The organism is Ruegeria sp. CRTD044 (genome assembly GCF_059613485.1).
This window is the reverse complement of sequence record NZ_JBXWSP010000011.1, coordinates 57,672-115,342: the sequence shown is the minus strand read 5'-3', so window position 1 is coordinate 115,342 and position 57,671 is coordinate 57,672. Positions and strand designations below refer to the sequence as shown.

Annotated in this window: 51 protein-coding genes (2 of these 51 cut by a window edge); 27 read left to right on the top strand and 24 right to left on the bottom strand. The window is 61.6% G+C overall.

Going from position 1 to position 57,671, the window contains the following annotated elements; all coding sequences use genetic code 11:
- The 7 genes from AC2FNL_RS10565 to AC2FNL_RS10535 form a co-directional block, all read right to left on the bottom strand.
- Positions 1-881: the 5' portion of a 2-dehydro-3-deoxygalactonokinase gene (locus AC2FNL_RS10565; protein WP_496833526.1), read on the bottom strand. The gene continues 13 nt to the left of window position 1, outside the view; only the first 881 of its 894 coding nucleotides appear in the window; the start codon lies at positions 879-881; its stop codon lies off the left edge, out of view.
- Between the two features lie 4 nt (positions 882-885).
- Positions 886-1,653 carry an SDR family NAD(P)-dependent oxidoreductase gene (locus AC2FNL_RS10560; RefSeq protein ID WP_496833525.1) on the bottom strand — a complete coding sequence of 256 codons (768 nt, stop codon included), beginning with the start codon at positions 1,651-1,653 and terminating at the stop codon, positions 886-888.
- The gene (locus AC2FNL_RS10555; RefSeq protein WP_496833524.1) at positions 1,653-3,359 is read right to left on the bottom strand and encodes an IlvD/Edd family dehydratase; all 1,707 of its coding nucleotides are present in this window, start codon (positions 3,357-3,359) and stop codon (positions 1,653-1,655) included. Before AC2FNL_RS10555 ends, AC2FNL_RS10560 begins: the two co-directional genes overlap by 1 nt.
- A gap of 55 nt (positions 3,360-3,414) precedes the next feature.
- The gene (locus tag AC2FNL_RS10550) at positions 3,415-4,755 is read right to left on the bottom strand and encodes an alpha-glucosidase/alpha-galactosidase (protein ID WP_496833522.1); all 1,341 of its coding nucleotides are present in this window, start codon (positions 4,753-4,755) and stop codon (positions 3,415-3,417) included.
- Positions 4,756-4,777: 22 nt separating this feature from the next.
- The gene (locus tag AC2FNL_RS10545) at positions 4,778-5,626 is read right to left on the bottom strand and encodes a carbohydrate ABC transporter permease (RefSeq protein WP_093963150.1); all 849 of its coding nucleotides are present in this window, start codon (positions 5,624-5,626) and stop codon (positions 4,778-4,780) included.
- Position 5,627: 1 nt separating this feature from the next.
- Positions 5,628-6,551, bottom strand: coding sequence for a carbohydrate ABC transporter permease (locus AC2FNL_RS10540; RefSeq protein WP_170341260.1), 924 nt, complete (start codon positions 6,549-6,551; stop codon positions 5,628-5,630).
- 91 nt (positions 6,552-6,642) lie between these two features.
- Entirely contained in the window at positions 6,643-7,902 is a 1,260-nt protein-coding gene (locus AC2FNL_RS10535) for an ABC transporter substrate-binding protein (protein ID WP_496833521.1), read from the bottom strand.
- 142 nt (positions 7,903-8,044) lie between these two features.
- On the opposite strand from AC2FNL_RS10535, the gene AC2FNL_RS10530 reads away from it, so the two are divergent.
- The 6 genes from AC2FNL_RS10530 to AC2FNL_RS10505 all read left to right on the top strand — a co-directional run bounded on the left by AC2FNL_RS10530 (position 8,045) and on the right by AC2FNL_RS10505 (position 14,218).
- Positions 8,045-8,839: an IclR family transcriptional regulator gene (locus AC2FNL_RS10530; RefSeq protein WP_170369408.1), complete on the top strand. Its 795-nt coding sequence runs from the start codon at positions 8,045-8,047 to the stop codon at positions 8,837-8,839.
- The gene (locus AC2FNL_RS10525; RefSeq protein ID WP_496833519.1) at positions 8,836-9,894 is read left to right on the top strand and encodes an ABC transporter ATP-binding protein; all 1,059 of its coding nucleotides are present in this window, start codon (positions 8,836-8,838) and stop codon (positions 9,892-9,894) included. Before AC2FNL_RS10530 ends, AC2FNL_RS10525 begins: the two co-directional genes overlap by 4 nt.
- A 170-nt stretch (positions 9,895-10,064) precedes the next feature.
- Complete coding sequence (locus AC2FNL_RS10520; RefSeq protein ID WP_496833517.1) at positions 10,065-11,024, top strand: dihydrodipicolinate synthase family protein; 960 nt, start codon at positions 10,065-10,067, stop codon at positions 11,022-11,024.
- Positions 11,015-11,950: a 4-hydroxyproline epimerase gene (locus tag AC2FNL_RS10515; protein ID WP_496833516.1), complete on the top strand. Its 936-nt coding sequence runs from the start codon at positions 11,015-11,017 to the stop codon at positions 11,948-11,950. The genes AC2FNL_RS10520 and AC2FNL_RS10515 overlap by 10 nt, the downstream gene beginning before the upstream one ends.
- Entirely contained in the window at positions 11,947-13,185 is a 1,239-nt protein-coding gene (locus AC2FNL_RS10510; RefSeq protein WP_496833514.1) for an NAD(P)/FAD-dependent oxidoreductase, read from the top strand. Before AC2FNL_RS10515 ends, AC2FNL_RS10510 begins: the two co-directional genes overlap by 4 nt.
- 7 nt (positions 13,186-13,192) lie before the next feature.
- The gene (locus tag AC2FNL_RS10505) at positions 13,193-14,218 is read left to right on the top strand and encodes a trans-3-hydroxy-L-proline dehydratase (protein WP_496833513.1); all 1,026 of its coding nucleotides are present in this window, start codon (positions 13,193-13,195) and stop codon (positions 14,216-14,218) included.
- Here the strand turns inward: AC2FNL_RS10505 and AC2FNL_RS10500 are convergent.
- Positions 14,215-15,231 (bottom strand): Ldh family oxidoreductase, encoded by a 1,017-nt coding sequence (locus tag AC2FNL_RS10500; protein ID WP_496833512.1) that lies wholly within the window; start codon positions 15,229-15,231, stop codon positions 14,215-14,217. The genes AC2FNL_RS10505 and AC2FNL_RS10500 overlap by 4 nt on opposite strands.
- 132 nt (positions 15,232-15,363) lie before the next feature.
- Here AC2FNL_RS10500 and AC2FNL_RS10495 point away from each other — a divergent pair, with 132 nt between their 5' ends.
- The 4 genes from AC2FNL_RS10495 to AC2FNL_RS10480 all read left to right on the top strand — a co-directional run bounded on the left by AC2FNL_RS10495 (position 15,364) and on the right by AC2FNL_RS10480 (position 18,552).
- Complete coding sequence (locus tag AC2FNL_RS10495) at positions 15,364-16,053, top strand: GntR family transcriptional regulator (protein ID WP_496833511.1); 690 nt, start codon at positions 15,364-15,366, stop codon at positions 16,051-16,053.
- Between the two features lie 93 nt (positions 16,054-16,146).
- Complete coding sequence (locus tag AC2FNL_RS10490; protein ID WP_496833510.1) at positions 16,147-16,689, top strand: RNA polymerase sigma factor; 543 nt, start codon at positions 16,147-16,149, stop codon at positions 16,687-16,689.
- The gene (locus AC2FNL_RS10485) at positions 16,686-17,417 is read left to right on the top strand and encodes a hypothetical protein (RefSeq protein ID WP_496833508.1); all 732 of its coding nucleotides are present in this window, start codon (positions 16,686-16,688) and stop codon (positions 17,415-17,417) included. The genes AC2FNL_RS10490 and AC2FNL_RS10485 overlap by 4 nt, the downstream gene beginning before the upstream one ends.
- A gap of 55 nt (positions 17,418-17,472) precedes the next feature.
- Positions 17,473-18,552: a helix-turn-helix domain-containing protein gene (locus AC2FNL_RS10480; RefSeq protein WP_496833507.1), complete on the top strand. Its 1,080-nt coding sequence runs from the start codon at positions 17,473-17,475 to the stop codon at positions 18,550-18,552.
- Here the strand turns inward: AC2FNL_RS10480 and AC2FNL_RS10475 are convergent.
- A complete protein-coding gene (locus tag AC2FNL_RS10475) occupies positions 18,525-19,415 on the bottom strand; it encodes a LysR substrate-binding domain-containing protein (protein ID WP_170341871.1) in 891 nt (296 codons plus the stop codon). The genes AC2FNL_RS10480 and AC2FNL_RS10475 overlap by 28 nt on opposite strands.
- Before the next feature lie 106 nt (positions 19,416-19,521).
- Here AC2FNL_RS10475 and AC2FNL_RS10470 point away from each other — a divergent pair, with 106 nt between their 5' ends.
- Positions 19,522-20,400 (top strand): phytanoyl-CoA dioxygenase family protein, encoded by an 879-nt coding sequence (locus AC2FNL_RS10470; protein WP_170359325.1) that lies wholly within the window; start codon positions 19,522-19,524, stop codon positions 20,398-20,400.
- 47 nt (positions 20,401-20,447) lie between these two features.
- On the opposite strand, the gene AC2FNL_RS10465 is transcribed toward AC2FNL_RS10470, so the two are convergent.
- Positions 20,448-21,752, bottom strand: coding sequence for a UDP-glucose dehydrogenase family protein (locus AC2FNL_RS10465; RefSeq protein ID WP_093963136.1), 1,305 nt, complete (start codon positions 21,750-21,752; stop codon positions 20,448-20,450).
- A gap of 161 nt (positions 21,753-21,913) precedes the next feature.
- Between AC2FNL_RS10465 and gmd the strand changes: the two genes are divergently transcribed.
- Entirely contained in the window at positions 21,914-23,038 is a 1,125-nt protein-coding gene (gene gmd / locus AC2FNL_RS10460; RefSeq protein ID WP_496833506.1) for a GDP-mannose 4,6-dehydratase, read from the top strand.
- 10 nt (positions 23,039-23,048) lie between these two features.
- Positions 23,049-24,026 carry a GDP-L-fucose synthase gene (fcl, locus tag AC2FNL_RS10455; protein WP_496833505.1) on the top strand — a complete coding sequence of 326 codons (978 nt, stop codon included), beginning with the start codon at positions 23,049-23,051 and terminating at the stop codon, positions 24,024-24,026.
- 33 nt (positions 24,027-24,059) lie between these two features.
- Here the strand turns inward: fcl and AC2FNL_RS10450 are convergent, their stop codons facing one another.
- The 8 genes from AC2FNL_RS10450 to AC2FNL_RS10415 form a co-directional block, all read right to left on the bottom strand.
- Entirely contained in the window at positions 24,060-25,136 is a 1,077-nt protein-coding gene (locus tag AC2FNL_RS10450; protein ID WP_496833504.1) for a DUF2793 domain-containing protein, read from the bottom strand.
- A 255-nt stretch (positions 25,137-25,391) separates the two neighbouring features.
- The gene (locus AC2FNL_RS10445) at positions 25,392-26,828 is read right to left on the bottom strand and encodes a mannose-1-phosphate guanylyltransferase/mannose-6-phosphate isomerase (protein WP_170461520.1); all 1,437 of its coding nucleotides are present in this window, start codon (positions 26,826-26,828) and stop codon (positions 25,392-25,394) included.
- 72 nt (positions 26,829-26,900) lie between these two features.
- The gene (gene galU, locus AC2FNL_RS10440; protein WP_496833503.1) at positions 26,901-27,794 is read right to left on the bottom strand and encodes a UTP--glucose-1-phosphate uridylyltransferase GalU; all 894 of its coding nucleotides are present in this window, start codon (positions 27,792-27,794) and stop codon (positions 26,901-26,903) included.
- A gap of 218 nt (positions 27,795-28,012) precedes the next feature.
- A complete protein-coding gene (locus tag AC2FNL_RS10435) occupies positions 28,013-29,818 on the bottom strand; it encodes an ABC transporter ATP-binding protein (protein WP_496833502.1) in 1,806 nt (601 codons plus the stop codon).
- A 1-nt stretch (position 29,819) separates the two neighbouring features.
- On the bottom strand, positions 29,820-30,749 hold the full coding sequence (locus tag AC2FNL_RS10430) for an ABC transporter permease subunit (protein WP_170341315.1): 930 nt from the start codon (positions 30,747-30,749) through the stop codon (positions 29,820-29,822).
- 12 nt (positions 30,750-30,761) lie between these two features.
- Complete coding sequence (gene oppB, locus AC2FNL_RS10425) at positions 30,762-31,685, bottom strand: oligopeptide ABC transporter permease OppB (RefSeq protein ID WP_093963128.1); 924 nt, start codon at positions 31,683-31,685, stop codon at positions 30,762-30,764.
- A 68-nt stretch (positions 31,686-31,753) separates the two neighbouring features.
- On the bottom strand, positions 31,754-33,382 hold the full coding sequence (locus tag AC2FNL_RS10420) for a peptide ABC transporter substrate-binding protein (protein ID WP_170457629.1): 1,629 nt from the start codon (positions 33,380-33,382) through the stop codon (positions 31,754-31,756).
- Between the two features lie 418 nt (positions 33,383-33,800).
- Positions 33,801-35,036: a lytic murein transglycosylase gene (locus AC2FNL_RS10415; RefSeq protein ID WP_496833500.1), complete on the bottom strand. Its 1,236-nt coding sequence runs from the start codon at positions 35,034-35,036 to the stop codon at positions 33,801-33,803.
- A 139-nt stretch (positions 35,037-35,175) separates the two neighbouring features.
- On the opposite strand from AC2FNL_RS10415, the gene AC2FNL_RS10410 reads away from it, so the two are divergent.
- Genes AC2FNL_RS10410 through AC2FNL_RS10395 form a run of 4 tightly spaced genes read left to right on the top strand, consistent with a single transcriptional unit; the run spans position 35,176 to position 39,173 of the window.
- Entirely contained in the window at positions 35,176-36,138 is a 963-nt protein-coding gene (locus tag AC2FNL_RS10410) for a cytochrome ubiquinol oxidase subunit II (protein ID WP_496833498.1), read from the top strand.
- Positions 36,135-38,225, top strand: a complete 2,091-nt coding sequence (locus tag AC2FNL_RS10405) for a cbb3-type cytochrome c oxidase subunit I (protein WP_496833497.1) — start codon at positions 36,135-36,137, stop codon at positions 38,223-38,225. Before AC2FNL_RS10410 ends, AC2FNL_RS10405 begins: the two co-directional genes overlap by 4 nt.
- Complete coding sequence (locus AC2FNL_RS10400; protein ID WP_496833495.1) at positions 38,222-38,854, top strand: cytochrome c oxidase subunit 3; 633 nt, start codon at positions 38,222-38,224, stop codon at positions 38,852-38,854. Before AC2FNL_RS10405 ends, AC2FNL_RS10400 begins: the two co-directional genes overlap by 4 nt.
- Positions 38,847-39,173: a cytochrome o ubiquinol oxidase subunit IV gene (locus AC2FNL_RS10395; protein ID WP_254435610.1), complete on the top strand. Its 327-nt coding sequence runs from the start codon at positions 38,847-38,849 to the stop codon at positions 39,171-39,173. Before AC2FNL_RS10400 ends, AC2FNL_RS10395 begins: the two co-directional genes overlap by 8 nt.
- Positions 39,174-39,180: 7 nt before the next feature.
- On the opposite strand, the gene AC2FNL_RS10390 is transcribed toward AC2FNL_RS10395, so the two are convergent.
- The gene (locus AC2FNL_RS10390; RefSeq protein ID WP_496833494.1) at positions 39,181-39,555 is read right to left on the bottom strand and encodes a fluoride efflux transporter FluC; all 375 of its coding nucleotides are present in this window, start codon (positions 39,553-39,555) and stop codon (positions 39,181-39,183) included.
- The gene (locus AC2FNL_RS10385; protein WP_496833493.1) at positions 39,552-39,923 is read right to left on the bottom strand and encodes a fluoride efflux transporter FluC; all 372 of its coding nucleotides are present in this window, start codon (positions 39,921-39,923) and stop codon (positions 39,552-39,554) included. Before AC2FNL_RS10385 ends, AC2FNL_RS10390 begins: the two co-directional genes overlap by 4 nt.
- 224 nt (positions 39,924-40,147) lie before the next feature.
- Between AC2FNL_RS10385 and AC2FNL_RS10380 the strand changes: the two genes are divergently transcribed.
- Genes AC2FNL_RS10380 through AC2FNL_RS10365 form a run of 4 tightly spaced genes read left to right on the top strand, consistent with a single transcriptional unit; the run spans position 40,148 to position 46,027 of the window.
- Positions 40,148-41,893: a thiamine pyrophosphate-dependent enzyme gene (locus AC2FNL_RS10380; protein WP_496833492.1), complete on the top strand. Its 1,746-nt coding sequence runs from the start codon at positions 40,148-40,150 to the stop codon at positions 41,891-41,893.
- 24 nt (positions 41,894-41,917) lie between these two features.
- Positions 41,918-43,498, top strand: coding sequence for an FMN-binding glutamate synthase family protein (locus AC2FNL_RS10375; RefSeq protein ID WP_496833491.1), 1,581 nt, complete (start codon positions 41,918-41,920; stop codon positions 43,496-43,498).
- A 55-nt stretch (positions 43,499-43,553) separates the two neighbouring features.
- Complete coding sequence (locus AC2FNL_RS10370) at positions 43,554-44,099, top strand: RNA polymerase sigma factor (protein ID WP_496833490.1); 546 nt, start codon at positions 43,554-43,556, stop codon at positions 44,097-44,099.
- Complete coding sequence (locus AC2FNL_RS10365) at positions 44,096-46,027, top strand: vWA domain-containing protein (RefSeq protein WP_496833489.1); 1,932 nt, start codon at positions 44,096-44,098, stop codon at positions 46,025-46,027. Before AC2FNL_RS10370 ends, AC2FNL_RS10365 begins: the two co-directional genes overlap by 4 nt.
- A 17-nt stretch (positions 46,028-46,044) precedes the next feature.
- On the opposite strand, the gene AC2FNL_RS10360 is transcribed toward AC2FNL_RS10365, so the two are convergent.
- The 4 genes from AC2FNL_RS10360 to AC2FNL_RS10345 are packed head-to-tail and all read right to left on the bottom strand — an operon-like array spanning position 46,045 to position 49,961.
- The gene (locus tag AC2FNL_RS10360) at positions 46,045-46,701 is read right to left on the bottom strand and encodes an ABC-type transport auxiliary lipoprotein family protein (RefSeq protein WP_170341335.1); all 657 of its coding nucleotides are present in this window, start codon (positions 46,699-46,701) and stop codon (positions 46,045-46,047) included.
- Positions 46,698-48,014, bottom strand: a complete 1,317-nt coding sequence (locus AC2FNL_RS10355) for an MlaD family protein (protein ID WP_496833488.1) — start codon at positions 48,012-48,014, stop codon at positions 46,698-46,700. Before AC2FNL_RS10355 ends, AC2FNL_RS10360 begins: the two co-directional genes overlap by 4 nt.
- A 5-nt stretch (positions 48,015-48,019) precedes the next feature.
- A complete protein-coding gene (locus AC2FNL_RS10350; RefSeq protein WP_496833487.1) occupies positions 48,020-48,835 on the bottom strand; it encodes an ABC transporter ATP-binding protein in 816 nt (271 codons plus the stop codon).
- Between the two features lies 1 nt (position 48,836).
- On the bottom strand, positions 48,837-49,961 hold the full coding sequence (locus AC2FNL_RS10345) for an MlaE family lipid ABC transporter permease subunit (protein WP_496833485.1): 1,125 nt from the start codon (positions 49,959-49,961) through the stop codon (positions 48,837-48,839).
- A gap of 197 nt (positions 49,962-50,158) precedes the next feature.
- Between AC2FNL_RS10345 and AC2FNL_RS10340 the strand changes: the two genes are divergently transcribed.
- From AC2FNL_RS10340 to bioD, 6 genes are all read left to right on the top strand, one after another.
- Positions 50,159-51,694: a sulfatase-like hydrolase/transferase gene (locus tag AC2FNL_RS10340; protein WP_496833484.1), complete on the top strand. Its 1,536-nt coding sequence runs from the start codon at positions 50,159-50,161 to the stop codon at positions 51,692-51,694.
- Between the two features lie 220 nt (positions 51,695-51,914).
- Positions 51,915-53,600, top strand: a complete 1,686-nt coding sequence (gene aspT / locus AC2FNL_RS10335) for an aspartate-alanine antiporter (protein ID WP_496833483.1) — start codon at positions 51,915-51,917, stop codon at positions 53,598-53,600.
- A gap of 19 nt (positions 53,601-53,619) precedes the next feature.
- On the top strand, positions 53,620-55,236 hold the full coding sequence (locus tag AC2FNL_RS10330; protein ID WP_496833481.1) for a bifunctional aspartate transaminase/aspartate 4-decarboxylase: 1,617 nt from the start codon (positions 53,620-53,622) through the stop codon (positions 55,234-55,236).
- Between the two features lie 116 nt (positions 55,237-55,352).
- On the top strand, positions 55,353-56,333 hold the full coding sequence (bioB, locus tag AC2FNL_RS10325) for a biotin synthase BioB (protein WP_496833479.1): 981 nt from the start codon (positions 55,353-55,355) through the stop codon (positions 56,331-56,333).
- Positions 56,330-57,460 (top strand): 8-amino-7-oxononanoate synthase, encoded by a 1,131-nt coding sequence (locus tag AC2FNL_RS10320; protein ID WP_496833477.1) that lies wholly within the window; start codon positions 56,330-56,332, stop codon positions 57,458-57,460. Before bioB ends, AC2FNL_RS10320 begins: the two co-directional genes overlap by 4 nt.
- Positions 57,457-57,671, top strand: partial view of a dethiobiotin synthase gene (gene bioD / locus AC2FNL_RS10315; protein WP_496833475.1) — the 5' portion only. 406 nt of this gene lie beyond the right edge of the window; 215 of the gene's 621 nt are visible here — the first part of the coding sequence; it begins with the start codon at positions 57,457-57,459; the stop codon falls past the right edge of the window. The genes AC2FNL_RS10320 and bioD overlap by 4 nt, the downstream gene beginning before the upstream one ends.

The following is a 57,671-nucleotide window of genomic DNA, read 5'->3' as shown; positions in this document are numbered from 1 at the left end:
CTCGTGAGGGTGCGGGCCTGCAGCAGACCGGCCAGCGTGGCCTGGGTCGCGTCGGCGGTTTCGACGAACGCGCCCTGTTGCTGCAGCGCCGTGGCATAGATGTGCGACAGGGCTTCGGCGCCGATGATGGCCAGTTGCTGACCCAGCCAATAGGGGCGGGTGGCGGCCAGTTCGGCACCGATCAGAGCGCCCGACAGGCGGGCCCGTGCGGTGGCCGGATCCTGCCCGTGCAGCAGGTCGGCCGCGCGCAGCCCGAACAGCCGCCCGGCCAGTTGCTCGGGCTTTGACAGCGTGTCCGCGACGGCCGTGGCAAAGGGTTCGTCGTCCCAGCCTTCGCCGACCGAGTGTTTCAGCACCGAGTGCTGGCCCAGCAGATCGAACAGTTCACCCGTCATGAAGGTGCGGAAGCTGACGACCTCGCCGGCGCTGACCTGCACCCATTTGGTGTGGGTGCCGGGCAGGCAGATCACGCCATCCCAATGCGGGCGCGTGGACAGGTAGCCGGCGATCTGGGTTTCCTCGCCGCGCATCACGTCGGCGGGGTCGTACTGTTTGAGGCCCGGTACCACGAAGGCGCGGATGCGTGGATCGGTGCCGGGCACGCGCACCGGAACGGTCGAAATCGGCTTGGCCGGAACAGCCACATAGGGCGCCTCGACCCAGCCTTGCCGGGCACCGACCATGCCGCAGGCGATCACATCCACAGGCGCCGCGCCCAGCCAGCCCTGGACCAGCGTCAGCAACGCGTTCTGGAACTGATCTCGACCCAGCGTTGCCATGCCCCGGTCGCATTGGGCGTGGTCCAGCACCGTGTCGCCCTGCATCGCCCAGGCGCGCAGATGCGAGGTGCCCCAGTCTACTGCGATCCACTCGGTGTTCATGTCTTCACCCCGTTGTGACCACGCCGCCATCGACGACCATGCATTGCCCGGTCATGGCGCGGCTGGCCGTCGATGCCAGAAACAGCGTCGGCGCGATCATGTCGTCCGGGCTCAGATGTTCCTTCAGGCATTGGCGATCCATATGCGCGGCCAGATCCTCGGGCGTGGCCCACATGTCCAGTTGTTTCTGCGTCAGCACCCAGCCGGGCGCCAGCGCGTTGACGCGGATGTTCCTAGGCCCCAGCTCGCGCGCGAGCGAGCGGGTCATGCCGGTGATTCCGGCATTGGCCGTCGTATAGATCGGATAGCCCGCATTGCCCATCATGTAGCTGATCGAGCTGAAATTGATGATCGACCCGCCGGTTTCGGCCATCTGGCGCGCGGCCTGCTGGCAGGCAAAGTAATAGGCCTTGAGGTTGACCTCGATCATCCAGTCCCAGAACTCGGTCGTGGTTTCCTCGAGGCTGTGGCGCTTGTCATTGGCGGCATTGTTGACCAGCACGTTCAGCGGACCGTGGGCCTCGGCGGCCTTGGTCATGGTTTCGTGCAGCAGCGCAGTGTCGGTCATGTCGCCCTGCAGGAACAAAGGCGCGCGGCCGTGTTTGGCGCGCATCTCTTCGACGAACGCGCTGGCGTCCGACCGGCCGATGAAGGCGACATTGGCGCCCTGGGCCAGGAACCCGTCGGTCAGGGCCGCGCCCACGCCCGACCCGCCGCCGGTGATGAAGACGGATGCGCCGTTCAGGTCATGGAAGGTGGCTGGGTGGGTCATCAATGGCTCTCTCTGGTCACAAGGCGGGTGTCCTTGCCCACCAGGAAATCAAGGTCAGCGCCGCGGTCGGCCTGAAGGACATGGTCGATATACAGCTTGGCATAACCGCGGGTGTAATGCGGGTCGTCGGGCCGCCAGGCCGCGCGGCGGGCAGCCAGCTCCTGTTCGTCGACCAGCAGTTCCAGCTCGCCCTTGCTGGCGGACACGCGGATGCGATCGCCGGTTTTCACCAGCGCCAGGGGGCCGCCCGCCTGCGCCTCGGGGCTGACATGCAGGATTACTGTGCCGAAGGCGGTGCCCGACATGCGTGCGTCGGAAATGCGGATCATGTCGCGCACGCCCTGTTTCACCAGCTTGGCGGGGATCGGCATGTTGCCGACCTCGGGCATTCCCGGATAGCCCTTTGGCCCGCAGCCCTTGAGCACCAGGATGGTCTCGGGCGTCACCGGCAGGTCGTCGCGGTCGATATTGGCTTTCAGGTCCTCGATGCTGTCGAAGACGTAGGCCTCACCTTCCGTTTCCAGCAGGCTGTCGGTGGCGGCCGAGGGTTTCACGATCGCCCCGTTCGGCGCCAGGTTGCCGCGCAGAACGCGCAGCCCGGCGGCCGGTTTCACCGGGTCGTCGAAGGAATGGATCACGTCGCGGTCAAAGCATTCCGCGCCCTCATAGTGGGCCGAGATGTCCTTGTTCAGAACGGTTCTGGCCGGGCGCAGATGCGATTTCAGCTCGGACAGGACCACCGGCATCCCGCCGGCATAGCAGAAATCCTCCATCAGGTATTTGCCCGAGGGCATGCAGTTGACCAGTAGCGGAATGTCCGAGCCGATCTCGAAATCCTGCAAGGTCAGGTCCACGCCCACCCGGCCGGCCAGCGCCAGCAGGTGCACCACGGCGTTGGTTGACCCACCCACTGCGGCATTGGCCAGGATGGCGTTCTCAAACGCCGCTTTGGTCAGGATGTCCGAGGGTTTGAGGTCCTCGTCCACCATCTCAACGATGCGCTTGCCGGTCATGTGCGCCAGCGCCATCCGGCGGGCATCGACGGCAGGCAGGGCGGCGTTGGTGGGCAGGCTCATGCCCATCGCCTCGACCAGCGATGCCATGGTCGAGGCCGTGCCCATAGTCATGCACACGCCCTTGGACCGGCTCATGCCGGATTCTGCGTTCATGAAATCCTGCAAGGTCATCTCGCCGGCGCGCACGGCTTCCGAGAACTTCCAAACATCGGTGCCCGAGCCGATATCCTGACCGCGAAACTTGCCGTTCAGCATCGGCCCCGAGCTGACCACAATGGTGGGCAGATCGACCGAGGCCGCGCCCATCAGCTGGCCCGGCGTGGTCTTGTCGCAGCCACCCAGCAGCACCACACCGTCGATGCCATAGGCGCGGATCGATTCCTCGACATCCATGGCCAGCAGGTTGCGGAACAGCATGGCGGTGGGCTTCATCTGGGTTTCGCCTAGCGACATTACCGGGAATTCGACGGGAAAGCCGCCGGCCTCCCACACGCCGCGCTTGACGCCTTCGGCGAGGTCGCGCAGGCCCGAGTTGCACGGCGTCAGTTCCGACCATGTGTTGCAGATGCCAATGATCGGGCGTCCGTCGAAAGCATGATCGGGAAAGCCCTGATTCTTCATCCACGACCGATGGATGAACCCGTCCTTATCGAGCTTGCCGTACCAGTGCTGTGAGCGGCGTTTCTTCATGTCTGTGTTTCTTTTTCGTATTGGGTCGTGGTTTTCTTGTGTGTTTGCTGGATGATCAGGCCGCGCGGGCTGGGCGGCACCAATCTGGCAGCCAGTCGGCATGGGCGGTCAGCAGGTCACTGACCAGGCTGCGGATCTGGCGCAGGTCCAGTTCGGCGGCAGTGTGCGGGTCCATCATGGCGGCGTGGTAGATGTGTTCGGGGTTTTCCTCGACCAGGGCGCGCACGGTCAGTTCCTGCACGTTGATCTGGCTGCGCATCAGGGCGACCAGCTGCGGCGGGATGTCGGTCACGACCGAGGGCTGCACACCGTTGCTGTCGACCAGACAGGGCGTTTCGACCGCCGCGCCCAGAGGCAGCTGCGGGATCTGCCCGGTATTGGGCAGGTTGCCATAGGCGACATAGGGCGTGTCGGTGACGATTGCATTCATCAGGTCGGCGGCGAATTCGTGGCTGCGGATCACTTTGATGTCGCGCCCGTCGGTCAGGGTCTTGGCCTGTTCCTTCCAATTCGCGACCTGCTCTTCGCAGCGGGTGGGATATTCGTCCAGCGGGATCTGGAACTGGTCGATCAGGTCCTGACGCCCGTCCTTGATGAACCACGGAACATATTCGGCCAGGTGTTCCGAGCTTTCGGTGCAGAAATAGCCAAGGTGATCCATCACCTCGTATCGCACCTTGTTCGGGCAGCGCGGCATCAGCAGCGGCGCTTTGGGCAACTGGCCCGCGTGATAGCCCCGGCGCAGCGCCGGATACAGGTCGCGGCCCTGATGTTCCAGCCGCAGGAAGAAGGCCACATGGTTCACACCCGCAACGCGATAGCGGATTTCATCCTTAGGCAGGTCCAGGTCATGAGCCAGTTCCTCGACCGTGTTCTGGACCGAGTGGCAAAGGCCCACATGTTTCAGTGCCGGGAACCGTTCGGCCAGCGCCCAGGTGTTGATGGCCATCGGGTTGACGTATTGCAGCAGCGTGGCATTCGGGCACAGCTGCGCCATGTCGCGTGCCACATCCCACAGGACGGGCACGGTGCGCAGGCCGCGCATGATGCCGCCCACGCCCAGCGTGTCGGCGATGGTCTGGCGCAGGCCATATTGCTTGGGGATCTCGAAATCGGTGACGGTGCAGGGCTTGTAGCCGCCGATCTGGAAGGCGATGATGACGAAATCGGCCCCGTCCAGCGCCGCGCGGCGGTCGGTATGGGTCGAGACGGTCGCGCCGGTCCCGACCGAGCGGATCATCGCGCGCGCGACGGTTTCGCTTTCGGCCAGACGCTCGGGGTCGATGTCCATCAGGGCAAAATGGCTGTCGGCCAGCGACGGGGTCAGCAGGGCATCGCCCACGATGTTCTGCATGAAAATCGTGGAACCTGCACCGATGAAGGTGATCTTGGTCATGACTGTAAACCTTGACTAGGCGTTATTTTACGGCACCGAGGGTCAGACCCGCGATGAAGTGTTTCTGCATCAGAAAGAACATGGCCACCGGCGGCAGGGCCGCGACGATCGAGCCGGCACTCATCAAGTGATACGCTGCGCGGAACTGCGCGTTGAAGCTGGTGATCCCGGCGGTGACGGGTTGGCTCTCGGCCCCCTGGGTCAGCACGACGGCCCAGAAATAGTCGTTCCAGATGAAGGTGAAGATCAGCACGCTGAGCGCGGCGATCGCGGGCTTCATCAGCGGCAGGACGACGTACCAGAAGATGCGCCATTCGCTGATGCCCTCGACCCGGGCGGCCTCGATCAACTCAAAGGGCAGGGCGCGGATGAAGTTGCGCATGAACAGCGTGCAGAACCCCGTCTGGAACGCGATGTGGAACAGCACCAGGCCGGTTTTCGTGTTGTAGAGCCCCAAGTCCAGCGTCAGGTCGCGCACCGGCACCATCAGGATCTGGAAGGGTACGAAGTTGCCGGCCACGAACATGAAGAAGATCCACAGGTTCGACTTGAACTTGTAGATCCCCAGCGCAAATCCGGTCATGCAGCTGAGCGCCACCGCGCCGATCACCGTGGGAACCGTGATCAGGAACGAGTTCAGCAGATAGCGCGGCATGTCCGAGTTGAAGAACACCTGACCATAGTTCCTGGCGCCTTCAAAGCTGGAGGGCAGACCCCAGTAGTTGGCGTTGGTGAAATCCGCCTCGGGCTTGATGGAAAACAGGGCCACCGCCAGCAGCGGGCCGAGCCAAAGCAGAAGGGCGACCGGCAGCATCGCCTGATAGGAAATCTGGGCCGCGCGGGGTTGTTTTTCGATCGGTTTGGGAAACATCTCAGTGCCCCTTTTCTTCGCGGTACATCGACCACAGGAAGTAGGCGATGAAGCACAGCATGATCAGGAACAGGATTACGGCGATGGCCGCGCCATAGCCCATGCGGAACCCGTATTCCGACAGGGCGACCTCGAACATGTAATAGGCTAGCACGCGGCTTGATCCGAACGGCCCGCCCTGCGTCATGATCGAGATCAGGTCGAACGAGCGCAGCGCGCCGATGATGGTCACCACGAAGGCGATGAAGGTTGCCGGGCGCAGTTGCGGCAGGATGATGTGCCACAGCATCCGCCCGCCCTTGGCGCCGTCCAGCCGGCCGGCCTCGATCTGTTCGGGGTCCACGGCGTTCAGGCCGGTCAGATACAGGATCATGCAATAGGCGGTCTGCGGCCAGAGGCCCGCGAAAATGATGCCGTAGGTTACGAAGCGTTCATCACCCAGGACGTTCACAGGGCCCAGCCCGACCAAGCCCAAAAGCTCGTTCAGCAGCCCGAATGTGGGGTCGTAGAACCAGGTGAAGACCAGCCCGACAACGACCTGGCTGATGACGAAGGGAAAGAAGAACAAGGATTTGTACAACCGGATTCCCCAGACCGTCTGGTTGAGGAACAGTGCGATGAACAGACCAGCCGGGATCGCCAGCAGGTACATGATCAGCCAGATCAGATTGTTCTTCAGCGAGACATAGAAGGCGTCACGGTCGACCCACTCCCAATACAGGTCTTCATAGTTGCGCATACCGACATATTCAGCCGCGCCCAGCCCGTCCCATTCGTAAAGCGACAGGTTGAAGGACTGGAATACGGGGATGATCACGTAGACCATGAAGAACAGCACGCCCGGAGCCAGAAACAGCCAGGGTGCGATACGTTGCTGGTTTCTGTGGAACCAGCTTTCGTGTTCGGTGACGTCGACAGCGGTCATGGTCAATCCCGGTTTGGAATGGGCAGGACGGGATCGTGCCCGTCCTGCGTTTGGCTATGGCGTGGCCGGGGTTGCGCCGGCCACCACCCGATCAGTTGTCGTAGATGCGCTGACGTGCGCGTTCCAGCTTGGCCAGGATGCTGTCCAGGTTGTCCGGCTTGACCATGAATTCCTGGAAGCCTTCCATCGACACTTTGGCCATTTCCGCCGGCGCGTCGCGGTCCCAGAACTGGGCGACGCCGCCAGGGCTGTTGGCCGACAGCATCTTGAAGCCTTCCTGCAGGAACTTGTCGTCATCCACCGAGGATTTGGCGTTGACGGGCAGTTGTCCGAGGTTCTTGCCGTTGTTGATTTCGGTCTGCTCGTCAGCCGAAACAACAAAACGCAGGAACTCGCGCGCGGCTTCTTTGTTCGACGCGTTCGCCGGGATGTGGAACGTGTCGGTCGGTGCATCTTCGGCCAGCTCGACATCGGGGTTGATCGCGACGAACTGGTAGAAGTCCAGCTGGTCGTCGGTCAGACCGGCCTCGCGCAGCGGCGCCACCGCGAAGTTGCCCATCAGATAAGCTGCTGCATCACCCTGAACCATGAAGGGCAGGGCCTCTTGCCAGCTGTAGGTCTGGTGGTTGTCGATGAACGCGCCCATGTCGATCAGCTGCTTCCAGTTGGCGAAGGTCTGCTTGACCCGGTCGTCTTCCCAGCTGACTTCGCCATTGGCCAGTTGCTGATGAAAGTCGAAGCCGTTGGTGCGCATGTTCAGGTAGTCGAACCAGCCGCCAGCCGTCCACAGGAACTTGGTACCGATGGTATAGCAGGCGCGACCCGAGTCGACGATCTTCTGGCAGTTGGCCAGCTCTTCTTCCCAGGTGGTCGGCTCGGACAGGCCCAGCTCGTCAAAGATGTCTTTGCGGTAGTAGACGCCCCACTGATAGTAGGTGTAGGGCACGCCCCACTGCTTGCCGTCGATGGTCATCGCGCCCTTGGTCGAGGCAAGGTTTTCGGCGATTTCCGGCTCGGCCCACAGGTCCGATACATCTTCGAACAGTCCGGCCTCGACATAAGGCTTCATGCGGTTGGCCGCGTACCAGGTCGCGACGTCGGGCGTGTCCGCCGTCAGGAAGTTGCGGATCTGGGTCTTGTACGCCTCGCGGTCGATGACCGTGGTCTCGATCTCCAAACCCGGGTGCTGAGCCACGAACCGCTCGATCATCGCTTCCATCGTCGCGCGCGGCGCCGGATTCGATGTGTCGAGGAAGATTCGCAGCTCGCCGGTCAGTTCTGCCGAAACGGGCGCTGCAAGTGCCACACTGGCCGCCAGAGCCGCCGCAGTGCGCTTGAACATGGAATGCATGGTTTCCTCCCTTAGCTTCCATTCAGTGGTTCCAAATAGTGAAACCAAGTTTTATATATTGAAAACTACACATCGAATCGGCTAGGCTTGTCAATACCCTCGCGGCCCGTCCGCAAGGGGAAGTGGAGGAGAAATCAGACCCGTGGCAGGTGACGGAACCATCGGCAAGGCATGTGACGTGCTGGAACAGGTCGCGGCGTTCGGCCGGCCTGTGCGGTTTGCCGAATTGCTGGAAAGCAGCAGCTTTCCCAAGGCGTCCCTGTACCGGTTTCTGCAGTCGCTGACCAATCAGGGCATGTTGTCTTACGACCCAGACCGGCAGACCTATTCGCCCGGCCTGCGGCTGGTGCGGCTGGCGCATTCGGCCTGGACGCAAAGCTCGCTGGCGCCGATCGCGCGGCCGATCCTGGATGCGCTCAGCCTGGAAACCGGCGAGACGGTGCACCTCGCGCAGCTGGATTCCAGCCAGGTTCTGTACGTCGACAAGCGCAATGCCAAGAACCCGGTCGAGATGTATTCCGAGGCCGGAAAAGTTGGCCCGGCTTATTGCACCGGTGTGGGAAAGGCGATGCTCGCCTTTCTGGATGATGACCGGCTGGACAAGGCGATCTCGCAGCAAAGCTTTCACCGCTTTACCGACAAGACGCTGACCTCGGAGGAGGTGCTGCGGGCGGATTTGGCCCGGATCCGCGAACGGGGGTTCGCCATGGATGATGAAGAGCACGAGCCCGGCATCATTTGCGTGGCCTGTCCGATCCTGACATCGGGCGGGCGGGTGCTGGGGGCGATCTCGATTACCGGATCGACCCAGCGCATGGATTTCGACCAGTTGAAGAAATGGGTCCCTCGGGTTCGGCGATCGGCCGACCAGATCGGGGCCGAAGCCGAAGCATGGCGGTTCCCCGAGGGCCGCAAGGACAGGATGCAAGCATCATGACAGGCGTTACCCTGAAGGGCGCAATCAAGCGTTATGGCCAGACCCAGGTCATTCACGGCATTGATCTGGAAATCGAGGATGGCGAGTTCTGCGTTTTCGTCGGACCGTCGGGCTGTGGCAAATCCACCCTGTTGCGGATGATCGCCGGGCTGGAGGAAACCACCGAGGGCGAAATCCGTATCGGTCAGCGCGATGTGACCCACATGGACCCGGCCAAGCGCGGTGTCGCGATGGTGTTCCAGACCTATGCCTTGTATCCGCACATGTCCGTGGCCGAGAACATGGGCTTTGGTCTGCGCATGAATGGCGTGCCCAAGGCCGAGATCGACAAAAAGGTGGCCGAAGCGTCGGAAATCCTGAAACTGGACCCGTATCTCAAGCGCAAGCCCAAGGCTTTGTCGGGGGGTCAGCGTCAGCGGGTCGCCATCGGCCGGGCCATCGTCCGCGGCCCCGAGGTTTTCTTGTTTGACGAGCCGCTGTCGAACCTCGATGCCGAGTTGCGCGTGGAAATGCGGGTTGAGATCGCCCGTCTGCACCAGGAGATCGGCGCGACGATGATCTACGTCACCCACGACCAGGTCGAGGCGATGACCATGGCCGACAAGATCGTCGTGCTGCGCGATGGCCGGATCGAGCAGGTCGGCGCGCCGATGGATCTGTATCGCGACCCCGACAACCGGTTCGTGGCGGGGTTCATCGGCTCGCCCGCAATGAACTTTTTGGAATGCGATGTCGTCGATGGAACGGTGCGTCACCCCGCTCTGACGGACTCGATCCCCGTCACCAATGGCGTGCCGACCGATGCCAGGAAGGTGATCCTGGGGATCCGTCCGGAACATATTGCCGTGGATCGAGCCGGCGACACCTGTACTGTCGATCTGACCGAGGCGCTTGGCGGCGTCTCCTACAGTTATTTGCTGACGCCCAACGGCGACAAGTTGATCGTCGAAGAACGCGACGACCAACGCAGCAAAACGGGAGAGCGGATCGGAATCTCGGTTCGGCCCGAACGGGCCATGCTGTTTGACCCGGAAAGCGGGATGCGGTTGCGCTGAACCGCTGTTCAATTGGAAAGTGTCAACGCGCCAGGTCTTCTGCCTGGCGCGTTTTTCTTTTGTCAGACGAATCGGATGGATTTTGGATACAAAAACCGATACTGGGGGACTGAGACAGTAAATCTGACCGCCCGGCGATGGACGCGGGCAACTTGGAAAGGATCGGCCACATGTCACCCGACGTCTTTGCCGGCACCATGCCGGCGCTCATGACCCCTTGTACGCCCGACCGTCAGCCCGACTTTGACGCCTTGGTGCGAAAGGGCCAGCAGATGATCGAGGCGGGCATGTCCGCGGTCGTCTACTGCGGGTCGATGGGCGACTGGCCACTGCTGACCGACGAACAGCGGATGGAAGGGGTCGAGCGGTTGGTCGGCGCGGGCCTGCCCGTGGTGGTGGGCACCGGGGCGGTCAACACGCAATCCGCCGTGGCGCACGCAGCGCATGCGCAAAAGGTGGGTGCTGCGGGGTTGATGGTTATCCCGCGGGTCCTGTCGCGCGGCAGTTCGGTCATGGCGCAGCGCAACCATTTCAAGGCCATCCTGGCGGCGGCACCGGATATTTCGGCGGTCATCTACAACAGTCCGCATTACGGGTTTGCCACCCGCGCCGACCTTTTCTTTGCGCTGCGGGTCGAGCACTCCAATCTGGTGGGCTTCAAGGAATTCGGTGGCAAGGACGATCTGCGATACGCGGCTGAGAACATTACCAGCCGCGATGATCAGGTGACGCTGATGGTGGGGGTCGATACGGCGGTCTATCATGGCATCGTCAATTGCGACGCAACCGGCGCAATCACCGGCATCGGCAACGTACTGCCCAAAGAGGTTCTGCTGCTTACCGCTTTGTCGAAAAAAGCGGCTTCTGGCAGCGCCGAGGCTCGCCAGCGCGCGCAGGAGTTGACAGAGGCCATCCACGTGCTGTCCAGTTTCGATGAAGGCCCCGATCTGGTTCTGTACTACAAGCACCTTCTGGTGCTGAACGGCGAGGAAGAGTACCGCTTGAACTTCAATGAAACCGACGCGCTGACGGATGCGCAGCGCCACTATTGCGAACAGCAGTACGGCTTGTTCCGCGCCTGGTTTGCAGACTGGTCAAGGCAAGGCGGGGTGATTGCCACGTGCATGTGATCGACAGCCATACCGGCGGAGAGCCCACGCGCGTGATTCTGGACGGCGCGCCCGATCTGGGCAGCGGTCCTCTGTCCGAGCGCGCAGGGCTTTTGGCGACCCAGCACCGCCCGTTCTGGCGCTCGGTCATGCTGGAGCCGCGCGGTCAGCCAGCGATGGTGGGGGCGCTGCTGGTGCCTCCGGTCGATCCGTCCTGCGTGACCGGGGTGATCTATTTCGACGTGGATGCGGTGCTTGGCATGTGCGGGCATGGCACGATCGGGTTGACCGTGACGCTGGCCTATCTGGGGCGGATCGGTGTTGGTTCGCACCGGATCGAAACGCCCGCGGGTGTGGTCACGGTGGAGCTGCACGATCCCAACACAGTGACGGTGACCAACATAGAAAGCCGGCGGGTGCATCAAGCCGTTACGATCGAGGTTCCGGATTTCGAGCCGGTTACAGGTGATGTGGCCTATGGCGGCAACTGGTTCTTCATCGTCGATCCCAGCCCGGTGCCGGTCGAGCCCGCGAACATCCGGCAACTGACCGATCTGGGCGTCGCCATTCGGCAGACCTCGGTCGCGCAGAGCGTGGGCGGCGAAGCCGGAGAGCCGATCGACCATGTGATTTTTCAGGACGCATCGCCAGACCCCGACGTGCACAGCCGCAACTTCGTGCTGTGCCCCGATGACGCCTATGACCGCTCGCCCTGCGGCACAGGCAGTTCGGCGCGGTTGGCCTGTCTGGCGGCTGACGGGCGCTTGGCGCCGGGTGAAGAAATCGTACAGGCCAGCGTCATCGGCAGCCCCTATCGGCTGTCCTATCAGCCGGGTCCGAACGGCGGGGTGATCCCCTCGATCACCGGTCAGGCTTTCGTGATGGCCGAAAGCCGCCTGATTTTTGATCCCGCCGATCCTTTCCGTTCGGGTATAGAGATCACATGAAGAAAGATGTCATCGTCATAGGTGCCGGCGTCGTCGGTATCAGCGCGGCGCTGGAATTGCAGCGTCGGGGTTACACGGTTCAGGTACTGGACCGCGAAGGCGTGGCCGCGGGCAGTTCGGCGGGGAATGCCGGGGCGTTCGCCTTCCCCGAGGTCGAACCTCTGGCCACCCCAGGGATCATGAAGAAGGCCCCGAAATGGCTGCTCGATCCGTTGGGGCCGCTGTCGATCCCGCCCGCTTATGCCCTGCAGATCGCGCCGTGGATGTGGCGGTTCTGGCGGGCCAGCCGCCCCAGCCGTTACCAGGCGTTGGTCGCCGCGCAGGCCAGCCTGATGCGCCTGTGCCAGGCCGCGACCGAACGGCAGATCGCCGATACGGGTGGCGAGGCGATGATGCAGCGCGACGGGCAGTTGCAATTGTACGAAAGCGCGGCCGAGTTCCGCGCCGCCTTGCCCACGTGGGAGTTGCGTCGCCAGCATGGCATCGCCTTCGATCTGCTGGAAAGCCCCGAAGCGATCGCCGAGATTCAGCCCGGGCTCAGCCCGCGTTTTACCCATGCCGGGTTCACGCCGCACTGGTGGAATACCGTCGATCCCAAACGCTGGGTCGAGCATCTAGCGCAGGTGTTCCGCGACCGTGGCGGGGTGATCGAGACGCGCCCCGTGCGCGCGCTGGAGCTGTCGGACACGGGCGTCTGGGTGCGCTTCGATCAGGGTGCGGCGGATGCCAGCAAGGTCGTGGTGGCCGCTGGGGCATGGTCGCACCACCTGACCCGCACGGTGGGCGACTGGATTCCGCTGGAGACCGAGCGCGGCTACAACACGACCCTGCCGCCGGGCGCGTTCGACCTGCGGCTGCACCTGGCGTTCTCGCGGCATGCCTTCGTGGCCACAAAGATCAACGGCGGTGTACGCATTGGCGGCGCGGTTGAACTGGGCGGGCTTGACCTGCCGCCCAATTACAAGCGCGCCGATACCTTGCTGAACAAGGCGCGCCAGTTCCTGCCGGGGTTGAAGACCGAAGGCGGGACGCAGTGGATGGGGTTCCGTCCCTCGCTGCCCGACAGCATTCCGGTGATCGGGCGGTCTTCGAAATCGCCGAACCTGGTCTATGCTTTCGGGCACGGCCATCTGGGCCTGACCCAGTCGGCCGGTACCGCCGAGCTGGTGGGCGCGCTTGTCGACGGCACCGATCCTGCCATCCCGGTCGATCCCTTCGCCGCCACCCGGTTCTGAGCGGGAGATGCGCAGCAGCAAGACCATCCACGTGATCTCGGCCCATGCCGAGGGCGAGGTGGGCGACGTGATCGTCGGCGGCGTCGCCCCGCCGCCCGGCGACACGATCTGGGCGCAACGCAGCTTCATCGCCCGCGACCAGACCCTGCGCAACTTCGTGTTGAACGAGCCGCGCGGCGGCGTGTTCCGCCATGTCAACCTGCTGGTGCCGCCCAAACACCCCGATGCCGACGCCGCCTTCATCATCATGGAGCCCGAGGACACCCCGCCCATGTCCGGCTCGAACTCGATCTGCGTGGCGACGGTGCTGCTGGACGGGGGCATCCTGCCGATGACCGAGCCGGAGACCCACCTGACGCTCGAGGCGCCGGGCGGGCTGGTGCAGGTGCGGGCCGAATGCCGCAACGGTAAGGCCGAACGGATCTTCGTCCAGAACCTGCCCAGCTTTGCCGACCGCCTCGCCGCGCCGCTCGAGGTCGAGGGGCTGGGGACCCTGACGGTGGACACCGCCTATGGCGGGGACAGTTTCGTGGTGGTCGACGCGGCGGCGCTGGGGCTGCGCATCACCGAGGACGAGGCCGCCGACATCGCCCGCCTGGGGGTGGCGATCACCGATGCCGCCAATGCGCAGCTGGGCTTTGCGCATCCCGAAAACCCGGATTGGGACCACATCTCGTTCTGCGCCTTCTGCGGACCGTTGGCCGAAACCGAAACCGGCCTGACCGGCCGATCCGCGGTGGCGATCCAGCCCGGCAAGGTCGACCGCTCGCCCACCGGCACCGCCGTTTCGGCCCGCATGGCGCTGATGGCCGCGCGGGGGCAGATGCGCCCGGGCCAGAGCTTTGAGGCCGTCTCGATCATCGGTTCGCGGTTTACCGGCCGTATACTCGGCACGACCCAGGTCGGCGACCGCGCCGCCATCCTGCCCGAGATCTCGGGTCGCGGATGGATCACCGGCATCCACCAGCACATGCTGGACCCGGACGATCCCTGGCCCCAAGGTTACCGCCTGCGCGACACCTGGGGCGCCTAGTCCAGAAGGGCCAGCAGGTCGCGGTGCAGTTGCGTCGGAATCTCGGCATATCCCCGGGCGGTGTTACGCGCCCGGGCGGCAAAGCGGCGCTGCGACGGCAGGCGCGCGCCCTGATCGAGGATATCGGCGAACAGGCGCTCGGCCCGCGCATCGTTGGCCTGCCGCCGCCCGCCGCTGAACTGGTCGGGGTCGAAGGCGATGATGATGTCGCCGTGGTATGGCGCGCCGCCTGTTCCTTGGGCGAACTCCATGCTCTCGAGGCTGGTCAGGTCGTCGATCAGCGGGCCGGCCAGAAGCTCGATCATGATCGACAGGGCCGAGCCCTTGTAGCCGCCGAAGGTCAGCATCGCGCCGTCCAGCGCCGCTTGCGGGTCGGTCGTGGGGTTGCCGTCCCTGTCGATCGCCACGCCTTTGGGCAGGGGTTTGCCCGCGCGCTTGTACAGCTCGATCTCGCCGCGGGCGAAGGCGCTGGTGGCGAAATCGAAGGTGAACGGGTCCTGGCCCATGCGGGGCCAGCTGAAGGCCAGCGGGTTGGTGCCCAGGCTGCCGCGTGTGCCCCCCGCAGGGGCCACCCAGGAATGGCTGGGTACCATCGCCATGGCCGCAAGCCCCTCGGCCGACAGGGCCTCGACCTCGGGCCACAGCGCCGAGAAATGAAAACAGCGGTTGATCGCCATGGCCGCGATCCCGTGGGTGCGGGTCTTCTCGACCAGATGCGGCAGGCCTTTCTGGAACGCCAGCAACGACATGCCGCCCTGCGCGTCGACACGGACGATGGCATTGTCCGAGGGGGCGACCTGGGGCTGCGCATGGCCGTCGATCTTGCCGGCCTGCATGGTCTGGGCGCACATGAACAGGCGAAACAGCCCGTGCGACTGGCAATCGTCCATTTGGCAGGTGGTCAAAAGTTCCGCGATCGCCTGAGCGTGGTCAGGGCCATAACCCACATGGGACAGAACCTTCAGGCTCAGGTCGGTCATTTCTTCGGGCGTCAGCCGTACCGTTTCGCTCATGGTCCGTCCCTCGGTTTGATCTCAGTTGCCAAATGGGTAGCGGGGAACCCTAGCCCTGTTCAACCCAATAGGCGGTTGGAAAAGCGGCACGGGGCGGATATTTGTATCCAAAATGCAAATGCGGACAGACCCTTGGCAGCAAAACGTGCAATCACCCGTCAAAGCCTTCCCGATGCAATCGCGTCCGACTTGCGTGAACGCATTCTCAGCGGTGACCTTGCGGAAGGCGAAACCATCCGTCAGGAGGCATTGGCCGAAGACTATGACGTGTCGCGCATGCCGGTGCGCGAGGCGCTGAAACAGCTTGATGCCGAAGGTCTGGTGCAGCTGACGAACAATCGCGGGGCACGGGTCACGCGCCATTCCCTGTCCGAAATCGGCGAGATCTTCGACCTGCGGTCGCTGTTGGAGACCGACCTCTTTCGCCGGGCAATTCCGCAGATGATCCAATCTGACTTCGCGCGCTGCGAACACCTGTTGGAGCAGATGGAGGCCTCGTACGACGCCAATGACGTCAGCCGGTGGGGCGCGCTGAACTATCAGTACCACTCGGCCCTCTACGCGGCCGCGAACCGAAGCCTGACCAACGAGCTGCTGCACCGCGTGAGCCTGCAGTCGGACCGGTACATCCGAATGCATCTCAGTGTGATGCAACAACGCGAACCGGCCCGCAAAGAGCATCGCGAATTGCTGCGCCTCGCCCGGGATGGGCAGGTCGAGCACGCCTGCGCGCTTCTGTCCGCGCATATCGGACGAACCAAGGACCAACTGCTGGCGCTGGTGGCTGCCAAGCGCGCGTCCGAGGAGGCGGTCGGACGCTGAGGCCAAGCGACCGTAAAGAAAGCGTTTTAAATTCTTCTCTGTCTGTGCCAGTTCTGGCGTCGTGGGATGCGTGCCTTAACATGGATCGACCAAGTGCCCAGTGATGACCTCAACAGTTCGGAACAGGCCGTGCGTCAGGCGATTGGGGCGTATTCCAGACGCGTCTGGCGGTTTGCGCTCGCTCTGTCGGGGGCGCAGGATGTTGCCGACGACCTGACCCAGGCAACTTGCCTGCGCGCGTTGGAGCGAAGCCATCAGGTGACGCATACTGATCGGTTGGATTCGTGGTTGATGACGATCTGCCGGTCGATCTGGTTGAACGAACTGCGGGCGCGGACCGTGCGCAAGTCCCAGGGGTTGGCCACAACGCCGGACGCCGAATTGATCGCGCCGGGTACCGACGCCGAAATGAATATTTTTGCGCGGGAAGTGTTTACACAGGTGATGCAACTGCCCGAGGCACAACGCGAAACAGTCATGCTGGTCTTTGTCGAGGGCTACAGCTATCGCGAGGCCGCCGCGTTGCTGGAGGTTCCGATTGGTACGATCATGAGCCGGCTTTCCAATGCCCGCAAGAAACTGCAAGCTGCGATGCCGCAGGATGCCAGTGCGTCCGACCGACGGAGGGACTCATGACCTTTTCCGACGATACGCTAAAGGCCTATCTGCAAGGCTCATTGGGGTCTGAGGAGAGCGATGCCATAGAGGCCGCTGTTGAGGATGATCCGGAACTGGAACAGCGCCTGATGGATCTGGATCCGATTGCGCCGGTAGTTCGCGAGGTGTTCCGTGACATTCCCGCCGCCGCGCCACAAGTTGAACTGCCGCCTAGGATTCCGGCTTCGGCGGGGCCCTGGCGCCTGTTGGGCGTCGCGGCTGCCGCGGCCGTGTTGGCCGTATCTCTGACATTTTGGCTGACCCGCCCACAACCGATGGGATGGGCAGAACATGCGGCCTTGTATCAATCGCTTTACACGCCGGATTCGATTGCAACGCTCGAATACCCGCCGGCGGTCGTCGACGCCCAGATCTCATTGGCCGAAGAGAAACTGGGCCGCCCGCTGAACCGGGATTCGCTTGAAGGTTTGCCTGGGCTGGAACTGAAGGCCGCGCAGGTTTTGTCCTTCAAGGGCAAACCATTGGTTCAGATCGTTTTTGCCGACGCTGATGGCAATCCCTTTGCGCTGTGCGTGATCCGTCAGGGCGATGGCGCGCCGAATGCAGCGTTGAAGCAGGAAGTCCTGAGCGGGCTTGCAACGGCCCGGTGGGCGAGGGACGGATACGGATACATGCTGTTGGGGAACAGGCCGGACAGCGATTTGACCGTGCAACTGGATTATCTGGCTCAGACATTCGCCGGCTGAGCCGCCTTGCGCGAAACCTCTTGTGAACCGGTGCGATTGGCCGAACAATGCTGGCATGACGACCAAGGCCACGAACCCGGACCCCGACGAGGACGATGTCATGGACGGTCCGCGCAGTATCTATGACGTCGACCCGCCGGACGACGAAGACCTTTGGTTTCTGCCGCCTGAAGATGTAGTGGCGCCCGAGGACATGTTGCCGCCGGGTCCGCGTGCCGATCGGGGCGCTTTGTTCGACCCACGGGACTGGCGCGCCGCCCAAGCTGAAGTGGCGCAGGGATTGGCGGATCTGGCCTTGACCTTCGGGGCGCTGGACGAGCGGCTGCGCAGTGGTCCAAAGGGGTGGACCCACCGGCTGGCCCTGATGGACGTATCCGACCTGGGGTGGTGGACCGGTGACCGGATCAGTGTTGATCGGCTTGCCCTGTGGACCGGATTGCGCATCGGAGCCACCGGGGACGATGTGCAAGCATTGTTTCGGGCGGGTTGGGCGGTTCGGCGACTGACTTCGGGCGCAGGGCCGTCGGACGGCGGCTGGCAATCGGGACTGGCCGCCTTTCTGGACCGGATGGCTCAGGGGATAGACGAAGTTCCAGAAGCGGTCGCGGACTTGGCCGAAGTGATGGACAGCGCACAAGCCCTGCACCCTGTCACGCAGTCGGCCATTGCCTTTCACGCGTGGCGCGCGCTGTCGCAAGGAAATGGACAGGATACCGAAGCAGCGGTGATCGCTGCGCGGCATGCGGCCACGATGGGTCGGGGCGGGGCACTGTTCTTGCCGCTGGCACTGTCGGGCCCCGGGGCGCTGCGCGGCATCGGCACGCCGGAGGAAAAACTCAACGTTTGGGTTCGGGGGGCAGGGCAGGCAGCCTTGGCCGCGCTGCTGCATCTGGATCGCGTCAGCGCGTGGGAGGCCCGGGCACGCGAGGCCACCACGGATCTCAGCGGGCGGACGCCGCCGGTCTTGATCGATGTGCTGACCGCATGGCCCATGGTTTCTGCGCCATTGGCCGAGGAGTTAACGCAGGCCTCGCGTGCAGCCGTGCAACGCAATCTCGACAAGTTCACCGAACGTGGGTTGATCCGCGAAGTGACCGGGCAGGGCCGTTATCGAGTCTGGGCTGCCGCGCTATAGTCCAGCAACCACTCGCGGAACGCACGCGCGGGCGGCCGCAGGGTGGCCCGCGACGGGTAGATCAGGTGGTAGGCATCCCGGCCCGGCACGGCCACCTCGGGCAGACACGGCACCAGGCCCGACATCCGCATGATCCGGTCAGACGCGGGCGCGCGGGCCAGGGCGATCCCGACCCCTTGCGCGGATAGCTCGGCCGCCATCACCGAGTTGTCCGCGAAGAAATACTGGGCCTGCCCGGCCGGAAGCCTGAGGGCTTCGAACACATGCGGCCAGCTGGCCCTGTGGGTCGAAACCTCGATCAGCGGAAACCGGGCCAGATCCAGTGGAGTGCGGATCTGTTCGGCAATGTCCGGTGGCGCCACGGGAAAAAGGGTCTCGGTCAACAGCATGTCACCCTCGGCCCCGAACAGCGTCGGGTTGCCGAACACGATCTGCAGGTCGGTAAAACGATTGGCGAAGTCGGTGATCCGGTTCCCGGTCGTCAGGGACAGGTTGATCTGAGGATGGGATTCTTGGAACTGGGTCAGACCGGCCGCAAGCACCCCTTGCGCGAACAACAACACGGATTGGACATACAGCCGTTGGTCCCGGGTCTGGCCGAACAGGCCAGTAGTGGCCGATTCCAGCATCACCAGCGATTGCTGCACGACCGGCAGATAGGCCCGCCCGGCCTCGGTCAAAGTGACGGCATGGGCATGTCGATGAAACAGCGGTGTCCCCAGACGAGTTTCCAGCGCCTTGACCTGCTGGCTGACAGCGGCGGCCGACATGTTCAGCTGGGCGGCAGCACGGGCAAAGCTCTCGGTTCGGGCCGCGGCCTCGAAAACGCGCAGCCAGTTGAGAGAGGGGATGCGGGTCGACATGGCAACCAGGCTAAGCTGAACTTATCCTGACAGGCAAGGCTTTGCGTTCTCGACGCAAGACCGGTTCGGCTAGGCTGTGCGTGAACCGATCCGAAAAGGTGCACCCATGCCCGACATCCAAGACCTGGCCCGGCACAAACTGACCCCATCGCAAGCAGCGCAATACTGGGAAGACGGCTTCCTGTTTCCGCTGGATATTCTGTCTGCTGACGAGGCCGCGCAGGTGCGCTCGGAACTCGAACAGATTGAACGCGACTGGATGGCCGCCGATCTGCCTCTACCGCTGAATACCTACAAGCGCGTGAATTCACACCTCGTCATGCCGCTGGCGGCGCGACTGGCTATGGATCCGCGTATACTGGATGCCGTCGAAGGCGTCTTGGGTCCGGACATCATGATCTGGTCGGCCGAGTTTTTCATCAAAGAGCCGCGCACCGTCCAGACGGTTGGCATGCATCAGGACCTGACCTATTGGGGGATGGGCGAGACCCCGGATCAGGTTACGGCCTGGCTGGCCCTGTCGCCGGCAACCGTGGAAAGCGGCTGCATGGATTTTGTCCGGGGCAGCCACAAGAACCCAATACTTCCGCACAATGACACCTATTCCGAAACCAACCTGTTGTCGCGCGGGCAAGAGATTGCGGTCGAAGTGGCCGAGGAAGACAAAACCCATATCGAACTGGCGCCCGGACAGATGTCACTGCACCACGGGCTGACCATTCATGGCTCGGGCCCGAACCGGTCGGACGATCGGCGTATCGGAATGGCCATCCGCTATATCAGCCCGAATGCGAAACAGTTGGTGGCGGACCGCGACTACGCGATGGTCGCGCGCGGAGAGGACCGGCAGGGAAACTTCATCCATGTCGATCCGCCCGTCACCCTGTTTTCTGACGAGTCGCTTGCCCTGTACGAACAGGTGCGGCGCGATCTGGGCAAGGCGCTGGCAGCTGGGGCCAAGGCCACCGTTCCGCTCTATGATTGATCCGGGTTCGAAACCCAAAAGCCAGGAGAGGCCAGGGGATTGGACGCTTAGCGCCCAACCCCGACATAGGTTTCGAAACCGGATTTCTTGACCTTGTCGCGTGAATAGATGTTGCGCAGGTCGACCATGCGTGGAGATTTCATCTCAGCGGCCATCTGCATCAGGTTCAGCGCGCGGAACTCGTTCCATTCGGTCAACAGCACCACTGCGTCGGCGTCCTTGGCTGCGGCATACGGGTCTTCGACCCACTCTACACCCGGCAGCAGAGCCTCACCCTCGGACCGGCCCTGAGGGTCGACCACGCGAACTTTGGCGCCGCCGCCGATCAGGGCGGGCACGATGGTCAGTGATGGAGCATCGCGCATGTCGTCGGTGTTGGGTTTGAACGTCACCCCAAGAACCGCCACGGTCTTGCCGTTGAAACTGTCGTCGCAGGCTTCGCGGATCTTTGCGATCATGCGTTTTTTGACCTCGTCATTCACGCGCATGACGGTTTCGGTGATTTGCATGGGGAAGGCATGTTCCTGTCCGATCCGCGCAAGCGCCGCGGTGTCCTTGGGAAAGCATGATCCGCCGTAGCCGGGGCCGGCATGCAGGAACTTGTTTCCAATACGCCCATCCAGACCGATGCCGCGCGCGACTTCCTTGACGTCGCCACCGACCCGCTCGCACAGGCCTGCGATTTCGTTGATGAATGTGATCTTGGTGGCGAGAAAGGCGTTTGCCGCGTATTTGATCATTTCGGCGCTTTCCAGATCCGTCGTCAGGATCGGAAAATCGCGCAGGTAAAGTGGGCGGTAGATTTCGGCCATCACCTCGGCGGCGCGGTCGTTTTCTACCCCCACAACGACGCGGTCCGGACGCATGAAATCGTCGATCGCGGCGCCTTCGCGCAGGAATTCCGGGTTCGAGGCGACATCAAAGTCTGCCTTGGGGTTGGCTGCTGCGACAACTTCCTGAACCTTGCGGTTGGTCCCGACCGGAACCGTAGATTTGGTCACCACCACGGTGTAGCCATCCATCGCATGGGCGATTTCCTCGGCCGCTGCCATCACATAGGTCAGATCCGCATGGCCGTCGCCGCGGCGGGTTGGAGTCCCTACAGCGATAAAGACGGCATCCGCGCCCTTCACCGCATTCGCCAGATCGGTGGTAAAGCTCAGCCGGCCGGCGGCCACGTTCTTGGCCATCAGAACATCCAGCCCCGGTTCGTAGATCGGAACCTTTCCGGCCTGCAGCATCTGGATCTTAGCTTCGGCCTTGTCGACGCAAATGACGTCATGGCCGAAATCCGAGAAGCACACACCCGACACCAGACCCACATATCCGGTGCCGATCATCGCAATACGCATTATTCAAATTCCCTTGTTACCAATGCCACCTCGGGCGGCCACACATTCGGAGAAACTTCCGCCGGTTTCAATGCCTGACAGTGGCCTCGGGTTGCATTCCATGACATCTTGCTGTTTTTGGGGCGACAAATGGGCGTCCATGAAACTGGTGGAACAAACTGATGACCAAAAAAGCGCTGATCACCGGAATTACCGGACAGGACGGGTCTTACCTGGCCGAATTTCTGTTGGCAAAGGGCTATGAGGTTCACGGGATCAAGCGTCGGGCATCCTCGTTCAACACCCAGCGGATCGACCACATCTATCAGGACCCCCACGAGCCTGATCCGAAGCTGCGCCTGCACTACGGCGATCTGAGCGATACCTCGAACCTGACCCGCATCATCCAGGAGGTTCAGCCCGACGAAGTCTACAACCTGGGCGCCCAATCTCACGTGGCCGTCAGCTTCGAGTCGCCGGAATACACCGCGGATGTCGATGCCATCGGCACCCTGCGTCTGCTTGAGGCGATCCGGTTCCTGGGACTTGAGAACAAGACCCGGTTCTATCAGGCGTCAACTTCGGAACTTTATGGGCTGGTCCAGGAAACTCCGCAGCGCGAAACGACCCCGTTCTATCCCCGCTCGCCCTACGCGGTGGCCAAGCTGTATTCGTATTGGATCACGGTCAATTACCGTGAGGCGTACGGGATGTATGCCTGCAACGGAATCCTGTTCAATCACGAAAGCCCGCGCCGCGGCGAAACCTTTGTCACCCGTAAGATCACGCGTGGTCTGGCCAACATCGCCCAGGGCTTGGAGAAGTGTCTTTACATGGGAAATATCGACAGCCTGCGCGATTGGGGCCATGCCAAGGATTACGTGCGGATGCAGTGGATGATGCTGCAGCAGGACAAGCCCGAGGATTTCGTTATTGCCACCGGCAAGCAGTATTCCGTGCGCCAGTTCATCGAATGGTCGGCGGCCGAGCTTGGGCTCACCTTGGAGTTTTCGGGCAGCGGTGTCGACGAGGTCGCAACGGTGACGGCGATCGACGGCGACAACGCCCCAGCGCTGAAACCCGGCGACGTGATCATGCGGATCGACCCGCAGTATTTCCGCCCAGCCGAGGTGGAGACGCTGCTGGGTGACCCGTCGAACGCCAAGGCCAAATTGGGATGGGAGCCGGAGCTGACCGTGCAGGAAATGTGCGCAGAGATGGTTCTGGAAGACCTCAAAACCGCCAAGCGACACGCCTTGTTGAGAGAGCACGGGTTCGAATTGCCGGTCAGCCTGGAAAACGGCTGAGGAGGCAGAAATGCGCAAGATCTACATCGCCGGACATCGTGGTATGGTGGGTGGAGCAATCCTGCGCCAGCTCAAGGCGCGCCAGGCCGATGGCGAGGCGCTTGAACTGGTGGCCCGAACCCATTCCGAATTGGATCTAACCGATCAGACGGCCGTCCGCGCCTTCATGCAGGCCGAGCGCCCAGACGTAGTGATACTGGCCGCTGCCAAGGTGGGCGGGATCCACGCAAACAACACGTATCCTGCAGATTTCATTTACGAAAACCTGATGATCGAGTGCAATGTGATCCATCAGGCTTTTGCGGCTGGCGTACGGCGTCTTCTGCAGCTGGGCAGTTCCTGCATCTACCCGCGTGAGGCAGCGCAGCCGATGCGCGAAGACGCGTTGCTGACAGGTGTTTTGGAGCCGACGAACGAACCCTATGCGGTTGCCAAGATCGCCGGGATCAAGCTGTGCGAAAGCTACAACCGCCAGCACGGGGTCGACTACCGGTCGGTCATGCCGACCAACCTGTATGGGCCGGGCGACAATTTCCACCCTGAGAACAGCCATGTTCTGCCAGCACTGATCCGCCGCTTCCACGAAGCCAAACGCGACGGGCTGGAAGAAGTGGTGATTTGGGGAACTGGGAAGCCGCGGCGTGAATTCCTGCATGTCGATGACATGGCCGAGGCATCGCTGTTCGTAATGGATTTGCCGCAGGACGTGTATCAGGCGAATACGCAACCCATGCTGAGCCACATAAACGTGGGCTGCGGGCAGGACGTTTCGATTGCCGAGCTGGCCGCACTGATCGCCAAAATCACCGGGTATTCCGGCCGGATCACGCAGGACACCACCAAGCCTGATGGTACGATGCGCAAGCTGATGGCCGTTTCTCGGTTGGCCGAGATGGGCTGGAAAGCACGCATAGGTCTCGAAGATGGTATCCGCGAGACCTATGCTTGGTTCCTTGATCAATCGGCCGGCGACCTGCGAGCCAAATAGGCACCCGGCCCAAAGACCGGGTGCGTTCGGTGATCAGAACCAGCGGCCGATGGCTGCGACTGTCGGGCTTATCGCTGCCGGATCGGACACCGCCGCCAGAACTTGCCACGCTACCTGCGTTTCGGTCGGCAAATCGAAGCTGATGAACCGTCCCAGTGCATTACCGCTGCCGCTCAGGGTCGGAGTGCTGCCCGCAGCAAAAGGCGCGGGGAAAGCCCAAGTATTCTGAGGGCTTGCAAACAGTGGCCCCATGCCGGCGGTACAAGTCACCGCGCTCGCCGCGAGAGTGCAGATCTGAGTTCCGTCCGCGAAACGAACGAATTCGCCGTTCGCATTTGCGCCGCGCTCGATCACTGCGCCGGTAGGGGTCCCGCCAGACTGCGTCACCTGACCCAAGAGGTTGCCCGGGCCATATCCGTAGTCGGCTCGCATCAGCCGTCCGGGTGTTACATCTTCAGGGTTGGCTTGAATGGCCGCGCCACTGATCGTTCCCGATGTGGCATCCACGCGCACCGCCTCTGTCCAAGAGCCTCCGTCAGGTGAAACCTTGATGGAAAAATCGGTATTGCCCGCAAGGCCCATCTCGGCGTGACCGATCCAGTTGGACTGAAACAGAAGGGAGGCAGTGTCAGTCGCGCTCGCCTTGTTGATCTTCAACTGGTGGTCGCTTCCGTCGTGGCTCAGCAATGTGGCGGGACCCCGAACCGACAAGCGGTTGGTCGGATCGTATCCAGTTGCGACCCCGACCCCGGCAAGGTTTGCAGTATTGACCGGAGGATCGATCCATCCCCCGTTGTCCCAGACCTTGAGTGCGGCGCTGGCTTGGTCCCAAACGCGCCATCCGTTTGCCGGAGTGACAAAGACCCAAGCATTGTCCAACCAAGCCGCGAGCTGCCCAGGCTTCCCCGCCCAGGCGCCTGTCGGGCTGGCCCCCAAGCCGTAGATGGCACCTTGATCTGGTGCCGCAGGCGGAATGGTTTCTTCCAGAGCCACAACACTCAGCTGCACGATCAGGTCCAGCTGCCGCAGCGCTTCGTTGTGGGTAACGTGTTTCTGCGCCTGTGAGGGTTGCAGAAACGGCAGATTCAAACGGGGGGTGATTTGGGACACGGGCGGGATCCTCCTTGGGCCATCGATTCACGGAATTCGCTGCGCGCCACCCTGCCGCGGATGGGATGAATCCCCGCTTTCGCGTGCGAACGGCACAAAAAGGATTTGGTTACTTATGGATTTCCAAAAACGAAACAAAGCCGCCCTTTTGGGGCGGCTGTGGATGGTTTTGCGATGGAGGTCGGTCAGCTGATTCTGTCCTGTACGCCCAAAGTGTGAACCGTTGGCGACCGGAGCCGAGGTGTTCAGCCATGATCAGTTGCGGGCGTAGACATCCTCGTACCGGATAATATCGTCCTCTCCGAGATAGGCGCCGGTCTGGACCTCGATCAGGACCATAGGCACCTTGCCGGGGTTTTCCATGCGGTGAACCGCGCCAAGGGGGATGTAGACAGACTGGTTTTCGCTGACCAGACGAACCTCGTCATCGATCGTGACCTTGGCGGTACCTTCCACAACGATCCAATGCTCGGACCTGTGGTGGTGGGATTGCAGGCTCAGGGCCGCACCGGGGTTTACGTGAATCCGTTTGACCTGGAATCGTTCGCCTACGACCAGGCTCTCGAACCAGCCCCAAGGGCGATGGTCGACCGGCAGAGCTTCGGCCTGCGGTGCCCCTTTGGCCTTCAGAGCGGCCACGGCCTGTTTGACATCCTGTGCCTTGTCCATGCTGGCCACCAGAACGGCATCCGGCATGGCCACCGCGATCATGTTCTCGAGCCCCATGGCAACGACTTCTTGGGAGGCTGACTCGGACCGGATCAACACGTTGTTGCAGTCGATCGTCGTCACCTCACCGGTGGTCGCAACGCCGTTTTCGTCGGGGCTGCTCAGCTCCTGGACGGCCGACCAGCTGCCGACATCCGACCAGCCGGCGGCATAGGGAACAACGCTCAGGTTTTTGGCCCGTTCCATGACCGCGTAGTCGATCGAAATGTCTTCGACTTTCCCCCAGGCCAATGCGTCCAGTCGCAGAAAGCCAAGATCGGCCTTCGCGTCCTCGACTGCAGTCTGTACCGGCGGCAACAGGTTGGGTGCATGATCCTGGAACGCGGCGATGATGTCGCGCACCGCAAACAGGAAAATGCCGGAATTCCACAGGTAACTGCCATCGGAAATCATGGCCTTGGCCCGATCTAGATCGGGCTTTTCAACGAAATGGTCCAATGCGACCGCAGCACCTGTCGCGTCGGGCGCAGCGCTGAGCTTCAGATATCCATATCCGGTTTCCGGCCGGTCCGGAGTGATCCCGAACGTCACCAGATGGCGGTCCCTCTCGATGGCAGTCACACCTTGCGAAACCGCCGCGTGGAACGCGGACTTGTCGGGAACGACGTGATCGGACGGCGCCACCAGCATCAAAGCATCCGGGTCAACCTTCGACAGGTAAAGCGCGGCCGCCAAGACCGCCGGAGCCGTGTTGCGGCCCTCAGGTTCAATAAGGATAGGACCGGGGTCGACACCAATGGCGGTAAGCTGCTCGGTGACGATAAAGCGGAACGATTCATTGGTGAGTATCAGGGGCTTGGCGTATGGTGCGTCCTTGGGCCCTCGCATCCTGTCCGCACAGTCCTGCAACAGGCTGCTGTTTCCGACCAGAGGCACGAACTGTTTGGGATAGCTTTTTCGGGACAGCGGCCAAAGCCGGGTTCCGGAGCCGCCGCACAGAATGACAGGATAGATGGTGGTCATGACGAATGGGCTTTTCGGCTGGTTTTCTGACGTTTTATCGCAGTCATCACAGGGTGGGTGAAGGACCGCCGCTTATTGGGCAGCCCGACCTGTGGCAACAATATCATTCAGATAGGCGCTCAGGTCGTCGCTCAGGTCATTCCGGGCCAGGGCAAATGCCACGGTAGCCTGCAGGAAGCCCGCTTTTGATCCGCAGTCGAAGCGTTGACCATCAAAGCGGTATCCGAAAACCGGGACACCGTTTCCGATGTCTTCGGCGATGGCATCGGTCAGCTGGATCTCTCCGCCGCTGCCTTTCTTCATCTGATTGAGGTTGTACAGCACCGACGGCCCCAAAATGTATCGACCGATCACCGCCATGTTCGACGGTGCCTCGTCGGCCTTGGGCTTTTCGACCATGCCGCGGGCGCGGATCACCTTGCCGGAACTGTCGGCGGCGTCCAGAATCCCGTACGAGCTGGTTTTTTCGGGTGCGACCTCCATCGCGGCGACCATGTTGCCGCCGGTTTCCTCATAAGCCTCCACCATCTGCTGCAGGCAGGGTTTGTCGGCTGCAATAACGTCGTCCGGCAGCATGACCGCAAAGGGTTCATCGCCGATCAGACGGCGGGCGCACCATACGGCGTGTCCCAGCCCCAGAGCCTTGTGTTGGCGGATATAGGCGATAGCACCGCTTTCCATGTTGGTGTTCTCGAGAACCTCCAACAAATCATCCTTGCCTTTGGCCTTCAGCTCCTGCTCCAGCACGAGATTGTGGTCGAAATAGTCTTCGAGCGCCGATTTCCCGCGTGATGTGACGAAGATGAACTCGGTAATACCCGCAGCGCGGGCTTCGTCGATGGCATATTGAACGAGAGGCCGGTCAACCAGCGTCATGATTTCCTTCGGAACGGATTTCGTTGCCGGAAGAAACCGGGTGCCCAATCCTGCGACAGGGAAAATCGCCTTGGTGACCTTGCGTGACATGTGACCTCTCAAATTCAAAAACTTAGCCGGTGGACGTGGTGCATCCGGGGCTTCCTCTTAGGCTGCGAAACCGGATCAATCAATGATGCCCGAAGAAACAGGCCGAAAACGACCGAAGGGTGCCATCTGGTCATGGCAAAGTCAAAATACCCATTTCCAATATCTCTGCCCTAACGGGCAAGCACCCCGAAGCCGGTTGCCCGGCTTCGGGGACTGGATCAAGCGCTCGCCATGATCGCTTCCAGCGGATCGTGTTCAGCCACGAAATGCCCGGGCGAAATCTCGCTGAGCGCGGGAACATAGTCGGTCTGACCCGCCGCCAGACGGCTGGGCAGGAACCGCAGCGCTGCCTTGGGATCCATCGGCGAGGGCAACTCGCCCGGCAGTTTCAGTCGTTGGCGGCTGCGCTCGACATCCGGGTCCGGGATCGGAACCGCCGAGATCAGCGATTGCGTGTAGGGATGAACCGGGTTCGAGCAGATCATCTCGCCATCGCCCAGCTCGACGATGCGACCCAGATACAGAACCATGATCCGGTTCGACACCGCGCGCACCACCGACAGGTCGTGGCTGATGAAGATCATCGACAGGCCGAACTCCTGCTGCAGTTCCTTCAGCAGCTGCACGATCTGCGCCTGGATCGACACGTCCAGCGCCGAGACCGCCTCGTCGCAGATGATCAGCTTGGGCTTGTTGATCATCGCCCGTGCGATGCCCACCCGCTGGTTCTGCCCGCCCGACAGCTCGTGCGGGTAGCGGTTGATCATGTTGGCGTTCAGGCCGACCCGTTCCATCATCTCGGCGACCATCTGCTTGCGCTCGCGCTCGGTCAGGTCGGGGCGATAGGTCTTCAGCGGTTCCGCGATCGAGGCAGAGATCGTCATCCGCGGGTCCAGGCTGGCCAGCGGGTCCTGGAACACGATCTGCAGATCCTTGCGGTACTTGTTCAGCTCGGCCCGTTTCAGCCCGACGATTGGATGGCCCAGCCAGCTGACATTGCCGTCGCTCGGCTCGATCAGCTGCAGCACGGCACGGGCGAGGGTGGACTTGCCGCAGCCCGATTCACCGACCACGCCCAGGGTTTCACCCCTGCGGATGTCAAAGCTGACCCCGTTCACCGCCTTCAAAGGCACCTTGCGGCCAAAGATGCCGCCCGGAACGTGGATCGGGAAATGCACCTTGACGTCATCGACCTTCAGCAGCGGCGCCTCGTCGGTCTCCACCGCCTTGGGCGCGTCGCCCGCGTCGATGCGGGGCATGGCCTCGATCAGGGTGCGGGTATAGTCGTGCTTGGGCGCGTGAAAGATCTCGCGCGTGTCACCGGCCTCGACGAACTCACCCAGGCGCATGACCTGCACCCGGTCGCACATGCGGGCCACGACGCCCATGTCATGCGTGATCAGGGCGATGGCCGTGCCTTCGTCCTTTTGCAGACGTACCATCAGGTCCAGAATGTCGGCCTGAACGGTCACGTCCAGCGCGGTGGTCGGTTCGTCGGCGATCAGCAGCTTGGGATTGCACAGCATCGACATGGCGATCATCACCCGCTGGCGCATCCCGCCCGACAGCTCGTGCGGGAACTGGTCCAGACGGCGCGCGGCCTCGGGGATGCGCACGCGGTCCAGCCATTCCAGGCACCGTTGCCGCGCGGCCGAACCCTGCAGGCCTTCGTGCACCTGCAAGACTTCACGCATCTGCTGGCCGACCCGCAAATGCGGGGTCAGGGCGGTCAGCGGGTCCTGAAAAATCATGCCCACGTCATCTCCGCGGATCTGGTTCAGCTTGTTCACGGGCAGGTTCAGAATTTCCTGCCCGTTCAACAGCACCGACCCGGTGGCTCGGCCCGCCGGCGGCAGCAGCCCCATCGCGGCCATGAAGGTCTGGCTTTTGCCCGACCCGCTTTCGCCGACGATGCCCAGGCATTCGCCCGGCGCGATGTCAAAGCTGATGTTCTTGACGGCCTCGACCACCCCGTCGGGCGTGTCGAACTGAACGCTCAGGTTCTTTACGGAAAGCAGGCTCATGTCAGCGGTCCTTCGGATCCAGTGCGTCACGCAGGCCATCGCCGATGAAGAACATCGTGATGATAATGGTGACGTAAAATGCCAGGGGGTACATCAGTTGCCACAACGTGCCGTAACCCATGGTTCCGGCGCCCTCGGCGATCAGACGACCCAACGAGGTATAGGGCTCGGAGATCCCCAGCCCGAGGAACGAGATGAAACTTTCCGTCAGGATCATCTCGGGCACCAGCAGCGAGGCATAGACGATCACCACGCCCAGCAGGTTGGGCAGGATGTGGCGGTACATGATGGTGAACTCGCTGACACCGGCGGCGCGGGCGGCCTCGATAAACTCGCGGTTCTTCAGGGTCAGGGTCTGGCCGCGCACGATCCGCGCCATGGTCAGCCAGCCCACCGCACCCAGCGCGATGAACAGCATGAAGAACGACCGCCCCGCCACGACCAGCAGCAGGATGATGACCAGCGTGGCCGGAATGGCCAGCAGGATGTCGACGAAGCGCATCATCACGCCATCGACGCGCCCGCCGATGTAACCGGCGGCGATGCCGTAGCAGGTGCCGACGATCAGCGCGGTGGCCGCCCCGATCAGGCCCACCAGCAACGAGGTGGTGGTGGCCTGGATGACCCGGCTGTACAGGTCGCGCCCCAGATCGTCGACGCCGAAATAGTGGCCGGTTTCGATGGACGGCATACCCATGCCGGCCACGTCGCCCATGACGTTCCAGTCGATTTCCTCGTTGCTCCAGACGGCAAAGTAGGGCCCGATGATCGTGAACAGAACGATCAGGCCCAGGATGAACACGCTGGCCATGGCGGCCTTGTTGCGGACAAAACGCATCCGCGCGTCCTGCCAAAGCGAACGCCCCTGAATGACCGTGTAATCGGTGATGTCTTCGGCCAGATGGGCGGCTTTCTGAGATTTTCCAAGCACTTGCCAGCCCCCTCAGTAACGGATTTTCGGATCGAACCAGGCATAGGCCAGGTCGGTCAGCAGGTTCACCAGAACGGTCAGAACGCCATAGAGGATCGTGACCCCCAGCAGCACCGCATAGTCGCGTGACAGGGCCGAACCCACATAGGCCTGCCCCAGCCCGCCGGTCGAGAAATAGATGTCAACGAAGACCGAACCGGTCAGCACATAGACGAAGACCGGCCCCAGATAGGACACCACCGGCAGCAGCGTGGGTTTCAGCGCGTGACGCCAGATCACGGTGCGGGTCGGCAGGCCTTTGGCCCGCGCGGTGCGGATGAAGTTCGAGTTCAGAACCTCGAGCATCGATGACCGGGTGATCCGCGCGATCGACCCCATGTACGAGGTCGCAAGTGCGATGACGGGCATGATCAGGTATTGCCACTGACCCCCGTTCCAGCCGCCGCCCGGTAGCCAGCCCAGCCACAGGGTGAAGGTCAAAATCAGGATCGGGCCCATGATGAAGTTCGGCAGCGCCTGGGCGGCGATGCCCAGACCCACGGCGAAATAGTCGATCCAGCTGTTGTGGCGGATCGCAGCGGCGATGCCCAAACTGACGCCCACCAGCGTGGCCACGAGGAAGGACAGCATCCCGTAGGTCAGCGAAATCGGAAAGCCCTGCGCGATGATGTCGTTCACGTCGCGGTCCTTGAACTTGAAGGATGGGCCGAAATCGAAATGCACGACGATGTTGTACAGGTAATCCCACAGCTGTTTCCACAGCGGCTGATCCAGCCCGTAACGCGCCTCGATATTGGCCAGAACCTGCGGCGGCAACGGCCGCTCCGAGGTGAAGGGCCCGCCGGGCGCGAAGTGCATCAGAAAGAAACTGGCGACGATCAGCAACAGGATCGTCGGAACGGCGATCAGCAGTCGCCGGATGACATAGGCAAGCATTTCATGCCCCCAATTATTGGCTCTGCCCCGGAGCCGGTCCGGGGCAGGGCGCGATCAAAGGATGATGATTACTCGGCGATCTTGTAGAGGTTCTTCGAGTACCAGTTCTGCTCGACGTTGTTCACCGGCCAGTTCCCCACGTCGCTGTCCATCATGTAGACACCGGCATAGTGGTAGATCGGGATCACAGGGGTTTCCTGTGCGATGATCCGCTCAACCTCGGTGTACAACGGGGCCGGATCGTCCGAGGTTTTGGCCTGGGCCAGCAGCTCGTCGACCTTGGCATTGTTGTACTTACCGTCGTTATAGCCGGAATCCGACTGCAGCAGATCCAGGAAGGTCGAGGCTTCGTTGTAATCGCCGCACCATGCGCCGCGGGCCAGCTCGAAGTTCTGGTTGCCGCGCTCTTCCAGGAAGATCTTCCATTCCATGTTGGCCAGCTCGACCTGCGCACCCAGCTTCTGCTTCCACATCTGGCTGAGGGCCACGGCGACTTTCTTGTGCGCCTCGGAGGTGTTGTAGACCATCGCGAAGCTCAGCGGGTTGTCCGGGCCGTATCCGGCCTCGGCCAGCAATTCCTTAGCCAGCTCGTCGCGCTCGGCCTGAGTCATCGACGCCATTTCCACGACCGGCGGAGTGAACCCTGCGGTGGCTTCGGGCACGAAGGTGTAGGCTTCGGGCTGACCGCCGGCCAGGATGTTCTCGGTGATGATCTTGCGGTCAACCGCCAGCGACAGGGCCTGTCGCACGTTCGGGTCCTTGAAGGCCTCGGGGCCGCCGTCGGACAGATTGAACGTATAGTAGTAGTTGCACAGGCGCGGGAAGCTGATCGCCTCGTTCGGGTATTCCTTCTTCAGGCGCGGGAACTGGCCTGCGGGTACCTCGGTTCGGTCCAGCTCACCGGCCAGATAACGGGTCAGGGCCACATTCTCATCGTTGATGACCAGGGCCACGACCTTGTCGATGATGGTGTTGTCGTTGTCCCAGTACATCGGGTTGCGCTCGCGCACCGAGCGTTCGTTGGGCAGGTGCTCGGTCAGGACATAGGCGCCGTTCGAGACGATGTTGCCGGGCTTGGTCCATTCATCGCCGAACTGCTCGATGACCTTCTGCGGGGCCGGGAAGGTGGTCGAGTGCGTGGTCATCTGCGGGAAATAGGGCAGCGGCGCGCTCAGTTTCACTTCCAGCGTGTGATCGTCGATAGCCTTGACGCCCAGATCGTCGACCGGCTTGTCGCCGGCGATGATCTCGGCGGCGTTCTCGATCGACATCAGCTCCATGAACCAGGCATAGGGCGAGGACAGGGCCGGATCGACGGCACGCTTCCAGGCAAAAACGAAGTCATGTGCGGTGACCGGATCGCCGTTCGACCACTTGGCGTTGTCGCGCAGGGTGAAGGTGTAAACGTCCTTGGTTTCGTTGGTGGTATAGCCGGTGGCCACGCCCGGAACCAGGTTGCCGTCTTCGTCCTGATTCATCAGACCTTCGAACAGGTCGCGGACAATCTCGGCGCCCGACACGTCCTCGACCACCTGCGGGTCGACCGAGCTGTGCTCGTCCAGCACGCGGTAGACGAAGGTCTGGTCATCGGCCAGCGGCTCGCCGGTGACCGGATGGGTGCCCGCGGCCAGCGCGGCACCGGTGATGAAGGTCGAGCACAGCAGGCCCGCCACCGAGTTTCGAAGGATGGTTTTCATGATCTTCTCCCAATTATTGTGGCGGCGGTCTGCGCATCCATATGGGATGGCGTCCGGCGGCCCTGGTTGCCCGACATCCGCTGGGACCCGGTTCTTTTGAATTTTGGGTTGTGCCAATTCGCAAGGAACACTGCGTCGCAGCTTTCTGGATTGCAGTCGGTGAAGTGGATGCAAGAGCTTCCTCTCGCTGGCCGAGACCGTGCCACTATTTTGGGCAGGGTTAAAGCCTTCCCATGAGTCCGGATCGCCTAAAGGTAGAAAGAAACTTCATGACGCGTGGTCGCCGAAATTTTGTAACGATGGCGTGTATCGTTGCGATATTTTCGTGCCCAGGCCGCTCGGATTGCAGTCTGTGGCGCGGTCTGTTTCGGCAGAATTTCGCCGCCCGCTTTCGCCCAATCAGGCGAATCGCCAGCGGTCAGGGACGCAACCGCGATTTCATGTCGGCCTCTGGGAAACAGGTGGCGCGCTGGCCTGTTTCTTCCTGCCAGCGGCCGATCGACCGGCGGGTTTTGTATCCCGGAAGCCCGTCGGCACCACCCACGTCATGCCCCATCGCGATCAACGCCTGCTGCATGGCCGCGATATCCGACCTGTAGAGACCGCCCACCTTGCCCCAGCGGCCTTTGAAATCGCCCACGCCATACTGAATGCGATCGCCCACATGGCCCACGAACAGGGCGTAGAGGTCGCTCATGTTATAGTCTTTGAGAACGTAGAAATTGGGCGTTACGACAAAGGCCGGACCGTTCCGGCCAGCCGGCATCATCAGGTAGCCCTCGCCGCGCAGCTCGTGTTCGGGGAAGGGGCGGCCCGAGACACGTGTGATGCCCATGGCAACCCAGTCACGGATCGCCCGGCCCTGGTCGGGACCCTCAAGCGCGCAGGACACAGACGCCGGTACGGTCACCTCGAACCCCCAATCGCGGCCGCTGACCCAACCGTGCCGCGCGAGGTAGTTTCCGATCGACGCAATCGTGTCGTCTGCCGACCCCCAAATGTCGGCCCGGCCGTCTGCATTACCGTCGGCGGCGTGGTTCAAAAAGCTGGTCGGCATGAATTGCGGCTGGCCCAACGCACCGGCCCAGCTGCTTTTCATCGCGCGGCCGTTCACGTGACCGCCCTGGACGATCTGCAGCGCGGCGATCAGTTCGCCGGTAAAATAATCCGCGCGCGTGCTCATGAAACCTTTGGTGGCCAGCACCTGGATCGCGTCATGCCGGATCGGAACCTGCCCATAGCCGCTTTCTCGGCCCCAGACCGCAAGGATGATCCGGGCGGGAACGCCGGTCTGTTCCTCGACCCGGCGCAGCGTTTCCGCATGACGCTTGGCCATACCCCGACCGCCGGTGGCGGCACCCTGAACCGAATTTGCGTTGAAATACCGGCCGGGGGACCCGAACTCGGCTTGCCTTTGCTTTTTGGGTGCCCGTGTAGGAGAGCCCGGCGGAACAAGATCAGGCAGCTCCCAATTCAGGCGAACCCCGTCGGTTGCGCTGTCAAACGTGCGGCGCGATACACCCTGTGCCCGGGCCAACGGCCACACCTGTTGCTGCAACCAGTCCTGAAACTGCCGCTCGACCACAGCTCGGTCCTGCGCGATCGCTGCGACGGAAAACGCGATCAGTCCAATCAGAAAAAGCAGTAAACGCATGACACAATGACTGACCCGAGCCACTGGTCAAGTCAACTCGACGGTGACGTGGTTCCTGGCCGCCGGGGAAAAACCTTGTGAAATTTGCTGACTCTGCCGATAGTTGCACCAACCTGAGGTTTGATGAGGGCGATCCGGCGTGAGTGGAAACAGGACTATACCTGCGGTACTGACAGCGCTGATCGTGGTCGTATTGTGGTTGGGCACGGCGCAATCGGCTCTGGCCAGCGACAGTTTCATGGATCCTCAAGGTCCTATTGCGGCGGTCCAAAAAACACACCTGGTGCGCGCAACCGCGTTGATCCTGATCGCGGTCATTCCGGTTTTGGTTTTGGTCCCCTTGATCGCTCTACGCTATCGGCGCCGCGCGCAAAGCCCGGCTGCCTATCGGCCCAAATGGGATTTCTCGCCCATGCTGGAAACCGCGATGTGGGGTGTGCCGGTGGTGATCGTGGCGCTGCTGTCCTTTTATCTTTGGAAAGCAACCCACCGGCTGGACCCTTACGCGGCCCCGTTCGGCGATGAACCAGCCCTGCGCGTGCAGGTGGTGGGGCTGGATTGGAAATGGCTGTTCATCTACCCCGACTTGGGCATCGCGACGGTGGGTGAGTTCGGGGTACCGACAAAACAACAGGTCGCCCTGACACTGACGACGGACACGGTGATGCAGTCGTTCATGGTTCCAGCCCTGGCAGGGCAGATCTATGCGATGCCGGGAATGACGACCCAATTGCATCTCGTGGCTGATGCCCCCGGACAAATGCAGGGCGAAAACACCCAGTACAACGGGCGCGGCTTCACCAAGCAGAAGTTCCAGACGGTCGCGATGCCGCCGCCGGATTTCGACTCATGGGTCGACCGTGTTCGGCAGAACGGTATCGTTCTGGACCCTTCAACCTACCGGACGTTAGCCATGCGGACGGACCGGGACGAAGTTCAGAACGCGCTTGGCACCGCGCAGATGCCGGACAATGCGCTGTATTTCCGTCTGGATGACGGCGACCTGTTCCACAGCATTCTGGGTCGGTATCACAACGGGCAACCTCTGCCACAGGATCAGCAACCGGGAACCGCTCAATACGGGCAGGAGGACAAGCAATGACATCTGCCGAGTCCGGTTTCTTCGGCCGTCTGAACTGGGATGCCTTCCCCATCGCCGGGCTGATCCAGGATCCCAATACGAATGAAATCGTAGCCAATGCCGCGGCGGGCGTCGTGATCGTCGGTGTGGTCGCGGTTCTGGGGCTGCTCACCTGGTTTCGCCTGTGGGGGCCGCTGTGGCGTGACTGGCTGACCAGCGCGGATCACAAGAAGATCGGCATCATGTATATCGTCTTTGCCATCGTCATGCTGGCGCGCGGCGTTCTGGAAGGCGTCGTGATGCGTGCCCAACAGGCGGCCGGGCCGGGCGAGGGGTTCCTCGAGGCCGAACACTTTGCCGAGCTGTTCAGCACCCACGGCACGATCATGATCTTCTTCGTTGCGGTGCCTTTCGTGTTCGGACTGGCGAATTTCCTTGTCCCGCTGATGATCGGCGCGCGCGACGTGGCCTTTCCGGTGATGAACCAGATCAGCCTCGGTCTGACGGTTTCGGCGGGGATGATGCTGATGGTCAGCCTGGTGGTGGGCGAGTTTTCCACCGGCGGCTGGACGGCCTATCCGCCCTATACCGGCGCGGCCTTCAATCCAGGCGTGGGGCCGGACTATTGGATCTGGGCGATCGTGGTGTCGGGCATTGGCACCACCCTGACGGGGATCAACTTTGCCGTCACGATCTACAAGCTGCGCGCGCCGGGGATGAAATTCATGCGGTTGCCGATGTATTGCTGGACGATCATCTGCAGCTCGATCCTGATCGTGTTCGCCATGCCGCCTTTGGGGGTGGCGGCGCTGTTGCTGGCCGCCGACCGGTATCTTGATTTCCATTTCTTCACCAATGACCTGGGCGGCAACATGATGAACTATGCCAACCTGTTCTGGCTGTTCGGCCACCCCGAGGTCTATCTGCTGGTTCTGCCGGCCTATGGCATCTATTCCGAAGTCTTCGCGACCTTCTCGGCCAAGCGGCTCTATGGCTATAACTCGCTGGTGATCGCGACCATGTCGATCGCGGTGCTGTCGTTCACCGTCTGGCTGCACCATTTCTTCACCATGGGCCAAAGCGCCCTGATCAACGCGGTCTTCGGGATCGCCACGATGCTGATCGCCATTCCCACCGGCGTTAAGGTCTATGACTGGATGGCCACCCTGTATCGCGGCCGCATCCGGTTCTCGGTGCCGATGCTGTACGGGCTGGCCTTTCTGATGCTTTTCGTGATCGGGGGGCTCAGCGGTGTGATCCTGGCCAACCCGACCGTCGATTACCAAGTGCACAATACGCTGTTCCTGGTCGCGCATTTCCACAACGTGTTGCTGCCGGGTGTCCTATTCGGCTTGCTCGCTGGCTACAACTACTGGTTTCCCAAGGCCTTTGGCTTCCGCCTGGATGAGGCCTGGGGGCGGATTTCGGTCGTGCTGTGGACGGTGGGCTTCATGCTGACCTTCCTGCCGCTGTATTTCGTGGGTCTGATGGGTATGCCGCGCCGCTCCTACAGCTGGGAGGACCCGAGCTTTCACCCCTACATGATCACGGCCGTCATCGGCGCGCTGGTCATTCTGGCGGCCTTGCTTTCGGTCGTCGTGCAGCTGTGGGTCAGCATCCGGAACCGCGAACAGAGCCGCGTTCCGGTTGGCGACCCTTGGGACGCCCGCACGCTGGAATGGTCGATCCCCGCGCCGCCGCCGCCCTACAATTTCGCGATCATCCCGCATGTCACAGACCGCGACGATTTTGCCGCCGCGAAAGAGCGTGGCGAGGCTTACCCGCACCCCGACCGGTACGAGGACATCACCATGCCGCGCAACACTAGCATCGGTTTCGTGCTCTGCGTGCTCAGTGGTGTGTGGATGTTTGCGCTGGTCTGGTGGATCTGGTGGCTGGCGGCGCTGGTGACAGTGATGATGATCCTGTCGTTCATCCTGTGGACCTTTCAGACCGATACCGAAGAAGTGGTTTCTGCTGAAGACGTGCGCAGGCAGCACGAGGCTTGGCTGGACCTGGTCCGCAACACGACCCCTGTGAACCGGGATCACGAAGGCGCGCCAGAAAACACCGGGCTTGCCCGACCGGATCTGGAGGCAGCGACATGAAGCCTGCACCAACCCACAGTTACCCCGGTCTGAACCTTGGGCGGCGTCATGCCAGCGCCCACAAGGCGACCGAAGTGGTGACCTTCGGTTTCTGGGTCTTTCTGATGAGCGACCTAGTCTATTTCGGACTGATGTTCGGAGTCTACATCACCATGATCGACGCGCAGGCCGGTGGTCCGGGCCCGCACGAGTTGTTCGATCTCTATAGCATCTTTGCCCAGACGCTGATCCTGTTGACCAGCAGTCTGACTGTTGGACTTGCCATGCTGGCGCTGAAATACAACCTGCCGCGCGGTCGGATCGTTCTGTGGTTCGCGGTTACGCTGCTGCTTGGGCTGAGTTTTCTGGTCCTCGAGATCCGTGATTTCATGTCGATGGCGGAAAAGGGCGGCATCCCGCAGCGCAGCGGTTTCCTGTCCGCCTTCTACGGGCTGGTGCCTCTGCACGGGCTGCATGTGGCGGCGGGCTGTGTTTGGCTGGTCGTTCTTGGCATTCAACTGCGGGTCATGGGGATGACCGACCTCGTGATCTCGCGCGTGGTGCGGCTGGCGCTGTTCTGGCACTTCCTTGACCTGATCTGGATCGGCATCATCACCATCGTGTATTTCGGAGGGCTGACCTATGGATAAACGGTCCGAGATGCACAGGCGTGAGCGGCGCCGGTATGTCGTCGGCTATGGCGGCTCGCTGTTGCTGACACTCATCGTGTTTGCGATCGCCTACTGGTTCGGCATCGAGACCAAGGGTGTCTATCTTGCAATTGGGCTGTTGGGTCTGGCGCAGTTGATCGTTCAACTGGTCTATTTCCTGCATATCGACCGTCGCCGCAGCAGCCGCGAAGATCTGGATTTGGTCCTGTTCTCGACGCTGGTTCTGCTGATCATCATTCTTGGAACGGTCTGGATCCTGGGCAATCTGGCTATGCGGATGCACATGCCGGGCATGTAGCGACCGGCTAGCCCATCACCCACAGTCCCAGCCACAGTCCCAGCCACAGGGCCAGCCAGCACAGTCCGAGGCTGAGCAGGATGTTTCCACCCGCAAGGACAATCGTCCGCTCACGCTGCAGTTCAAGAGACTGGTAGGCAAAGCTGGAGAATGTCGTGAACCCTCCGCAAAAACCGAAAACCAGGCGCTTTTCTTCTTCGGCCATCTCCACGGGCCCGCCCAGGTAACCGATCCAAAGCCCCAACAACAGGCTGCCCAATACGTTCACGACCAGCGTCGAGACCGGCAGGTCGTGGGTGATGGCCCGCGCGACCCAGTGGCGAAGGACTGCTCCCAGTCCGCCGCCCAGCCCAAACACGGCATGCAGATACAGATCGGTCATTCGGCCCGCTCCCCTGAGTGGTGGCGGCGTCCGATTGCCTCGCCCAGAATGGCCGCGCCCAAACCACAGATGACTTCGGCCGCCAACGGGAAGATGACCGACCAGCCGTCGGTTTCAGCGATCCGTTCCAGTTCGGCGGCAAAGGACGAAAACGTCGACAATCCGCCGCAGAAACCAACGGCCCCGAGGTGCAGAACATGGGCATGCACCCGGCCTCGTATGGCGTAGAGCCATCCCAGAATGAAACAGGCCACGACATTGATGCCGAAGGTCGATGTCAGCAACGGCATCCCCGGAATTTCCAGCGCAAAAAGTTCGCGCAGGATCGACCCAGCCGCCCCGCCGACAAAGACGGCGGCGTACATCATGGGCTTCCCCGAAACTGCCGCCTGAGTTTTAGCCAAGGACGCTTCTCCGCCTGTGGGGTTTGGATTTGGATAGCGGCTGTGCCGCCTGGGTTCAACCGCCGCAACCAAGCCACCGCAAATCCGCCCGATGCCTAGGGTGGCTGTACAAAGGCTTGCAATCAAAGGGCAACCTGCCCACGATCTATCGGGACAGGCCCGATGGGGTCGGAACCAGAGGGCAGGTCATGACGTCGAATTCCGTATGCAAGGTATTGCTGGATATTCTCGCGGATGCCGGAGGACGCCAGATCTTCGGCGTGACGGGCGATGCGCTCAACCCCCTGCTTGAAGCCATGCGCGGGGATGGCCGGTTCGAATGGATCGGGGTCAGGCACGAGGAAAACGCAGCCTATGCAGCTTATGCCCAGGCGCATCTGACCGGTGGGATCGGGATTTGTGCCGGAACTGTCGGTCCCGGAGCGCTTCACCTGATCAATGGACTGTACAACGCCCGGCGCGAGGGTGCAGGGGTCGTGGCGATTACAGGTCAGGTCGCTCATCGGGAGCGCGGGACCGGATACCACCAGGAAGTCAATCTAGAGAAGGTGTTCGAGGATGTCTGCGGCTATCAGGCCGTGATCAATTCGCCGGACCAGATGCCGCGACTGGCTCAGATCGCCGTGCAACGCGCCTTGATCAACCGCGAGGTCGTGCGGATCGAACTGCCCATCGACGTATCCGAACAGAAGGTGCCCAGCTTGCACCAACTGCACCCGATCCTGAAAACGCCATCAACGCTGATCCCGCCCGAATCCGAAATCGACCGTGCGGCCGAGATCATCAACGCGGGCAGGAAAGTCGCTCTTTTCGCCGGCGTGGGATGCAGAGAAGCCAAGGACAAGGTTCTGGCTCTGTCCCAGCGGCTGAACGCGCCGATCACGCATTCCCTCAAGGGCAAGGACATTTTTGACTATGATGATCCCAACGTGGTCGGGATGACCGGGTTGATCGGCAATCCCGGCGGGTATCATGCAGTGCGCGACTGCGATGTGCTGGTGATGCTGGGGACGGACTTCCCATACGAGTGGTTCCTGCCGGAAAACGCGAAGATCATCCAGATCGATCGCAACGTCGAACATCTGGGACGCCGCGCGCCCATCGCATCGGGCTTGCTGGGAGATGTGGGCGCGACGCTGGATCTGCTTTTGCCTAAGTTGGCAGCGAAGGATGACAGGTCGTTTGCCAATCACCAGGTCAAGCTGTGTACGAAATGGCTTGCGCAGCAAGACCGCGACTCCAGCCTCGAGCGCGACACCGAGCCACTCCACCCGCAGCTGTTCGCGCGGCAGGTCTCCGACCAGGCTGCCGATGACGCGATATTTGCAATGGACATCGGCGAATGCACGGTCTGGGTGGCGCGTCATACCCGGATGAAAGGCGGACGGCGCATGGTGGGGTCGTTCAACCATTCGTCACTGGGGTCCGGGTTGCCTTCGGCGTTGGGAGCCGCCGCACTGGATCCGCAGCGCGAGGTTTGGGCCTTTTGCGGGGACGGCGGCTTTGGCATGTCCATGCAGGATTTCGTGACTGCCGTGCGCTACGAGTGGCCCATCAAGGTGCTGGTCTTCAACAACCAGACGCTCGGCTTCGTGAAGATGGAGATGGAGGTGGCGGGTTATCCGCTGAATCGCGCTGCTACCGATCTGGTGAACCCGGACTTTGCGGAATACGCGAGGGTTTGCGGTGGGGATGGTGTCCGTGTGGAACATGCGGCTGACATCCCCGAGGCCGTCGCGCGGGCCAAAGCCAGCCGAAAGCCATTCATCATCGAAGCCATGGTCACGCCCGGCGAGTTGGTCATGCCTCCGCATATCGATACCAAGATGGCCTGGGGTTTCGGCATGTCGAAACTGAAAGAAGGCATCCTGCTGGCCAAGGGTGAACACGCTCAGTGGGACAACTGGGTCAAGGAACTCAAGGCCAACCTCTGACCGATTGGCCCAAGGGAGAGCAAGATGATCGTACGTCGAATCTATTATGTCGTGACCTATGTGGTTCTGCCTTTGACCGTGGTCTGGGGTTTGTACTGGCCTCCGGCATTCTGGCTGCTGATTTTGCTGGTCCCTTACGCGTTGGTCGGGCTGTACGACATGCTGACCACCAAACACAACGTACTGAACAACTATCCGGTTCTGGGCCATTTCCGGTATATGCTGGAGTTCGTCAGCCCGGAAATCCGCCAGTATTTCGTGGAAACCAACGAAAGCGGGCGGCCCTTCAACAGGATCATTCGCGCGCTGGTGTATTCACGAGCAAAGGGACAGGTCGACACTCAGGCCTTCGGCACCCAGTACGATATCACCGAAGTCGGGTATCACCGGGCCAACCACTCGCTTGCGCCCAAGGATGTTCCGGAAAGCGAAGAGCGTGTGATGCTTGGCGGTCCTCAGTGTGAAAAGCCCTATCTCGCATCGCGGCTGAACGTCTCAGCGATGAGCTTCGGAGCACTCAGCGCCAACGCGATCCGCGCCCTGAACGGCGGGGCCAAGGATGGTGGTTTTGCACACAACACGGGCGAGGGCGGGCTGTCGCCGCACCATCTTGCCGAAGGCGGCGATATTATCTGGCAGATTGGCACCGGATACTTCGGTTGTCGGACGGCAGAGGGCGGCTTTGACAAGGACAAGTTCGCCCAGAATGCCCAGAAGGATGTCGTGAAGGCGATTGAGATCAAGCTGTCTCAAGGCGCGAAACCGTCCCATGGAGGTGTTCTGCCGGCGGCCAAGGTCGATGAAGAGATCGCTCTTATTCGTGGCGTACCGGTGCATCAGGATGTGATTTCGCCGCCCATTCACTCGGCCTTTGACGGGCCAACGGGCTTGATGCATTTCGCGCAGCACCTGCGCGAAATGTCCGGGGGCAAACCCGTCGGTTTCAAGCTGTGCATCGGCAACCGGTCCGAGTTCATGGGGATCTGCAAGGCCATGCTGGAAACGGGCATTCTGCCCGATTTCATCACCGTTGACGGGGCCGAGGGAGGGACCGGCGCTGCGCCTGTGGAATTTACCAACCGTTTGGGCGTACCGTTGAACGAAGGGCTGATCTTCGTGAACAACTGCCTGCGCGGAGTAGGCTTGCGGGACAAAATCCGGGTGATCTGTTCAGGCAAAGTGGCAACCGGCTATGACATGATCGAGAAATTCGCGCTTGGAGCCGACATGTGCAATGCGGCGCGGGCGATGATGTTCGCCGTGGGCTGCATTCAGGCCCTGCATTGCAATACGAACCGCTGCCCGTCGGGCGTGGCAACACAGGATCCCATTCGTGGCCGCGCGGTCAACGTGCCGCAAAAACGCAAGCGGGTTCACCGCTTTCATGACGCCACCCTGGAAAGCTTTCGCGAAATACTGGGTGCAATGGGGAAAGAGCGCGTATCTGACCTTGGCCCATCCGATATCTACCGCCGAATTGCCAACGAGCGCGAGTGCTCATACGCGGAGCTTTACACCTTTATCGAGCCAGGTGCCTTGTTGAAAGGCACAGTGCCGCAGGAATTTGCGGCGGATTGGCAGAAGGCGTCGGCCAGCCATTTCTGAATTTTTTCTTGAATGTTCCAAGGATCAGCTCCTGTCCTGCGTCTGAATAGTCAGAATGAGCAAACTGACCTCGGATGAAGAATTGGCCCATGGGGCCGCCAACGGGGACGCGGAAGCGTTCGCGACGCTGCTTGGGCGGCATTATGACCGCGTGTTCCGGCTGGCCTTTCGGCTGACCGGCAGCGCCGAGGTCGCCGAAGATCTGACGCAGGACATATGTGCAGCCTTGCCCGCAAAAATTGTCGGTTTTCGAGCGAATTCAAAATTCACGACCTGGCTGTATCGGGTCGTCTGCAACGCGGCACACGATGCGCGGCGTCGAACGGCCAGCCGAAACCGGGCAGCAATCGGCTGGGGCGATGTGGAAAAGATGCGGCGCGCCGAAGCCGTCGAGACGGCCGAGGCCTTGTCATGGCTGCAACGGGCCATGCAGAGCTTGCCTGAAGATCTGCGCCAGACACTGGCGCTGACGCTGGATGATGAAATGACCCATGCACAGGCCGCCGACGTGCTGGGCGTGTCCGAGGGCACGGTCTCATGGCGCCTGTCCGAAGCCCGAAAGCGCCTGCGCGCGATCAAACAAGAGGAGCTTGCCCAATGAGTGATGAGCTCGATGATCTGAAAACACTGATGGATGCCGCAACGCCTGCACCGGATGAAAAGCGGCGGGCCGTCAATCTGGAACTGGCCAGAAAAAACTTTGCCGAGTTCCAAGGATCCCGACCCGGTACGCGTCCCAATGTCAAGCGAGGCCCGTTGGCCCGCGTGACAGAAGGAACCAAAGCCATGTTGAATGCAATTTCGACCCGCGGCGCGCTGGCCGCCACAACAGCCATCGCTGCCGTGGCGCTGATCATGATCGTGCCGCAGATACGGGACGGTGTGCTGTCCCCGAGGTTCGGTACTGAGACCCGAGTAATCGGCCAGCCGCAGGCGGTTCGGCCATCCGGAAGATCAGACGCTGAAACGGCCGAGATGGATCTTGAGGAACCCGTTGTCGAAGCGCCGATGGTTGTGGAAGAAGCGCTGGAACCTCTGGCAAAGCGCAGCCTTCTCTCGCAAGGCCACCTCGGTGACAGCACAGTGGCCCCTTCGGTTTCGAGTGACGCTTTTCATCCGCCAGCGCGACCCGAGCAGTCGTCCGAAGAATTTGCAAACGCCGAAACCAACTCACTCAAGGTCACCGCGGAAGAACCGGTTTCGACGTTTTCGATTGATGTCGATACCGCATCTTACGCCATCGTCAGGTCCTCGCTTCTGGCTGGTCACTTGCCCCCGCGTGACGCGGTGCGGATTGAAGAAATGGTAAACTACTTTCCCTACACCTATCCGGCGCCGGACGGCGCGGTGCCGTTTCAGCCAAGCATCACGGTCATGCCCAGCCCCTGGAATACCGGTACCCGACTGGTCCATATCGGCATTCAGGGAACGCTTCCGGTGATCGAGGAGCGTCCGGCGCTCAATCTTGTCTTTCTCATCGACACCTCGGGCTCGATGCAGGACGCCAACAAGTTGCCCTTGTTGAAACAGTCCCTGCGCCTGATGTTGCCCGAGTTGCGACCCGCGGATCAGGTGTCGATCGTGACTTATGCAGGCAGTGCGGGCCAGGTTCTGGAGCCGACAACCGCAGCCGACCAGGCCAAGATCCTGCGGGCGCTCGAACAGTTGGACGCGGGCGGATCCACAGCGGGACAAGCCGGGCTTCAGCAAGCCTATCAGGTGGCTGAAGACATGGCCGCCGAGGGCGAGGTGACGCGGGTCATTCTGGCCACGGACGGGGATTTCAACGTCGGTCTGTCAGATCCTGAAGCTCTGAAGGAGTTTATCTCTGACAAGCGCGACAGCGGAACATATCTGAGCGTTTTGGGTTTCGGGCGCGGTAACCTTGATGACGCTACGATGCAGGCCCTGGCCCAGAACGGAAACGGACAGGCGGCTTACATCGACGCGCTGAGCGAGGCCCGCAAAGTGCTGGTTGACCAACTGACCGGTGCGCTGTTTCCGATTGCCAACGACGTCAAGATTCAGGTCGAATTCAACCCTGCCCAAATCGCCGAGTACCGCCTGATCGGGTACGAAACTCGCGCTTTGCGCCGCGAGGACTTTTCGAACGACACTGTTGATGCGGGCGACATAGGTGCAGGCCACAGCGTGACCGCGATCTACGAAGTCACGCCGGTCGGCTCCAACGCAATTCGCAATGCACCGCTACGGTATGGAAACACCGCCCCCGCTTCGGACAGTGATGAAATCGGCTATTTCAAGCTGCGTTATAAAACACCCGGCGACACGCGCAGCCAGTTGATCGAGCAACCGATCCTAGTCGGGCAGGGCCGGCAGACGGATGACGTGAGGTTTTCCGTCGCGATTGCAGGTTTCGGCCAGCTTTTGCGCGGCGGCACTTACCTGTCCGACTGGAGCTATGATGATGCAATTGCGATGGGCAACACGGCCCGTGGGAGCGATCCTTTTGGGTATCGGGCCGAAGCCGTGACCCTGATGCGTTTGGCGCAATCCCTGTCAAAATAAAGGGCGGGCAATCCGCGTCAGTTCAACGACGGGCGCGGATTGTTGGCAGCGTGTGAATGAATCTTCCGCACGCTCCACTCAACCGCGTCGCGCATGGTTTTGCCCAAGGCGGTGTCAAAAGCGGCGACAAGATCCGGCGTCTCGTCGCTGGTCGAGACAACGGCTTCCTGGAACGAACTGGAAGCGATGATCTTGTCTTCGAACTCGTCGATGATCTTGATGTTCATTCGCACTTCGATCTTTACGGTTTTCGAGTTTTCGGTTTCTCCGACGACAATCCCCTGGAACTCGCGCAGGTCCGGAACGATGACGTAGTCGGCGCGCAGGCCGACCGTCGAACGGCCCACGGCGGCGACGCGACCGCTGTTTTCAAAGCTTTCGACCATCAACGCCTGAACGATCAAAGGTGCTCGATCCACCCACCGGGCACGCGGCAGATACTGGACCTGCAGGGGCGTTGGCTGCACGGCAATCTGGTCGGTATTGACCGCAGCGGTTGCAGTGGGTTCCTGGATGACGATCTGTTTTTGCACCCGGGGCAAAGACTGCGAGAATGTGCTCTTGGGGGTCAGCAGATACAGGTCGTTCGGTTTCGAGGCCTGTTTCAACGTGCCCAGACCGGCACATCCGCCCAGCGTCGTGATAGCAAGGGTCAGAAGAAGGGGCCTGATCATTGACGGAACTCCGATGCTTGGGTGCCCAGAAGGAAACGCGCGGGGTCGCGCTCGACCTTGTCGACAAGACGGTCCAGACTGATGACAAGGCGTTGGGATTCTTCCACAAAACGAACGAATTGTGGCAGTCCGACCCGCAGGAAGTCCGAAACCTGCCGGCGGTTTTGTTGAACGATGCCGTCGATCGTTCCCAACAGGTCCGATGCCGATTGCGACGCGCTCAGAACGTCCGCTGAAATCTGGTCGATCTTGTCGGTCACGTTCGTTACCGTTTCGGCCACTTTGGTGGCGGCGTTTCGGATGTCGGCAACAACCTGTGCAACGTCTTCGTCCATCACGCGATTGGCTGAGTCGAACGCGCGTTCTGCGGATGCCAGAGTTCCTTTTGCCGTATCCATGGCCGAGGTCACCGAGTCGAGCGTTTGGTTGGCGTTGGCAAACGTGTTGTTGACGGTTGCCATGGTGACCGCGGCTTCATCCGACAACCCGATCAGGCGGTCCGCGAGTTGCGACCCGCGCTCGATGAAGGGGCGAACGTCGTCTTCGATGGCCTTGTTGGCCGTGGCCAGCGTCTGGTTAGCGCTGTCCAGTGCGGTTTTGGCCGATTCCGAGGCCGTTTTGATGCTGTTCAGCGTATCAGTTCCGGTGGTCAGCGTGGTTTCTGCAGTATCGGCCAACTGATCCAGGCGTTTGGTGAAGGCCCCGATGTCCTTTGCCGCGCCGCCCAGATCGCTGGACAGGGATTCAAAATCGTTCAGGGTCTTGTCCAGCCGGCCCGAGGCCGAAGCCAGGTTGTCGAGGATGTCCGACACGGCCTTGCGATTGTTGTCATCCACCACCGCGTTCAGGTTTTCCAGCAAGGTCACCGCCTCGTCCAGGACCTTGGGTGCGCCTTCGAACAGGGATTGGATGGCGCTGCGCTTGCTTTTGATGACACTGTTCTGCGGCAACCTCTCGGCATCGGGCGACCCGCCCGACAGCTCGACATAGCTGACGCCGGTCACCCCCAGCGACTGCAACTGCGCGATCGTGTCTGTGGTCACCGGAATGTCTGCATCAACCTCAAGCCGGACCCTTACTTTGGACGGGTCATCGTCATCCAGGTCCAGCGAAATCACCTGTCCTACGGGCAGACCGTTATAGCTGACGCCACCGGCGGCTGACAGGCCCGACACGTTGTCGAACAGCACGTCATAGTACGCGTATTGGCGCGTGACTTCGAACTTGGCCAGCCACAGGAAGAAGCCGAACACGCTGAGGATGCCCGCCAGTGTAAACGCGCCGATCAGGATATAGTTCGCCCGGGTTTCCATCGCTTCTACCTGTCCTGCCCCTTCTGTTGCGCCGCGCGGGCCCGGGGGCCTGTGAAGTACTCTTGCACCCAAGGGTGGTCGACCTTGGTCATGTCTTCAATCGGACCTTCCACCAGCACGCGCTTTTCTGCAAGAACCGCAACGCGGTCGCAGATCGCGTACAGGCTGTCTAGGTCATGTGTTACCATGAAAACGGTCAATCCCAAGGCCTGTTGCAATTCTCCGATCAATTCGTCGTATGCCGCGGCACCGATGGGATCCAGCCCGGCGGTGGGCTCGTCCAGAAACACGATCTCGGGGTCTAATGCCAGCGCCCGGGCCAGCGCGGCCCGCTTGCGCATCCCGCCTGACAGCTCTGACGGGAACTTGCCACAACTCAGCTGCGGCAAACCGACCAGACCGATTTTCAGGCTGCCGAGCGCCCGCATCAGGCTCTCGCTCAGGCCGGTGTGTTCGCGCAACGGGGCCATGACGTTCTGAAGCACGGTCAGCGAGGAAAACAGTGCCCCGTCCTGAAAGGCCACGCCCCAGCGTTTCTCGATGCGGCGGCGGTCGGTCTCGGGGCCGTTCAGCACGTCGACACCCAAAACTTCGATACTGCCTGCCGTCGGTTTGTTCAGCCCGACGATGGTGCGCAGAAGGACGGACTTGCCGGTCCCGGACCCCCCGACAATGCCCAGCACTTCGCCGCGCCAGACATCCAGGTTCAGGTCGTCATGCACCACCTGCGGACCGAACTGGTTGCGCAGATTGCGCACACGGATCACCGCTTCGCGCTGCGCGTCCAGCCTAGCGGTCGATGTCTGAGCGGATCCATCCATGTCAGACACCGATCTCGGAGAAGAAAATGGAAAACAGCGCGTCAATGGCAATGACCATGAAAATCGACTGAACAACTGACGCGGTGGTGCGTTGGCCGACGCTTTGGGCGGAACCCTTGACCTGCATTGCCTGCCAACAGGCGATCACCCCGATGACCATGGCAAAGAACGGCGCCTTGATCAGCCCAACCGCCAGATGCCAGACGCTGGTGTTTTCCTTCAGGCGCGTAATGAACATTCCGGGGCTGACGCCCAGATCGATCCAGCTCATCAGGGCGCCGCCAAAAAGGCCTGCGATGTCGGCCACGAAGCCCAGGATCGGCAGCATTATCAGCAGTGCAAGAACCCGTGGAATGACGAGCACCTCGATCGGGTCCAGACCCAATGTGCGCATCGCGTCGATTTCTTCCTGCACTTTCATGGACCCGATCGAGGCGGTGAAGGCCGAGCCGGATCGACCAGCCACGATGATGGCGGTCAGCAGGATGCCCAACTCGCGCAATACCGAGATCGAGATCAACTCAACCACGAAAATTTCCGCGCCGAACTGTTTCAACTGGGTGGCCCCCTGAAAAGCCAGAACCACGCCGATCAGAAACCCCATCAGCGCCACGATGGGCAGGGCCTTGAACCCGGTTTCCTCCATCTGCGAAACGACCGCGGCGCGGCGCAGGCGCCACGGCATGATCATCGTGCGGCCCAGCCGGTGCAGGGTCAGGCCCAGAAAGCCGAGGATCGACATGGTGTCGCGCCCGGCGCCCACTGTTGATTGGCCCAGGCTCTCAAGCCATGGCATGAAGCCTTTTGGCGGGGCCTCGGCGGGAATGTCCTTGGGAATGTTCTCCGAGACGGTTTCCAGCAGCGCGGAATGTGCCGGTTTCAACCCGTCGAAAGCCACGGTCGCTCCCATGGCCGAGCACCGGTTTTTCAGGTCCGCGATCAGCCACGCGCCGCCGGTGTCCAGCGCATCGATTTCGGACATGTCGACCGTCACATGCGCCGCATCCGGGCGGGTGGCGCGAAAGGCGTCTTCGACGCCACTCAACGACTGTGTCAGCATTTCGCCAGACACAATCACGCGCGCTGTGTCGCCTTCCTGTTCGACTGCGATCGAGGGCTTCGTCATGCCGGTATCAGACGGGAAACTGTTCCGACCCGCAATGGCTTTGTTCAACCGGGCGGCGATTTGGGCGCGGGGGTTACCGGTTTGCACGGCCCGGGTCGCCCAAGAGGCGAGAATTGGCACAAAACCGGTTGCCTGCCCGAGGGAACCCCGACACAGTCCGCACCGTCGAACACCAGTTTTCCAATGGGAATCACGGCATGAGCCAAGCAGGAAACGTTCTTTTCATCATCATCGACCAATTGCGGGCCGATTGTCTGCGCGGTGCTCTGGCTGATCATGTCAACCTGCCCAATCTGCGCGCCTTCATGGACGAGGCCGTTTCGTTCGACCGGCATTTTTCCGTTACCAATCCCTGCGGGCCGTCCCGCGCCTCGATCCTGACCGGGCAATATGCGATGAACCATCGTTCGGTCCGCAATGGAACGCCGCTGCGCCATGACACGCCAAACATCGCCACCGAGATGCGAAAAGCCGGCTATCTGCCGATGCTGTTCGGCTATACAGACACCTCGGCCGATCCACGGGTTCATCATCCGAATGATCCGTCGGTGAAGACCTACGAAAGCCCGATGCACGGGTTTCACGAAGTACTCGAAATGCGACTTGAGGAGTCCTTTCTTTGGCGTTCCTACTTGATGCGCCGGGGATACGAGTTCGAAGACTACTGGGATCTCTACAAGCCGGTTTCGCCGGATGGGTCGGCCCCAAAACTGAACGACCCGGCCCTCTACAAGGCCGAGGACAGCGACACCGCATTTCTGACCAACAGGTTTCTGGACGGAATTGCCGCCTATCGGAACTCGGGATGGTTCGCGCATTTGACGTATATCCGTCCGCATCCGCCACTGGTGGCCCCCGCGCCCTACAACCGGATGTACGATCCCGACGCGTTGCCTTTGCCAAACCGTCTACCCAGCCCCGAGGACGAAAAGGCCGTGCACCCGTTCTTTGGACCCGCTCTGGACTCGAATACACCAAAAGACTGCGTGCAAGGTTTTTCCGAAGTTGGGCCGACGGATGAGAACACGCAGACCTTGCGGGCCGTCTATCTTGGATTGGCAACCGAGGTTGACCATCATATCGGCCGGGTCATCCGCTTTCTCAAGGACAGCGGCCAGTACGATGACACGCTGGTGGTGATCACTGCGGATCATGGCGAGATGCTGGGCGATCATTATTCGTGGGGCAAAATGTCGGTGTATGACGCGGCTTACCACACGCCGCTGATCATTCGCATGCCTGGCAACGCTCGGATGGCCGGCCAACGCGTCGAGGTGCCGACCGAGTCAATTGATGTCGCACCCACGATCTTGGACTGGGTTGGGCAAGAGCTCCCGAACTCGATGGATGGTCGATCCTTGCTGCCGCTGCTGCGTGGTGCCGGGCCACAGGACTGGCGCCGGTATTCCTTCAGTGAGCTGGACTTTGCCGATCCGCTGACGCCCACTCAGTTTCAGCGTGATCTTGAAACGGGTCACAGCAACTCGTGTCTGGGCATCTTGCGTAACGAGCGCTTTACCCTGGTCGAGTTCGCAGCTGACCTGCCGCCGTTGTTGTTCGACCACCACGGTCGGGGCGAGGCAGAGAATGTCGCCGCAAACCCTGACTACGCAGCTGATTTGGCGCGGCTTGGTCGTGAAATGCTGCGCCACCGTATGCGGAACATGGATCATTCCCTGTCCCTGCATTCCGTGACATCCCAGGGGCCGAAATCAGTGCGCAGGTTCGATTGATCCAGGCGGTTGCCGACGATTTTTCACACCTGTGCCGCCGCTGGCGGACACAGTTGCGAGCGGCTCGGTAGCCAAACAAATTCAGATAACTCAATGGACAAACGGTCCTCGTGGGGTATCGTGACCTTGGAAATTCCTGCGCTGATCGCAATCGTCCGGGCCTCCGGACAGCTGACGTTCAGGGTGGACTGAGCGACGTAACAAACCCGAAAGGCGCAGTATGGTCGATTGGCTGGTGAATATCCTGCAAACCTATCCGGAACTGGCTGTCTTTCTCGCCATCGGCATCGGGTTTTTGGTCGGACCAATCAAGGTCATGGGGTTCAGTCTGGGTTCGGTCACGGGCACCCTGTTGGCGGCCGTCGTGATCGGGCAGGCACAGATCAGTATCGATTCAGCGGTGAAGTCCACCTTCTTCATCCTGTTCATCTTCGCAGTTGGCTACGGCGTTGGGCCACAGTTCATTCGCGGCCTCAAAGTTGACGGCGCGCGCGAGGTGCTTTTTGCGCTGAGCGTTCTCGCCCTGTGTCTGGTCGTGCCGGTCGTGTCGGCCAAGATCGCCGGGCTCGAGCTTGGCTACGCCGCGGGCCTGTATGCCGGCTCGCAAACGATTTCTGCGGCGATCGGAGTGGCGACCGACCAAATCAACCAGTTGGGTTTGTCGGCCGAGCAGGCCAAAACCTATTCCAACCAGATCCCGGTCGCCTATGCGGTGACATATATCTACGGCACGATCGGGTCGGCGATCATTCTGGCCAAGATCGGCCCGCGCCTGATCGGTGTTGACCTGATGGCCGCCTGCAAGGAATACGAGGCCAAGCTGAGTGGCGGCGAGGATGTCGAGACCGGCGGCGGCATCGTTTCGGCCTATCGCGCGATCGAGGCGCGCGCCTTTGAGATTCCCGAAGGCAGCGAATTGCTCGGCCAGCCGGTCAAGGACCTGTTGCCCGGCGTCCGCGTCTATGCCGAACGCCTCAGCCGAGGTGGCAAGATCGTCGAGGTTGACGCGGACACGGTGCTGCAAGCGGGTGATGTCGTGATGTTCTCAGGCCGGCGCGGTGATCTTGTCGGAGCGCTCGAGCCCAGCCTCAAGGAAGCCGATGCGCCCGAACTGCTGAGCATCCCATCGGAAAAACTGGACGTTTTGATCACAAGCAAGGACGTGCACGGCAAGACATTGGATGAGCTCAGCAAGATGCCTCAGGCACGTGGCGTGTATGTGTCGAAGCTGACGCGCAACATGATTGATCTGCCGCTGCTGCCGGGCACGGTTCTGCATCGCGGTGACATTCTGACCATTCTGGGCAGCAAGCGCCATGTCGAGGCGGCCATTGCCGAAATCGGGTACGCCGACCGGCCCGTTGACACGACCGATCTGGCCTTTGTGGGCTGGGGTATTTTCATCGGGGGTGTCATAGGCACGCTTGCAATTACAATGGGCGGTTTTCCAATCAGCCTGTCGACCACTGGTGGCGCGCTGCTGGCCGGGCTGCTGCTGGGGTGGTTGCGCACCGTTCACCCGACCTTCGGTCGCATTCCCGCACCGTCGCTGTGGTTGATGAATACGCTGGGCCTGAATGTCTTCATCGCGGTCATCGGGATATCGGCCGGGCCCGGTTTCGTGGCCGGTTTGCAGCAGGCGGGTATCGCGCTGTTGTTATGGGGCATTGTGGCCACGTCCTTGCCGATGATTTTCTCAGTTTATGTCGGGCATTACGTATTCAAGTTCCACCCTGCCATCCTGTTTGGCGCCTGCGCGGGCGCCCGCACAACGACGGCTGCGCTCGGCATGATCCAGGAGGCCGCGCAAAGCCGGATTCCGGCCCTGGGCTACGGCATGCCCTACGCGATCGGAAACACCCTGCTGACGATATTCGGGATGGTCGTCGTTTTGATCCTCAGTTGATTTGGAAAGGTCTTGAGTCATGGACAGATTGAAGCTGCACGATTACGAAGCCCTCAGCCCCTTTCAGATCAAGGACGAACTGATCAAGCTGGCCTCGGTCGAGGCGCGCAAATCCAACAGCGCCTTTTTGAATGCCGGCCGGGGCAATCCCAATTGGGTCGCCACCCGCCCGCGTGAAGCGTTCTTTGCGCTTGGCCAGTTTGCCGTGACCGAGTCGCGCCGCGTCATGAATCATCCGGCGGGTCTGGGGGGGATGCCGGCAATGGCAGGTTGCCATGACCGTCTGTTGGAGTGGGGCAAGGCCAATTCCGAGATGCCGGGCGCCGACACGCTTTTGGATGTAGTCGACCACGCCATCCGGGCCTTTGGTTTCGACGCCGACGAATTCGTGCACGAGCTGACGGACTCGATCATCGGCGACAACTACCCTGTTCCCGACCGTATTCTGAAACACAACGCCGCCATCGCCCACGAATACCTGATGTGGGCCATGTGTGCCGGACACCGTCCCGATGCGCAGTTCGACCTGTTTGCGGTGGAAGGCGGCACAGCGGCCATGTGCTATATCTTCAAATCGCTCAAGGCCAACCGGCTGCTGAACCCGGGCGACACGATTGCCCTGTGCACGCCGATCTTCACGCCCTATCTCGAGATGCCCGAACTTGAGGATTACAGCCTCGAGTCCGTTCACGTTGAAACGGACGAGGAAGATGGGTTCCAACTGACCGATGCTGCAGTCGAAAAGCTGAAGGACCCCAAGGTCAAGGCCTTCTTTCTGGTCAATCCGGGCAATCCGTCTTCGGTGGCCCTCAGCGATGCTTCTCTGCGCAAACTCGCGGATCTGGTCGAGAACCACAGGCCGGACCTGATTGTCCTGACCGATGATGTGTACGGCACTTTCGTACATGATTTCACCTCGGTCATGGGCTACATGCCCCGCAACACTATCGGCGTTTATTCCTATTCGAAATATTTCGGCTGCACCGGTTGGCGGCTCGGCGTGATCGCCGTCGCCCAGGATAATATCTTCGACGAAAAGCTCGCCGCGCACCCGGCCGAGATCAAGCAGAAGCTCGACAAGCGTTACGGCACGCTTAGCCTGCACCCCAGCGAGATCAAATTCGTCGACCGGCTGGTGGCCGACAGCCGGGATGTGGCACTGAACCACACCGCCGGATTATCCCTGCCGCAGCAAGTCATGATGACGTTGTTTTCGCTCTGCGAGTTGGTCGACACAAAGAAAGCCTATCAGGCCGCCTGTATCGAACTGGTGCATCGACGGTTCCACCTGCTGACCGAAGCCTTGGGGATCGAGGTCCAGCCGGGTGATCACTATGATGCCTACTACGGCATCATCGACTTCGAATTCTGGCTGCGAAAATACGTCGGCGAAGAGGTCGTGGACTGGATCAAGAAGAACGTCCACCCGTTGGACATCGCGTTCAAACTGGCCGAGGACTATGGGATCGTGCTGCTGAACGGCAGCGGTTTCGATGCGCCGAACTGGTCGGCACGAGTATCTTTCGCCAATTTGGCGGATGAGGCATACACCCAGATCGGTCGCGCTGTCCGTTCGGTCGCGCGCGGTTATGTGCAGGCCTATCGGGCGGCGAACAACAAGCCACTTCACGGTTGAATCGCCGTTAGCGGTCACGGTCATTTTCTGCGCCTGTGACATCGCGGATGTTGCGTTTTCCGGCTTTATTGATAAACCCGAGTAAATCTGAATCATCGGGAAAAATTATCTATAAAATGTCGGCTACATCGAACACTTGGACCCGCGAAACCGCTCAGGCCATCTATGACCTGCCGCTGATGGATCTTCTGTATCGGGCGCAGACCGTACATCGCGAGAATTTTGACCCCAACAAGGTGCAGATGTCGCGGCTTCTGTCGATCAAGACCGGCGGCTGCGCCGAGGATTGCGCCTATTGCTCGCAATCCGCGCGAAACGGCTCCAAGCTGAGCGCCTCGAAGCTGATCGAGGTCGAACGCGTTCTGGCCGAGGCCCGCAAGGCGCGCGACTCCGGCTCGACCCGGTTCTGCATGGGCGCCGCATGGCGTGAACCCAAGGCGCGCGACATGGATGCACTGGTGGCGATGATTCAGGGCGTCAAGGCGATGGGCATGGAGACCTGCATGACGCTGGGCATGCTGGACGACACCCAGGTGGTGCAGCTGCGCGATGCCGGGCTGGATTATTACAACCACAACATCGACACGTCCGAGCGCTACTACCCCGAGGTGATCACCACCCGCACCTTCGCCGACCGGATCGATACGCTGAACCGCGTGCGCGAGGCGGGTATGAAGGTCTGCTCGGGCGGGATTCTGGGCATGGGCGAAAATGGCGAGGACCGGATCGACATGCTGGTGACGCTGGCCAACCTGCCCGAGGCGCCGGACTCGGTTCCGATCAACATGCTGATGCCGCAGGCTGATACCCCGTTGGCTGACGCCAAGCCGGTCGACCCGATCGATTTCGTGCGCATCATCGCGCTGGCGCGGATCATGATGCCGAAGTCCCACGTCCGTCTGTCCGCTGGCCGCAGCGACATGAGCGACGAGATGCAGGCCATGTGCTTCTTTGCCGGTGCCAACTCGATCTTTGCCGGCGACACGCTGCTGACCGCCGAAAACCCCGAGGAAAGCAAGGACGCGATCCTGTTCGCCAAGCTGGGCATCCAGCCGATGGAGGCGGAGTCCGAGGCCCGCGTGGACGCGGCCGAATGACAGCGACCGCAAGGCTGGGCAATGCGCTGAAGGTGCTGGAAACGCGCCATCGGCTGCGCAGGCTTGCGCCCCGCACGGGGCTGGATTTTGCCTCCAACGACTATCTGGGCTTGGCCGGTTCCGATGTTCTGAAACGCGCGGCGCAGGACGCGCTGGACCGCGGCGTTCCGCTGGGCTCGGGCGGGTCGCGCCTGCTGCGCGGCAACCACCCCGAGCACGAGGCGCTGGAAGCCGAGGCCGCCGCCTTTTTCGGCGCCGAGGCGGCGCTGTACATGGGCGGCGGGTTTCAGGCCAATCAAGCCATTTTTTCGACCCTGCCCGCAGCCGGGGATCTTATCCTGCATGACGAGCTGGTTCATGCCAGCGCGCATGAAGGGATGCGCTTGGGTCGGGCCGAGACCCGTGGCTTTGCGCATAACGACATTTCGGCGGCCCGCGCGGTGCTGGCCGACTGGCGTGCGCAAGGCGGCACGGGCCAGGTCTGGATCGCGGTCGAAAGCGTCTATTCGATGGAGGGCGATCTGGCCCCGTTGACCGCCCTGGCCGAGCTGGCCCGAGCCGAGCAGGCGGTGCTGGTTGTGGACGAGGCCCACGCCACGGGCGTCTTCGGCCCGAACGGGCAGGGACTGGCCCATGGGTTGGACGCCGAGGTGCTTACCCTGCACACCTGCGGCAAGGGGCTGGGCGCCAGTGGCGGGCTGATCTGCGGACCGCGTGAAATGATCGACACACTGATCAACCGGGCACGGCCGTTCATCTTTGCGACAGCACCGTCGCCGTTGGACGCCGCCATCGTGCGGGGCGCGCTGCGGGCCGTGGGGCAGGATCCTGGCCTGACATTGGCCGCGCGCGACCGGATGGCCCATGCCCATGCCGAGGCCGCGCGCCTGTGCGGGTTGACCGGATTTCACAGCCAGATCATGCCCGTAATCGTGGGCGAGGATGCGGCCACGATGGATCGCGCTGTGCGACTGCAACAGAGAGGCTTTGACGTGCGCGGCATCCGCCCACCCACCGTTCCGCGCGGCAGCTCGCGGCTGCGGGTCTCGATCACCGGCAACGTGGGCGCACAGGACATCACGGCGGTGTTTCAGGCCATCGCCGAACAACAGGCAGGAACCGCATGACCTCAGTGATCGTGACCGGAACCGACACCGGTGTCGGCAAGACCGTGTTTTCCGCCGGGCTGACCGCCGCCCTCGGCGCGCGGTACTGGAAGCCCGTGCAGTCGGGGCTTGAGGAGGAGACCGACAGCCAGATCGTGGCGCGCCTGTCCGGCCAACCAGTCCTGCCCGAGACCTATCTGCTGAACCTGCCCGCCTCGCCGCACCTGTCGGC

Bases quoted from the DNA above. Each gene is read 5' to 3' on its own strand.
- AC2FNL_RS10340 (WP_496833484.1), top strand. From the start codon at position 50,159: ATGAGCCAAGCAGGAAACGTTCTTTTCATCATCATCGACCAATTGCGG.
- AC2FNL_RS10405 (WP_496833497.1), top strand. From the start codon at position 36,135: ATGACATCTGCCGAGTCCGGTTTCTTCGGCCGTCTGAACTGGGATGCC.
- AC2FNL_RS10485 (WP_496833508.1), top strand. From the start codon at position 16,686: ATGACCTTTTCCGACGATACGCTAAAGGCCTATCTGCAAGGCTCATTG.
- AC2FNL_RS10540 (WP_170341260.1), bottom strand. From the start codon at position 6,551: ATGACCGCTGTCGACGTCACCGAACACGAAAGCTGGTTCCACAGAAAC.
- AC2FNL_RS10365 (WP_496833489.1), top strand. From the start codon at position 44,096: ATGAGTGATGAGCTCGATGATCTGAAAACACTGATGGATGCCGCAACG.
- AC2FNL_RS10420 (WP_170457629.1), bottom strand. From the start codon at position 33,382: ATGAAAACCATCCTTCGAAACTCGGTGGCGGGCCTGCTGTGCTCGACC.
- AC2FNL_RS10320 (WP_496833477.1), top strand. From the start codon at position 56,330: ATGACAGCGACCGCAAGGCTGGGCAATGCGCTGAAGGTGCTGGAAACG.
- AC2FNL_RS10370 (WP_496833490.1), top strand. From the start codon at position 43,554: ATGAGCAAACTGACCTCGGATGAAGAATTGGCCCATGGGGCCGCCAAC.
- AC2FNL_RS10355 (WP_496833488.1), bottom strand. From the start codon at position 48,014: ATGGAAACCCGGGCGAACTATATCCTGATCGGCGCGTTTACACTGGCG.
- AC2FNL_RS10395 (WP_254435610.1), top strand. From the start codon at position 38,847: ATGGATAAACGGTCCGAGATGCACAGGCGTGAGCGGCGCCGGTATGTC.
- gmd (WP_496833506.1), top strand. From the start codon at position 21,914: ATGACCAAAAAAGCGCTGATCACCGGAATTACCGGACAGGACGGGTCT.
- AC2FNL_RS10480 (WP_496833507.1), top strand. From the start codon at position 17,473: ATGACGACCAAGGCCACGAACCCGGACCCCGACGAGGACGATGTCATG.
- AC2FNL_RS10500 (WP_496833512.1), bottom strand. From the start codon at position 15,231: ATGAGCGAAACGGTACGGCTGACGCCCGAAGAAATGACCGACCTGAGC.
- AC2FNL_RS10560 (WP_496833525.1), bottom strand. From the start codon at position 1,653: ATGACCCACCCAGCCACCTTCCATGACCTGAACGGCGCATCCGTCTTC.
- fcl (WP_496833505.1), top strand. From the start codon at position 23,049: ATGCGCAAGATCTACATCGCCGGACATCGTGGTATGGTGGGTGGAGCA.
- AC2FNL_RS10330 (WP_496833481.1), top strand. From the start codon at position 53,620: ATGGACAGATTGAAGCTGCACGATTACGAAGCCCTCAGCCCCTTTCAG.
- galU (WP_496833503.1), bottom strand. From the start codon at position 27,794: ATGTCACGCAAGGTCACCAAGGCGATTTTCCCTGTCGCAGGATTGGGC.
- AC2FNL_RS10360 (WP_170341335.1), bottom strand. From the start codon at position 46,701: ATGATCAGGCCCCTTCTTCTGACCCTTGCTATCACGACGCTGGGCGGA.
- bioB (WP_496833479.1), top strand. From the start codon at position 55,353: ATGTCGGCTACATCGAACACTTGGACCCGCGAAACCGCTCAGGCCATC.
- AC2FNL_RS10470 (WP_170359325.1), top strand. From the start codon at position 19,522: ATGCCCGACATCCAAGACCTGGCCCGGCACAAACTGACCCCATCGCAA.
- AC2FNL_RS10445 (WP_170461520.1), bottom strand. From the start codon at position 26,828: ATGACCACCATCTATCCTGTCATTCTGTGCGGCGGCTCCGGAACCCGG.
- AC2FNL_RS10550 (WP_496833522.1), bottom strand. From the start codon at position 4,755: ATGACCAAGATCACCTTCATCGGTGCAGGTTCCACGATTTTCATGCAG.
- AC2FNL_RS10345 (WP_496833485.1), bottom strand. From the start codon at position 49,961: ATGACGAAGCCCTCGATCGCAGTCGAACAGGAAGGCGACACAGCGCGC.
- aspT (WP_496833483.1), top strand. From the start codon at position 51,915: ATGGTCGATTGGCTGGTGAATATCCTGCAAACCTATCCGGAACTGGCT.
- AC2FNL_RS10510 (WP_496833514.1), top strand. From the start codon at position 11,947: ATGAAGAAAGATGTCATCGTCATAGGTGCCGGCGTCGTCGGTATCAGC.
- AC2FNL_RS10390 (WP_496833494.1), bottom strand. From the start codon at position 39,555: ATGACCGATCTGTATCTGCATGCCGTGTTTGGGCTGGGCGGCGGACTG.
- AC2FNL_RS10505 (WP_496833513.1), top strand. From the start codon at position 13,193: ATGCGCAGCAGCAAGACCATCCACGTGATCTCGGCCCATGCCGAGGGC.
- AC2FNL_RS10400 (WP_496833495.1), top strand. From the start codon at position 38,222: ATGAAGCCTGCACCAACCCACAGTTACCCCGGTCTGAACCTTGGGCGG.
- AC2FNL_RS10385 (WP_496833493.1), bottom strand. From the start codon at position 39,923: ATGATGTACGCCGCCGTCTTTGTCGGCGGGGCGGCTGGGTCGATCCTG.
- AC2FNL_RS10465 (WP_093963136.1), bottom strand. From the start codon at position 21,752: ATGCGTATTGCGATGATCGGCACCGGATATGTGGGTCTGGTGTCGGGT.
- AC2FNL_RS10415 (WP_496833500.1), bottom strand. From the start codon at position 35,036: ATGCGTTTACTGCTTTTTCTGATTGGACTGATCGCGTTTTCCGTCGCA.
- AC2FNL_RS10555 (WP_496833524.1), bottom strand. From the start codon at position 3,359: ATGAAGAAACGCCGCTCACAGCACTGGTACGGCAAGCTCGATAAGGAC.
- oppB (WP_093963128.1), bottom strand. From the start codon at position 31,685: ATGCTTGCCTATGTCATCCGGCGACTGCTGATCGCCGTTCCGACGATC.
- AC2FNL_RS10535 (WP_496833521.1), bottom strand. From the start codon at position 7,902: ATGCATTCCATGTTCAAGCGCACTGCGGCGGCTCTGGCGGCCAGTGTG.
- AC2FNL_RS10375 (WP_496833491.1), top strand. From the start codon at position 41,918: ATGATCGTACGTCGAATCTATTATGTCGTGACCTATGTGGTTCTGCCT.
- AC2FNL_RS10520 (WP_496833517.1), top strand. From the start codon at position 10,065: ATGTCACCCGACGTCTTTGCCGGCACCATGCCGGCGCTCATGACCCCT.
- AC2FNL_RS10545 (WP_093963150.1), bottom strand. From the start codon at position 5,626: ATGTTTCCCAAACCGATCGAAAAACAACCCCGCGCGGCCCAGATTTCC.
- AC2FNL_RS10380 (WP_496833492.1), top strand. From the start codon at position 40,148: ATGACGTCGAATTCCGTATGCAAGGTATTGCTGGATATTCTCGCGGAT.
- AC2FNL_RS10435 (WP_496833502.1), bottom strand. From the start codon at position 29,818: ATGAGCCTGCTTTCCGTAAAGAACCTGAGCGTTCAGTTCGACACGCCC.
- AC2FNL_RS10350 (WP_496833487.1), bottom strand. From the start codon at position 48,835: ATGGATGGATCCGCTCAGACATCGACCGCTAGGCTGGACGCGCAGCGC.
- AC2FNL_RS10475 (WP_170341871.1), bottom strand. From the start codon at position 19,415: ATGTCGACCCGCATCCCCTCTCTCAACTGGCTGCGCGTTTTCGAGGCC.
- AC2FNL_RS10525 (WP_496833519.1), top strand. From the start codon at position 8,836: ATGACAGGCGTTACCCTGAAGGGCGCAATCAAGCGTTATGGCCAGACC.